Annotated in this window: 56 protein-coding genes (2 of these 56 cut by a window edge); 36 read left to right on the top strand and 20 right to left on the bottom strand. The window is 67.9% G+C overall.

The features are described from left to right. On the top strand, positions 1-1244 hold the 3' portion of the coding sequence (locus PWS46_RS00685) for a cisplatin damage response ATP-dependent DNA ligase (RefSeq protein WP_434616717.1). It extends 346 nt beyond the left edge of the window; 1244 of the gene's 1590 nt are visible here — the last part of the coding sequence; its start codon lies beyond the left edge, outside the window; its stop codon occupies positions 1242-1244. A 4-nt stretch (positions 1245-1248) separates the two neighbouring features. Here the strand turns inward: PWS46_RS00685 and PWS46_RS00690 are convergent, their stop codons facing one another. Further along, a complete protein-coding gene (locus PWS46_RS00690) occupies positions 1249-1440 on the bottom strand; it encodes a hypothetical protein (protein WP_434616720.1) in 192 nt (63 codons plus the stop codon). Between the two features lie 350 nt (positions 1441-1790). Here PWS46_RS00690 and PWS46_RS00695 point away from each other — a divergent pair, with 350 nt between their 5' ends. Further along, a complete protein-coding gene (locus PWS46_RS00695; protein WP_434616722.1) occupies positions 1791-2981 on the top strand; it encodes a DUF3734 domain-containing protein in 1191 nt (396 codons plus the stop codon). 16 nt (positions 2982-2997) lie between these two features. Then, entirely contained in the window at positions 2998-3777 is a 780-nt protein-coding gene (locus PWS46_RS00700) for a 3-hydroxybutyrate dehydrogenase (RefSeq protein WP_434616725.1), read from the top strand. Between the two features lie 226 nt (positions 3778-4003). Here the strand turns inward: PWS46_RS00700 and PWS46_RS00705 are convergent, their stop codons facing one another. Then, on the bottom strand, positions 4004-6517 hold the full coding sequence (locus PWS46_RS00705) for a methyl-accepting chemotaxis protein (RefSeq protein WP_434616728.1): 2514 nt from the start codon (positions 6515-6517) through the stop codon (positions 4004-4006). Positions 6518-6789: 272 nt separating this feature from the next. On the opposite strand from PWS46_RS00705, the gene PWS46_RS00710 reads away from it, so the two are divergent. From PWS46_RS00710 to upp, 7 genes are all read left to right on the top strand, one after another. Then, positions 6790-8688: an ABCB family ABC transporter ATP-binding protein/permease gene (locus PWS46_RS00710; protein ID WP_434616731.1), complete on the top strand. Its 1899-nt coding sequence runs from the start codon at positions 6790-6792 to the stop codon at positions 8686-8688. Between the two features lie 18 nt (positions 8689-8706). Beyond that, entirely contained in the window at positions 8707-9279 is a 573-nt protein-coding gene (locus PWS46_RS00715; RefSeq protein WP_434616733.1) for a biliverdin-producing heme oxygenase, read from the top strand. A gap of 72 nt (positions 9280-9351) precedes the next feature. Beyond that, positions 9352-10065: an orotidine-5'-phosphate decarboxylase gene (pyrF, locus tag PWS46_RS00720; RefSeq protein WP_434616736.1), complete on the top strand. Its 714-nt coding sequence runs from the start codon at positions 9352-9354 to the stop codon at positions 10063-10065. Next, positions 10062-10706, top strand: a complete 645-nt coding sequence (locus tag PWS46_RS00725; RefSeq protein WP_434616739.1) for a phosphoribosylanthranilate isomerase — start codon at positions 10062-10064, stop codon at positions 10704-10706. The genes pyrF and PWS46_RS00725 overlap by 4 nt, the downstream gene beginning before the upstream one ends. 95 nt (positions 10707-10801) lie before the next feature. After that, positions 10802-11710: a diguanylate cyclase gene (locus tag PWS46_RS00730; protein WP_434616742.1), complete on the top strand. Its 909-nt coding sequence runs from the start codon at positions 10802-10804 to the stop codon at positions 11708-11710. Between the two features lie 149 nt (positions 11711-11859). After that, complete coding sequence (locus PWS46_RS00735) at positions 11860-13023, top strand: AAA family ATPase (protein ID WP_434616745.1); 1164 nt, start codon at positions 11860-11862, stop codon at positions 13021-13023. Between the two features lie 127 nt (positions 13024-13150). After that, the gene (upp, locus tag PWS46_RS00740) at positions 13151-13801 is read left to right on the top strand and encodes a uracil phosphoribosyltransferase (protein ID WP_085087593.1); all 651 of its coding nucleotides are present in this window, start codon (positions 13151-13153) and stop codon (positions 13799-13801) included. Positions 13802-13890: 89 nt separating this feature from the next. Here the strand turns inward: upp and PWS46_RS00745 are convergent, their stop codons facing one another. Beyond that, on the bottom strand, positions 13891-14997 hold the full coding sequence (locus PWS46_RS00745) for a DUF2235 domain-containing protein (RefSeq protein WP_434616748.1): 1107 nt from the start codon (positions 14995-14997) through the stop codon (positions 13891-13893). A gap of 193 nt (positions 14998-15190) precedes the next feature. Beyond that, the gene (locus tag PWS46_RS00750) at positions 15191-16237 is read right to left on the bottom strand and encodes a phytanoyl-CoA dioxygenase family protein (RefSeq protein ID WP_434616751.1); all 1047 of its coding nucleotides are present in this window, start codon (positions 16235-16237) and stop codon (positions 15191-15193) included. 468 nt (positions 16238-16705) lie between these two features. Between PWS46_RS00750 and hemA the strand changes: the two genes are divergently transcribed. The 5 genes from hemA to PWS46_RS00775 all read left to right on the top strand — a co-directional run bounded on the left by hemA (position 16706) and on the right by PWS46_RS00775 (position 21409). Further along, positions 16706-17920: a 5-aminolevulinate synthase gene (gene hemA, locus PWS46_RS00755; protein WP_434616754.1), complete on the top strand. Its 1215-nt coding sequence runs from the start codon at positions 16706-16708 to the stop codon at positions 17918-17920. Between the two features lie 191 nt (positions 17921-18111). Continuing rightward, positions 18112-18657 (top strand): hypothetical protein, encoded by a 546-nt coding sequence (locus PWS46_RS00760; RefSeq protein WP_434616757.1) that lies wholly within the window; start codon positions 18112-18114, stop codon positions 18655-18657. A 130-nt stretch (positions 18658-18787) separates the two neighbouring features. Continuing rightward, positions 18788-19564, top strand: coding sequence for an Hpt domain-containing protein (locus tag PWS46_RS00765; RefSeq protein WP_434616760.1), 777 nt, complete (start codon positions 18788-18790; stop codon positions 19562-19564). Positions 19565-19671: 107 nt separating this feature from the next. Continuing rightward, positions 19672-20556: an ABC transporter permease gene (locus PWS46_RS00770; RefSeq protein WP_434616763.1), complete on the top strand. Its 885-nt coding sequence runs from the start codon at positions 19672-19674 to the stop codon at positions 20554-20556. 25 nt (positions 20557-20581) lie between these two features. Next, positions 20582-21409, top strand: a complete 828-nt coding sequence (locus PWS46_RS00775; RefSeq protein ID WP_434616766.1) for an ABC transporter permease — start codon at positions 20582-20584, stop codon at positions 21407-21409. A 3-nt stretch (positions 21410-21412) separates the two neighbouring features. Here the strand turns inward: PWS46_RS00775 and PWS46_RS00780 are convergent, their stop codons facing one another. Next, positions 21413-21658: a hypothetical protein gene (locus PWS46_RS00780; protein ID WP_014248877.1), complete on the bottom strand. Its 246-nt coding sequence runs from the start codon at positions 21656-21658 to the stop codon at positions 21413-21415. Positions 21659-21838: 180 nt separating this feature from the next. Here PWS46_RS00780 and PWS46_RS00785 point away from each other — a divergent pair, with 180 nt between their 5' ends. Together PWS46_RS00785 and PWS46_RS00790 are read left to right on the top strand one after the other, a co-directional pair. Further along, a complete protein-coding gene (locus PWS46_RS00785; protein ID WP_434616769.1) occupies positions 21839-22261 on the top strand; it encodes an acyl-CoA thioesterase in 423 nt (140 codons plus the stop codon). Between the two features lie 41 nt (positions 22262-22302). Continuing rightward, a complete protein-coding gene (locus PWS46_RS00790) occupies positions 22303-23661 on the top strand; it encodes a class I SAM-dependent RNA methyltransferase (protein ID WP_434616772.1) in 1359 nt (452 codons plus the stop codon). 28 nt (positions 23662-23689) lie between these two features. Here PWS46_RS00790 and PWS46_RS00795 read toward each other — a convergent pair whose 3' ends face one another. Both PWS46_RS00795 and PWS46_RS00800 read right to left on the bottom strand, forming a co-directional pair. Further along, entirely contained in the window at positions 23690-24901 is a 1212-nt protein-coding gene (locus tag PWS46_RS00795) for a class I SAM-dependent rRNA methyltransferase (protein WP_434616775.1), read from the bottom strand. 66 nt (positions 24902-24967) lie between these two features. Beyond that, on the bottom strand, positions 24968-25546 hold the full coding sequence (locus PWS46_RS00800) for a hypothetical protein (RefSeq protein WP_434616778.1): 579 nt from the start codon (positions 25544-25546) through the stop codon (positions 24968-24970). A gap of 246 nt (positions 25547-25792) precedes the next feature. Between PWS46_RS00800 and ccoN the strand changes: the two genes are divergently transcribed. The 8 genes from ccoN (at position 25793) to PWS46_RS00840 (ending at position 33442) form a co-directional block, all read left to right on the top strand. Further along, a complete protein-coding gene (gene ccoN / locus PWS46_RS00805; protein WP_085087624.1) occupies positions 25793-27289 on the top strand; it encodes a cytochrome-c oxidase, cbb3-type subunit I in 1497 nt (498 codons plus the stop codon). A gap of 21 nt (positions 27290-27310) precedes the next feature. Further along, the gene (gene ccoO / locus PWS46_RS00810) at positions 27311-28048 is read left to right on the top strand and encodes a cytochrome-c oxidase, cbb3-type subunit II (protein WP_434616781.1); all 738 of its coding nucleotides are present in this window, start codon (positions 27311-27313) and stop codon (positions 28046-28048) included. Positions 28049-28063: 15 nt separating this feature from the next. Further along, positions 28064-28225, top strand: coding sequence for a cbb3-type cytochrome c oxidase subunit 3 (locus PWS46_RS00815; RefSeq protein WP_012972963.1), 162 nt, complete (start codon positions 28064-28066; stop codon positions 28223-28225). A 3-nt stretch (positions 28226-28228) separates the two neighbouring features. Further along, positions 28229-29119 carry a cytochrome-c oxidase, cbb3-type subunit III gene (gene ccoP / locus PWS46_RS00820; protein WP_434616783.1) on the top strand — a complete coding sequence of 297 codons (891 nt, stop codon included), beginning with the start codon at positions 28229-28231 and terminating at the stop codon, positions 29117-29119. A gap of 243 nt (positions 29120-29362) precedes the next feature. Further along, a complete protein-coding gene (locus PWS46_RS00825) occupies positions 29363-29893 on the top strand; it encodes a FixH family protein (RefSeq protein WP_434616785.1) in 531 nt (176 codons plus the stop codon). 45 nt (positions 29894-29938) lie between these two features. After that, positions 29939-32473 (top strand): heavy metal translocating P-type ATPase metal-binding domain-containing protein, encoded by a 2535-nt coding sequence (locus PWS46_RS00830; RefSeq protein WP_434616788.1) that lies wholly within the window; start codon positions 29939-29941, stop codon positions 32471-32473. Further along, a complete protein-coding gene (gene ccoS / locus PWS46_RS00835) occupies positions 32394-32597 on the top strand; it encodes a cbb3-type cytochrome oxidase assembly protein CcoS (protein WP_149273345.1) in 204 nt (67 codons plus the stop codon). The genes PWS46_RS00830 and ccoS overlap by 80 nt, the downstream gene beginning before the upstream one ends. Positions 32598-32755: 158 nt before the next feature. Further along, entirely contained in the window at positions 32756-33442 is a 687-nt protein-coding gene (locus PWS46_RS00840) for a Crp/Fnr family transcriptional regulator (protein ID WP_083897443.1), read from the top strand. 49 nt (positions 33443-33491) lie between these two features. Here PWS46_RS00840 and PWS46_RS00845 read toward each other — a convergent pair whose 3' ends face one another. The 4 genes from PWS46_RS00845 to PWS46_RS00860 all read right to left on the bottom strand — a co-directional run bounded on the left by PWS46_RS00845 (position 33492) and on the right by PWS46_RS00860 (position 35857). Then, positions 33492-34559, bottom strand: a complete 1068-nt coding sequence (locus PWS46_RS00845) for a COX15/CtaA family protein (RefSeq protein WP_434616792.1) — start codon at positions 34557-34559, stop codon at positions 33492-33494. 111 nt (positions 34560-34670) lie between these two features. Next, the gene (locus PWS46_RS00850) at positions 34671-35165 is read right to left on the bottom strand and encodes a lysozyme (protein ID WP_434616794.1); all 495 of its coding nucleotides are present in this window, start codon (positions 35163-35165) and stop codon (positions 34671-34673) included. 160 nt (positions 35166-35325) lie between these two features. Continuing rightward, complete coding sequence (locus PWS46_RS00855; protein ID WP_167393307.1) at positions 35326-35478, bottom strand: hypothetical protein; 153 nt, start codon at positions 35476-35478, stop codon at positions 35326-35328. Between the two features lie 115 nt (positions 35479-35593). Continuing rightward, the gene (locus PWS46_RS00860; protein WP_434616797.1) at positions 35594-35857 is read right to left on the bottom strand and encodes an usg protein; all 264 of its coding nucleotides are present in this window, start codon (positions 35855-35857) and stop codon (positions 35594-35596) included. Positions 35858-36148: 291 nt separating this feature from the next. Between PWS46_RS00860 and groES the strand changes: the two genes are divergently transcribed. The 6 genes from groES to PWS46_RS00890 all read left to right on the top strand — a co-directional run bounded on the left by groES (position 36149) and on the right by PWS46_RS00890 (position 42124). Then, on the top strand, positions 36149-36439 hold the full coding sequence (gene groES / locus PWS46_RS00865) for a co-chaperone GroES (protein ID WP_042702035.1): 291 nt from the start codon (positions 36149-36151) through the stop codon (positions 36437-36439). Between the two features lie 48 nt (positions 36440-36487). Continuing rightward, positions 36488-38131 (top strand): chaperonin GroEL, encoded by a 1644-nt coding sequence (gene groL, locus PWS46_RS00870; protein WP_434616800.1) that lies wholly within the window; start codon positions 36488-36490, stop codon positions 38129-38131. Positions 38132-38378: 247 nt separating this feature from the next. After that, complete coding sequence (locus PWS46_RS00875; protein ID WP_434616803.1) at positions 38379-38744, top strand: hypothetical protein; 366 nt, start codon at positions 38379-38381, stop codon at positions 38742-38744. 15 nt (positions 38745-38759) lie between these two features. Beyond that, the gene (locus PWS46_RS00880) at positions 38760-39677 is read left to right on the top strand and encodes a DMT family transporter (RefSeq protein ID WP_434616806.1); all 918 of its coding nucleotides are present in this window, start codon (positions 38760-38762) and stop codon (positions 39675-39677) included. Between the two features lie 413 nt (positions 39678-40090). After that, a complete protein-coding gene (locus PWS46_RS00885; protein ID WP_434616809.1) occupies positions 40091-40804 on the top strand; it encodes a response regulator transcription factor in 714 nt (237 codons plus the stop codon). A gap of 153 nt (positions 40805-40957) precedes the next feature. Continuing rightward, the gene (locus PWS46_RS00890; protein WP_434616812.1) at positions 40958-42124 is read left to right on the top strand and encodes a hypothetical protein; all 1167 of its coding nucleotides are present in this window, start codon (positions 40958-40960) and stop codon (positions 42122-42124) included. 6 nt (positions 42125-42130) lie between these two features. Here PWS46_RS00890 and PWS46_RS00895 read toward each other — a convergent pair whose 3' ends face one another. Next, on the bottom strand, positions 42131-42466 hold the full coding sequence (locus tag PWS46_RS00895; protein WP_434616815.1) for a hypothetical protein: 336 nt from the start codon (positions 42464-42466) through the stop codon (positions 42131-42133). Positions 42467-42707: 241 nt separating this feature from the next. On the opposite strand from PWS46_RS00895, the gene PWS46_RS00900 reads away from it, so the two are divergent. Then, on the top strand, positions 42708-43718 hold the full coding sequence (locus PWS46_RS00900) for a zinc-binding alcohol dehydrogenase family protein (protein ID WP_434616818.1): 1011 nt from the start codon (positions 42708-42710) through the stop codon (positions 43716-43718). 32 nt (positions 43719-43750) lie between these two features. On the opposite strand, the gene PWS46_RS00905 is transcribed toward PWS46_RS00900, so the two are convergent. Continuing rightward, complete coding sequence (locus tag PWS46_RS00905) at positions 43751-44644, bottom strand: LysR substrate-binding domain-containing protein (protein WP_434616821.1); 894 nt, start codon at positions 44642-44644, stop codon at positions 43751-43753. Between the two features lie 194 nt (positions 44645-44838). On the opposite strand from PWS46_RS00905, the gene PWS46_RS00910 reads away from it, so the two are divergent. Further along, positions 44839-45375 carry a substrate-binding domain-containing protein gene (locus PWS46_RS00910; RefSeq protein ID WP_434616824.1) on the top strand — a complete coding sequence of 179 codons (537 nt, stop codon included), beginning with the start codon at positions 44839-44841 and terminating at the stop codon, positions 45373-45375. A 12-nt stretch (positions 45376-45387) separates the two neighbouring features. Here the strand turns inward: PWS46_RS00910 and PWS46_RS00915 are convergent, their stop codons facing one another. Continuing rightward, positions 45388-45933, bottom strand: coding sequence for a hypothetical protein (locus PWS46_RS00915; RefSeq protein WP_434616827.1), 546 nt, complete (start codon positions 45931-45933; stop codon positions 45388-45390). Here PWS46_RS00915 and PWS46_RS00920 point away from each other — a divergent pair. Further along, on the top strand, positions 45932-46291 hold the full coding sequence (locus PWS46_RS00920; protein ID WP_434616830.1) for a type II toxin-antitoxin system PemK/MazF family toxin: 360 nt from the start codon (positions 45932-45934) through the stop codon (positions 46289-46291). The two genes, PWS46_RS00915 and PWS46_RS00920, sit on opposite strands and share 2 nt — an antisense overlap. Positions 46292-46313: 22 nt before the next feature. Here PWS46_RS00920 and PWS46_RS00925 read toward each other — a convergent pair whose 3' ends face one another. After that, the gene (locus PWS46_RS00925) at positions 46314-47864 is read right to left on the bottom strand and encodes a helicase HerA domain-containing protein (RefSeq protein ID WP_434616832.1); all 1551 of its coding nucleotides are present in this window, start codon (positions 47862-47864) and stop codon (positions 46314-46316) included. A gap of 612 nt (positions 47865-48476) precedes the next feature. Between PWS46_RS00925 and PWS46_RS00930 the strand changes: the two genes are divergently transcribed. After that, on the top strand, positions 48477-50357 hold the full coding sequence (locus PWS46_RS00930) for an EAL domain-containing protein (RefSeq protein WP_434616835.1): 1881 nt from the start codon (positions 48477-48479) through the stop codon (positions 50355-50357). 197 nt (positions 50358-50554) lie between these two features. After that, positions 50555-50800, top strand: a complete 246-nt coding sequence (locus tag PWS46_RS00935; protein ID WP_434616838.1) for a helix-turn-helix domain-containing protein — start codon at positions 50555-50557, stop codon at positions 50798-50800. Positions 50801-50829: 29 nt separating this feature from the next. Here PWS46_RS00935 and PWS46_RS00940 read toward each other — a convergent pair whose 3' ends face one another. The 5 genes from PWS46_RS00940 to trxB form a co-directional block, all read right to left on the bottom strand. Next, positions 50830-51609, bottom strand: coding sequence for an ABC transporter ATP-binding protein (locus PWS46_RS00940; RefSeq protein WP_434616841.1), 780 nt, complete (start codon positions 51607-51609; stop codon positions 50830-50832). A 2-nt stretch (positions 51610-51611) separates the two neighbouring features. Then, positions 51612-52472 (bottom strand): ABC transporter ATP-binding protein, encoded by an 861-nt coding sequence (locus PWS46_RS00945; protein ID WP_434616844.1) that lies wholly within the window; start codon positions 52470-52472, stop codon positions 51612-51614. Positions 52473-52474: 2 nt separating this feature from the next. After that, complete coding sequence (gene nikC, locus PWS46_RS00950; RefSeq protein WP_434616847.1) at positions 52475-53395, bottom strand: nickel transporter permease; 921 nt, start codon at positions 53393-53395, stop codon at positions 52475-52477. Then, entirely contained in the window at positions 53392-54402 is a 1011-nt protein-coding gene (locus tag PWS46_RS00955) for an ABC transporter permease (RefSeq protein ID WP_434616850.1), read from the bottom strand. The genes nikC and PWS46_RS00955 overlap by 4 nt, the downstream gene beginning before the upstream one ends. Positions 54403-54646: 244 nt before the next feature. Then, positions 54647-54946, bottom strand: the 3' portion of a protein-coding gene (gene trxB, locus PWS46_RS00960) for a thioredoxin-disulfide reductase (RefSeq protein ID WP_434616853.1). 705 nt of this gene lie beyond the right edge of the window; the window shows 300 of its 1005 coding nt (coding positions 706-1005); its start codon lies off the right edge, out of view; the stop codon is at positions 54647-54649.

The raw sequence follows: 54946 nt of genomic DNA on the forward strand, positions 1-54946 counted from the left end.
AGGTGATCGGGCTGGTGGAGGGCTGGCTCGACACGCTCGACTCGTCGGGGCGGTTCGCCCTGCTGAAGCTCATCACCGGGGCGCTGCGCATCGGCGTGTCGGCCCGGCTCGCCAAGACGGCGCTGGCGGAGTGGGGAAAAGCGGCGCGGCCGGAGGTGAGCGTCGATGACGTCGAGGAGGTCTGGCATGGGCTGACCGCGCCTTACCCGGAGCTGTTCGCCTGGCTGGAGGGGCGGGCGGAGCGGCCGGAAGCCGGGGCCGGCGCCGGGTTCCGGCCGATGATGCTGTCCCACCCGCTGGAGGAGGAGGACCGCGCCGGGCTCGACCCCGCCGCCTATGCCGCCGAATGGAAATGGGACGGCATCCGCGTGCAGCTGGTGGCGCGCGGCGGGGAGCGGCGGCTCTACAGCCGCACTGGCGATGACGTGTCGGGGGCCTTCCCGGACATCGTCGACCACATGAGCTTCGACGCCGTGCTGGATGGCGAACTGCTGGTGGCGCGCGACGGGGTGGTGGCGCCGTTCAACGACCTGCAGCAACGGCTGAACCGCAAGACGGTGACGGCGCAGATGCTGCGCGACGGGCCGGCCTGGGTGCGCCTCTACGACATCCTGTTCGAGGGCGAGGAGGATCTGCGCGGCCTGTCCTTCGTCGAGCGGCGCGCCCGGCTGGAGCGCTGGTATGAGGCGGTGCAGCCGCGGCGGATGGATTTGTCGCCGATGGTGCCCTTCGACCAGTGGGACGAGCTGGTGGCGTTGCGCGAGGGCGCGCGGGAAAACGGCATCGAGGGGCTGATGCTGAAACGGCGCGACAGCGCCTATCTGGCCGGGCGGCCGAAGGGGCCGTGGTTCAAGTGGAAGCGCGGGGCGCTGACGCTCGACACCGTGATGATGTACGCCCAGCGCGGCCACGGGAAGCGGTCAAGCTATTATTCCGACTACACCTTCGGCGTCTGGCGCGGCGAGGAGCTGGTGCCGGTCGGCAAGGCCTATTCCGGCTTCACCGATGCCGAACTGGTCGAGATGGACCGCTGGGTGCGCAACCACACCACCCGCCGCTACGGTCCGGTGCGCGAGGTGGAGGCCGGGCTGGTGCTGGAAGTCGCCTTCGACAGCGTGCACCCGTCGACCCGGCACAAGAGCGGGCTGGCGATGCGCTTCCCCCGCATCCACCGCATCCGCTGGGACAAGCCGGCGCACGAGGCCGACCGGCTGGAAACGCTGGCGGCGATGGTCGTTGGCTGACGACTCAGCGCAGCGGCGCCGTCACCACGTCGACGGAGGTTTCAGCCACGGTGCCGACGACATCCACGGCGGTGCCGGCGATGCTGGCGGCGCCGCTGGCCACGCCGGTGACGGCGCCGCAACCGCTCAGCGAGGCGCCCAGCAGCAACAGGGCGGCGAACGGGAGACGGCGGCGGGAAGTGGGGCGGCGGGACATGCTGTCCTCCAGAAAACCACGGGCTGAAACGAAACCGAGGGCGATTGCAGCACGCAATTCCCACCGAAAGGTTAATTCAGGCATTTGGCACAACAGTCGTGAAATCCGCCTTCCCGCGAAGAAGCCATCGCTGCTCCTGAATATTACAAGTAATTAATTGCGGTGTAATACCTTGATATAGGTTTCCGCAAAGATAGGGTGGGCTTAAAAGAAATCGGAATGGCTGCCATGAATATTCCTCCGTTTTTGGGGAATGTTTCTGCATGGCCGCATTCATTTCCAGACCCATATCAGACCTGCCGACCGAAGAATGACGTCTGCAAGCGATTGACTGGTAGGGAAAGACACCGATGCGCGACGGATCCTTTGCCGATCTCACCGCCCCCTACGACCGGGTGGCTCTCGTCCTGCAAGGCGGCGGCGCGCTGGGAGCCTATCAGGCGGGCGTCGTCGAGGGGCTGTTCAAGCACGACATCCATCCGACCTGGGTGGCCGGCGTGTCGATCGGCGCCGTCAATGCGGCGCTGATCGCCGGCAACCCGCCGGAGCGGCGCTGCGCCGCGCTGGCGGAGTTCTGGGCCCGCGTTGCCCCGCCCTCGCCCTGGGAACATGCCGAGGCGCTGTGGCGGCGGCTCGATCCCGACGGCCCGTCGATTTCCATCCTCAACCAGTGGAGCGCGTGGCGGACGGCACTGTCCGGACAGCCGGGCTTCTTCCGGCCGCGGCCGGCGGTGGAATGGGCGGCGGCCGGCCCCTTCGCCGGGCCGACCAGCGTCTACGACACCGCGCCGCTGAAAAGCACGCTGGAGGACCTGATCGACTTCGACCGGATCAACCGGGGCGACATCCGGTTGTCGCTCGGCGCGGTCAATGTGCGGACCGGCAACTCCATCTATTTCGACACCGAGACCCACCGGATCGGCCCGGAGCATGTGATGGCCAGCGGCGCCCTGCCGCCCGGCTTCGCCCCCGTCGAGATCGACGGCGAGTTCTACTGGGACGGCGGGCTGGTCTCCAACACGCCGCTCGACCATGTGCTGGAGGACCAGCCGCGCCGCGACACGCTGGTCTTCCAGGTCGATCTGTGGAGCGCCAGCGGTCAGGTGCCGCGCGGCATGTCGGAGGTGCTGGAGCGGCAGAAGGACATCACCTATTCCAGCCGCACCCGCTTCAACACCGACAAGGTCACCTACGAGCAGACCTTGCGCAACCAGCTGGTCACGCTGCTCGACCGGCTGCCCGACGATCTCCGCGACACGCCGGAGGCCAGGGCGCTGCGGCGCGCCGCCTGCGGGGCGGCGATCAACATCATCCACCTGATCTACCGCCGCAAAAGCTACGAGCGCGACAGCAAGGATTACGAATTCTCCAACGCCGGCATGCGCGAGCATTGGGAGAGCGGCCTCGCCGACACCCTCGCCACGCTCGCCCACCCGGAATGGCTGGCGGTGCCCTCGCGGCTGGACGGTCCCGTCACGCACGATCTGCGGCGGCCGGCCCCAACCGAAATTCCAGCCGAAATCCCAACCGATGCAGTTTGAACGAAGGAGCGGACCCATGCGTTTGCAGGACAAAGTCGCCGTCATCACCGGGGCGGCGAGCGGAATCGGGCTGGAAATCGCCCGGACCTTTGCCGGCGAGGGCGCGCTGGTCGTCATCGCCGACCTCAACCAGGCCGGTGCCGACGCGGCGGCGGCCAGCCTCGATCCCACCGGCAAGCGGGCGCTGGGCGTCGCCATGGACGTGACCGACGAGGCCCAGGTCGATGCCGGCATGGCCCGCGCCGTCGCCGCCTTCGGCCGCATCGACATCCTGGTCAGCAACGCCGGCATCCAGACGGTGGCGCCGCTCGAGCAGTTCGAGTTCGCCAAGTGGAAGCAGCTGCTGTCCATCCATCTGGACGGCGCCTTCCTGACCACGCGCGCCGCCCTGCGGACGATGTACAAGCAGGGAAGCGGCAGCATCATCTATATGGGGTCGGTCCACTCCAAGGAGGCCTCGCCGCTGAAGGCGCCCTATGTCACCGCCAAGCACGGGCTGATCGGCCTCGCCAAGGTGGTCGCCAAGGAAGGGGCGGCGCATGGCGTGCGCGCCAACGTGATCTGCCCCGGCTTCGTCCGCACTCCCCTGGTCGAAAAACAGATCCCCGAGCAGGCGAAGGAGTTGGGCATCTCCGAGGAGGAGGTGGTCAAGAATGTGATGCTGAAGGAGACCGTCGACGGCGAGTTCACCACGGTCGAGGACGTCGCCCAGGCCGCCCTGTTCTTCGCGTCCTTCGGGTCCAACGCGTTGACCGGCCAGTCGCTGGTCGTCAGCCACGGCTGGTTCATGCAGTAGTCCGTCGGAAAGCGACGGAATGAAAAAGGCGCCGGGCCAGTGGCCCGACGCCTTTTCATTTGGAGATGAGCTGGTCCGTTGAGAGGGCTTTATCGGCCGTCATCCCCGCGAAGGCGGGGATCCAGGCTTTGCCAGGAGAGCTTCCCTTCGGAAGGTCTGGATTCCCGCCTTCGCGGGAATGACGGCTGAGAGACGCTCATACTGCGAGCATCAAACCCCTAAGCTCTCAGAACTCCTTCCAGTCGTCGTCGTCGCCGCTGCTGTGCTTCAGCACCGGAACCGCGGCGGCGCTGCCGCGCGTCGGCGAGTCGGTGCGGGCGGACGGCTTGGTCGTCGCGACCGCATGGGCCGTGCCGTTGCCGCGGGCGGCGGGCTTCGCCGCAGGCTTGGCGGCGGTGCGGGTGGGGGCCGCGGCGGCGCGGCGGGTGGTCGTGACCGCCGGAGCGGCATGGACGGCGACCGGCGGGCGCGGCGCCGCGGCATAACCATAGCCGGCCGCCTGTTCGAACTTGAAGAAGCCGACCAGCGACTTCAGGTCGCCGGCCTGACCGCTCATCGCCTGGGCGGCGGCGGTGGTCTCCTCGACCAGGGCGGCGTTCTTCTGCGTCATCTCGTCCATGTTGGCGACGGTCGAGTTGATCTCGTCCAGCGCCGTCGCCTGCTCGGCCGAGGCCGAGGCCATCTCGGCGATCAGGGTCGCCACCTGCTGCACGCCGGACACGATGCCCTGCAGCGCCTCGCCGGCCTTGCTGACCAGATCGACGCCGTCCTTCACCTGGGCGTCGCTGTCCAGGATCAGCCCCTTGATCTCCTTCGACGCCTGGGCGGAACGCTGGGCGAGCTGCCGAACCTCCTGCGCCACCACGGCGAAGCCGCGCCCGGCGTCGCCGGCCCGCGCCGCCTCCACCGCCGCGTTCAGCGCCAGCAGGTTGGTCTGGAAGGCGATCTCGTCGATGACGCCGATGATGTCGGTGATCTTGCGGCTCGATTCCTCGATCTTGCGCATCGCCTCGATGGCGGAGCCGGCGACGCCGCCGCCGGATTCGGCGGAACCGCGGGCCTGGGCGGCCATCACGTTGGCGCGCTGGGCGTTCTCGGCGTTGGAGCGGACGGTCGCCCCCAGCTCTTCCATGCTGGCCGCGGTCTCCTCCAGCGAGGACGCCTGCTGCTCGGTGCGGTCGGCGAGGTCGGAGGATCCCAGCGACACCTCGGCGGCGGCGGCGGCGATGGTCTCGGCCGCCTGGGTGATCTGGCCGACGATCTCCGCCAGCCGGGTGGAGGTGGCGTTGACGTCGGTCTTCACCTGTTCGAAGGCGCCCTGGTAGTCGCGGGTGACACGGCGGTTCAGGTCGCCCTGGGCCAGCGCGCTCAGCACCTCGCCAAGATCGGCGATGACCGCCTCCACCGTGTCGGTCAGGCGGTTGATGCCCTCCGACATGGTCCTGTAGAAGCCGTCCTTGCCGGCCAGATCGATGCGGCGCTCAAGATCGCCCTTCGACACGGCGTCGATCAGGCCGGCAATCTCCTCGCCGATGGCCTGTTCGCGGGCGCGCTGGGCCTCGGCGGCGCGGCGTTCGGCCTCCAGCCGCTCGCGCTCCGCCTCGTCCATCCGCTTCTTCTCGACGGCGTTCTCCTTGAACACCAGCACCGCCTTGGCCATGTGGCCGATCTCGTCGCGGTTCTCCAGGGCGGGCACGTCGACCGTGAGGTTGCCGGCGGCCAGCTCGGTCATCGTGCCGGTCATCTGCACCACCGGCCGGACGATGGAGCGCGCGGTGATCAGGGCGATCAGGATGCCGAGAACGAAGGCGCCCACCGCCATGCCGATCAGCAGCGTGGTGGTGTTCTCCATATCGGTTTTCGCGCCGGTCAGCACCGCGTCGCGCACCTCGGCCTGGGAGGCGATGGTCTTGGCGACCAGATCGGCGAACTCCTCCGCCTCCTTGGTCATCGTGCCGAAGGCCAGGGTCTGGACCTCGGCGGCGGCCGCGACCACGCGGTTGAAGCTGTCCAGATAGCGGCCGGAGAACTGGATCGTCTCCTCGACGTCACGCTTCTGGGCCGGGTCGGTCAGGCCGGCGGACAGGGCCGCGGCGGACTTCAGGAAGGCGTCCAGGCGGGCGCGCGCTTCATCGGCCGCCTTCGTGGTCGAATCGGTCAGGAAGCGCTGCACGCTCAGCCGGGCGAGGATCAGGGTTTCCTGGGTCTGGCCCGCATGGGCTGCCGACTGGAAATCGCCGGAGGCGATGCCGGCGGCGATCACCCGGCTCAGCCCCTCCCGCGCCTTCATGCCCAGCGGCACCAGTTCCTCGGACACCAGCCGGTCGCGCTGTTCGCGGGCCTTGACCAGCTTGCCGAAGTTGGCGGCATAGCCGTCGAACTGCTGGATCATGCGATCGAGGTTGGCCCGGCGGCCGGGATCCTGGGTTGCGTCGCGGATGGCGCGCAGCATCTCGCCCAGCTTCTTCTGCTGCGCCTGGGTCGGCGCGATCAGGGCGTTGTTGCCGGAGAAGGAGTAGTTGACCACGTTCCGGCGCATGTCGGAGACCGAGCCGTCCACGTCCGAAATCCGCAGCGAATTGTCGGAGATCGACGCGTAGCGGGTGAAGCCGCCCTCCACCGTCGACAGCGACCGCACGCCGAGTGCTGCCACCAGGGCGAGGAGGGCGAGGATCAGAAGGAATCCCACCTGAATGCGGGTGCCCACCTTGAATCGGCCGGCGAAGCTGGCGTTCTGCATGGTCAAATGCCTTGGTCTGCGGTGCGGATCGAACGCGATACGCCCGGCAGAGTAGAGGAAAGTGGTTTCCAGTCCGTTGCCATGGCACCAGGAAATGCAGGGAAAGCGTCCCTGGGCCGCGCCAAAATCGTGGCAAAGGCGTGACGCGGGGCTTTGACGATGCCGCAGCGGTCCCTAGGTTAGGTCGCCTGAACAGCATTTCGGGAAACGGTCCCTGGCGGCCGGCTTCCCCAGATCGGCAGAAATCCCGTAAAGGCCACTGAAGACTCCCGATGCGCCGCAGCCTTCCGCCCACCTCCGACGGCACTGCCTTCACCCGCCCGTCCGGCGACCTGCGCGCCGCGATGCGCTCGCTGGCGCCCTATATCTGGCCCCGCGATTCCGTGGAGACGCGGGTGCGGGTGGTGCTGGCGATGCTGCTGCTGATCGGCGCCAAGGTCGCCAACGTCTATGTGCCGATCTTCTACAAGCATGCGGTGGACGCCCTGACCCCGGCGTCGGCCGGCGGTACGGCGGGGCCGGGCGCGGTGGTGGCCATCCCCCTGGGACTGATCGTCGCATACGGCCTTGCCCGCGTGACCTCGCTGATCTTCGCCGAGCTGCGCGACGCCGTCTTCGCCACCGTGGCGCAGCGGACCATCCGCCGGGTGGCGCTGTCGGTGTTCCGGCACCTGCACGCGCTGTCCCTGCGCTTCCATCTGGAACGCCAGACCGGCGGCCTGACCCGCTCGCTGGAGCGCGGAACCCGGGCCATCGAATCGCTGCTGCGCTACACCCTGTTCTCCATCGTGCCGACGCTGGTGGAGATCGCGCTGGTCTGCGCCATCCTGTGGAAGCTGTTCAGCGTCTGGTTCGCGCTGGCGACCTTCGTCACGGTGATGGGCTACATCCTCTATACCTTCTTCGTCTCGGAATGGCGCATCAAGTTCCGCCGCCTGATGAACGACACCGACAGCAAGGCCAACACCAAGGCGATCGACAGCCTGCTGAACTACGAGACCGTCAAGTATTTCGGCAACGAGGAGCATGAGGCCCGCCGTTACGACGGTGCCCTGCAGAGCTACGAGAAGGCGGCGGTGCGCAGCCAGCAGAGCCTGTCGCTGCTGAATGTCGGCCAGTCGGCGATCATCTCGCTGGGGCTGGCGGTGGTGATGGGCATGGCCGCCAACGGCATCGTCAACGGCAGCATGTCGCTCGGCGACTTCGTTCTGGTGAACACCTATCTGCTGCAGCTCTACCAGCCGCTGAATTTCTTCGGCGTCGTCTATCGCGAGATCAAGCAGTCGCTGATCGACATCGAATCGATGGTGACGCTGCTGGCGGTCGACCGCGAGGTGGCCGACGGCCCCGATGCGAAGCCGCTGGCGATCGATGGGGCGGAGCTGCGCTTCGAGGGGGTGGAGTTCGGCTACGACCCGCGCCGGCCGATCCTGAAGGATGTCAGCTTCACCGTGCCGGCCGGCAAGACGGTCGCCATCGTCGGCCCGTCGGGCGCCGGCAAGTCCACCATCAGCCGGCTGCTGTTCCGTTTCTACGACGTCAATGGCGGGCGGGTGCTGATCGACGGGCAGGACATCCGCGACGTCACCCAATCCTCGCTGCGGGCGTCCATCGGCATCGTCCCGCAGGACACCGTGCTGTTCAACGACACCGTCTTCTACAACATCGCCTATGGCCGCCCCGGCGCCAGCCCGGCGGAGGTGGAGCGGGCGGCGCGGCTGGCCCACATCCACGACTTCATCATGGCGCTGCCCGACGGCTACCAGACCACGGTGGGCGAGCGCGGGCTGAAGCTGTCCGGCGGCGAGAAGCAGCGCGTCGCCATTGCCCGCACCATCCTGAAGGATCCGGCGATCCTGCTGTTCGACGAGGCGACCAGCGCGCTCGACACCCACACGGAACGGGAAATCCAGGCCAACCTGCGCGAGGTCAGCCGCGGCCGGACCACGCTGGTCATCGCCCACCGGCTGTCCACCGTCATCGACGCCGACGAGATCCTGGTGCTGGAGGCCGGCCGGGTGATCGAGCGTGGCCACCATGCCGAGCTGCTGGCCGCCCGTGGCGCCTATGCCGCCCTGTGGACGCGGCAGCAGGAGGCCAGTCAGTCCGCCACTGGGGCGTCCAATGGCGGCGGACCCGCGCCCTTGTCCGGCGTGCTGGCCTCGACCTGAGCGGACCGGGGGGCACGCATGATGGGACCGGCAAGGCAGGCGTTGCGCGCCGCGACGCGGGAGAGTCACGACCGGCTGGACAAGGCCGCGGTGCTGCAGCCGCTGGTCCGGCCGGACATCACCGCCGGCCAGTATGCCCGCGCGCTGGCCGTGCTCCATGGCTTCAACGCGCCGGTGGAGCGGGCGCTGGGGGAGGGGCAGGGCGCGGCGCGGCTGGCGTTGCTGCGCGAGGATCTGCGGGTGCTCGGCACCGATCCGGACGGGCTGCCGGAGATGACGGACCTGCCGGCGCTGGACAGCGGGCCGGCGCGGCTGGCGGCGCGCTATGTGCTGGACGGCTCCGCCCATGGCGGGCGGGCGATGCTGCCGGGGATCACCCGCGCGCTGGGATACGATGCCCGGCGCGGCGCGCGCTTCCTGGCGTCGGACGGGCTGGACATGGCCGGGGCCTGGAAGGCGCTGATGGTCCGGCTGGAGGAGGAGCTTGCCGACCCGGCCGCCCTCGCCGCCGCCTGCGCCACCGCCGCCGCGCTGTTCGCGGCGCTGGAGCGGTGGACGGCGGAACAGGGGACGGGCGAGCAGAGGGGTTGAAACTGGCGTACCGCCCCATCCCTTGCTAGGGTGCCGGACCATTCTCATCCGGGTTCTGGAGACCGCCTTCCCATGACCGCGCCAGCCTCGCGCATCTATTGCTCCGTCGACACCACCGAGGTCGAGTCCGCCCGCCGCATCGCCGGGCAGGTGGCCGGGGCCGTCGGCGGCATCAAGCTGGGGCTGGAGTTCTTCATCGCCCAGGGGCCGGCCGGTGTCCGCGCCGTGGTGGGGGAGGACGGGCCGCCGCTGTTCCTCGACCTGAAGCTGCACGACATCCCCAACACGGTGGCGGGCGGCGTGCGCGCGGCGCTGCCGCTGAAGCCGGCCTTCATGACCATCCACAGCGCCGGCGGGCCGGCGATGATGCGGGCGGCGGCGGAGACGGCGGCGATCGCCGGGGCCGACCGGCCGAAGATCCTGGCCGTCACCGTGCTGACCAGCCTGGACGAGGGCGATCTCGGCGCCGTCGGCCAGTCGGTGCCGGTGGCGGATCAGGTGGTGCGGCTGGCGAAGCTCGCCAAGGCGTCGGGGGTGGACGGCGTCGTCTGCTCCCCGGCCGAGGTGGCGCTGGTGCGCGCGGCCTGCGGTCCCGACTTCATCCTGATGGTGCCCGGCATCCGCCCGGCCTGGGCCGCCACCAACGATCAGAAGCGCATCATGACCCCGGCCGAGGCGCTGGCCGCCGGTGCCGACCATCTGGTCATCGGCCGGCCGATCACCGCCGATGCCGATCCGGCCGCCGCCGCCCGCCGCATCGTCGCCGAAATTGAGGGGACCGCATGACCGTCGCCGCCAAGATCTGCGGGCTGAGCGAGCCCGAAAGCCTGCGCGCCGCCGTCGCCGGCGGGGCGCGCTATGTCGGTTTCGTCTTCTACCCGCGCAGCCCGCGCGCCATCGCCCCGCCGATGGCGGCGGAGTTGGCGCGGCTGCTGCCGACCGGCGTGCGCTCCGTCGGGCTGTTCGTCGATCCCGACGACGAGTTCCTGGAACATGTGACCGGGCAGGTCCCGCTCGACCTGATCCAGCTGCATGGCGCCGAGACGCCGCGCCGCATCGTCGAGATCAAGGCCCGCTACGCCCTGCCGGTGATGAAGGCGGTGAAGATCGGCGGGCCGGAAGACCTGACCGCGGCGATGGAGGCGGCGGAGGTCGCCGACCGGCTGCTGTTCGACGCCAAGCCGCCGGCCAAGGTGTCGGCGCTGCCCGGCGGCAACGGCATCGCCTTCGACTGGACGATCCTGGCCGGCCGCAGCTGGCCGCGCCCCTGGATGCTGTCGGGCGGGCTGACGGTGGAGAACGTCGCCGAGGCGGTTCGGGTCACCGGCGCCACCGAGGTCGACGTGTCGTCGGGCGTGGAGGACCGCCCCGGCCACAAGGACCCGGCGCTGGTCCGCGCCTTCCTGTCGGCGGTCGGCTCGCTTTAGGGCCGGTTTTCGGCGAAAGCGCCCTGTTTTAGACGAATGCTTCGGCTTATCTTCGTCGCATGGCGGGACCTTGCGCCGTCGGGTAGGATGCGCCCATGAGCGATTCGACCACTCCGTCCACAACCGAGGCGCTCGGCGCCGTGCTCGACGAGCATCTGCGCTGGATCGGCCAGTGGCAGCGCGCCGTTTTCTACCGTGAGGGGCGCGGCGGGGAGCGGTCGTCGGCCCCGGCCTCCTTCCAGGCCTGGTGCCAGGCCGCCAGCCGCGACGACCTGCTGCAGCAGCCGGCGGTGCAGAAGCTGGCGACCCTGCACGAGCAGATGCACCGGCAGGCCCGGCTGATCCTGCTGAAGGCGTCCGGCGGCGAGCTGCCGACCGAAGCCGAGTTCGAGGGGGTGGTCGGCCGGTTCGAAGAGTTCATGCTGCATCTGCGCCGGATGGAGCGCGCCTTCGCCGCCGCCGCCTCCGGCCTGGACCCGCTGACCGGCCTGCGCACGCGGCGCGGCATGGGCGAGGCGCTGGAGCGCGAGCACAACCGCTACCGCCGCACCGGCCAGCCCTTCTGCGTCGCGCTGGCCGACATCGACAAGTTCAAGGGCATCAACGACAGCTACGGCCACGACATCGGCGACCGGGTGCTGGCCGCCACCGCCGCCGTCATCAGCCGCGGCGTCCGCAGCTTCGACGAGGCCTTCCGCATGGGCGGCGAGGAGTTCCTGGTCTGCCTGAAGGAAACCCGGCTGGACGAGGGTTATGAGGTGATCGAGCGGCTGCGCGTCGACCTGATGCGTTCGCCGGTGGTGCTGCCCGACGGCCGGATGATCCCGGTCACCGCGTCCTTCGGGCTGGTGGAGGCGGTGTCCGACCTGACCGTCGACGATCTGGTGGTGTGCGCCGACCGCGCGCTCTATCAGGCGAAGAATTCCGGCCGCAACCGCGTGATCCGCTACGGCATCGACCGTCCGGAACCGAAGCCGGCGGCGGCGAAGGCGGGGCGGGGGTAGATCGGCCCTTTTCCCCAATGTCCGGCTCGCCCGTCACTAGGCTTCAGCTTTGGCGCTTTGGGCCTATCTAGGGATGACTAGGAAAGTCTAGTTCCCGGCGCTAGACTTCGCTATACATCGCTAGCTATCGCATGATTTGCGGAGGCCCAGTGGATCCCTATCGCAATCCATTCGCACCGGGTGCGGGCAGCCGCCCCCCGGAACTTGCCGGCCGATCCGCCATCCTCGAGATGGCGAGGATCTCCTGCGGCAGGGCCTTGAATGGACGAAATGCGCGCCCGATCATGCTGCTGGGCCTGCGCGGTGTTGGGAAGACCGTGCTGCTCAACGAGATCGGCCGGATTGCCGAACGGGAGGGGTTGCTCGTCTCCCGAGCCGAGTCTCCGGAAGGGGAAAGCCTCGCCCGCCTGATTTTTCCGGAAATGCGGAAAGTCATGAGGTCGCTGTCGGGCGTGGAGGCGGCAAAGCACCTTGCAACACGCGGTCTCAAAGGTCTGCGGAACTTCGCGTCGATCTTCAAGATCGAGATGGCCGGTGTCGAGGTGGGGGTGGAGCCTGAACCCGGGCTGGCTGAGACAGGCGACCTCCAGTACGATCTGCCGGACCTGTTCACCTTGATAGGGAAGGCTGCCCAAGCCGCCGGGCGTGGCTGGCTGCTTTTGATCGACGAGGTCCAATACCTGTCCGACGCCGATCTGTCTGCGCTCATCGTCGCGTTGCACCGCACGTCGCAGGATGGCCTGCCCGTCCTGATGGTCGGGGCCGGTCTTCCGCAAATCGCCCGTTTGGCGGGAGAGGCCAAATCGTACGCGGAACGGCTGTTTCAATACCCGTCGGTGGGAGCGCTGGATCCGGTCTCCGCCGGCCAAGCCGTCGAAAAGCCGGTTCTCGACGAAGACGCCTCGATCGCACCGGAAGCACTGCAGGCCATCTATGAACGAACGAAGGGCTATCCCTTCTTCATCCAGGAGTTGGCCTCGGTCGTATGGGACAATTCGGAGGGGCCGGAGATCACCGCCGCCGATGTCGAGCGTTCCTATGTGGAGACACTCGTGCGGCTGGACGAGGGATTCTTCAAGGTTCGGATCGACCGCCTGACGAAGGCCGAGGTTCAGTTTGTCAAGGCGATGGCACAGCTTGGCGATGGTCCCTACGCGATGGCGGACATTGCCAAGTCGATGGGGCGTTCTCAAAAATCCCTGGGACCGGCCAGGGCGAGCATCATTTCAAAAGGCATGGTCTTCAGTTCAGACCATGGCTATCTGGATTTCAGCGTGCCGCTTTTCGCTGAATTCATGCGGCGGCAAGGCTGAGGGGCAAAGCCGGCGATCCGGTTAATGGTCATACCGTTCGACGCCCCGCCGGTCAGCCCCCTTGGCCCCGGCCCCCCTGACGCGCTAGGATCGCGATAACCTTACCGTCAGCCGCGATCCGGATTCCATGCGCACCCTGCCCGAATTTCCCAACCTGTTCGTCCTCGACCATCCGCTGATCCAGCACAAGCTGACCCATATGCGGAACAAGGAACGGTCGACCGGCGGGTTCCGTACCCTGCTGCGCGAGATCTCGCTGCTGATGGGCTATGAGCTGACGCGCGACATCCCGCTGACCACCGAGCGGATCGAAACGCCGCTGCAGCCGATGGACGCGCCGGTGATCCTGGGCAAGAAGCTGGCGGTCGTGCCGGTTCTGCGCGCCGGGCTCGGCATGTCGGCCGGGCTGCTGGAACTGGTGCCGTCGGCGCGCGAAGGGCATATCGGCCTCTACCGCGACCATGACACCAAGCAGCCGCACGAATATCTGGTGAAGCTGCCGCCGGCCGAAGGGCGGCTGTTCATCGTCGTCGACCCGATGCTGGCGACCGGAAACTCCGCCGCCCATGCCTGCGACGTGCTGAACCGCCATGGCGTCGACGACGACAACATCCGCTTCATGGCGCTGGTCGCCGCGCCGGAGGGCGTGCGCCGCTTCCACGAGTCGCACCCGGACGTGAAGGTCTTCACCGCGGCGCTGGACAGCCACCTGAACGAGGACGCCTACATCGTCCCCGGCCTGGGCGACGCCGGCGACCGCATGTTCGGCACCAAGTAAGGATCGCCGAGGTTACAGGAAAACGGGGCGGGCGCCGGAGGACGGCTCCGCCCCGTTTTTCGTTGGGCCCCCGGTCAGCAGGCCCCCGGTCAGCCGGCCGGGGCCGGTTCCTCTTCCCGCAAGGTCCCGAACTGCACCAGCGCCTTGCGGTAGCCGATGTTGGGCGGCGCATAGCCGGCATCGACGGCGGCGCGCTGCGGAACCGATGCGTGCAGGTCCTCCTCGCTGTAGGGCAGCACGCAGACCGGACGGTAATGGCGCGGCTCCACCAGTTTGCCGACCCCGTCCAGGAAGCGGGCATAGGAATCCACGATGGTGCCCAGCGCGTTGTCCGGCGCCACCTCCGGCACCCAGATGGGGTCGATGGCCAGACCGCAGGTCTCGGCATGCTCCATCATCCATTTCAGCGTGATGTCGGACAGCCTGTCGTCCTGATAGCCGCCGCCGACGTTCGAATGGCAGCCGGCGAACCAGCGCTGCTCCATCCGCTGCGCCGGCTTGGCCTTCGGATCCCAGAGGTTGGCGGCGAAGGTCTTGCGGTGCTCGTCGATCGCCAGCGCCTGGAAGGCGTTGCGGACGAGGCTGCTGAGTTCGGTGTCGTGGAAGCCGTACAGTTCATCGTCCAGGTGCTCGCAGATGCCGAGCGGCACGCCGAGCGCGCCCACCGTGTCCCAGACGCCGAGGAAATGGATCGGGATCAGCGCCGATCCATGCGCCTCGCGGAACTGCCTGGCTTCGCCCACGTCGGGGCCGTCGTCCCGCTTGCGGTAGAGCGCATAGGCCGCGTCAGTCTGGTCCACCCTGTCGGCCGGCAGCAACCCGGCATTGCGGATCAGCCCGACAAGGCTGCGGGCGGTGTAGGCGCCGCGCGAGAAGCCCAGGATGAAGACATGGTCGCCATCCTTGTAAGTCGAGGCGAGGAAGCGGTAGCCGTCCTTGATCTTCTTGTCGATGCCGAGACCGAAGGCGCCGCCGAAGACCTTGTCGAACCAGTCGTGGAGGAAGCCGCCCTTGTCGTCGGTGCCGACGCCGGAGTCGTAATGGCTGATCTGTATCGTGCCGTCGGGGGCGGTCTTGAGAACCGATTTGTGGAATTTCCAGACGTTGGTCGCCGCCTCGTTGTCCTTGTCGGGCTGGTTGCCGCTGCCCGGCGTGTTCCAGGTGCCGTCGAAACACAGGACGATCCGCTTCGCCATCTTGCCCTCCCTGCCATGCCTGCACACGTCCGGGATGATGGCGTATTTGTTTTTCCCTCTCAAAGTGTTTTTATAAAGCCTGACTATCGTAAGCAGATAGCAAGCCGCAAGACGTTCAATGGGCCTTGCGGTGGCCTTATGGCCGGCGATCGGAGTGGCGATCCGAACCGGGTCCGACCTTACGCGATCCGCTCTATAGCCAGGCCGGAGTGTATGGGAAGTCAGCCGGGAACATCTTGAGGTAGTGTACCAGGCGCGGCCGGTCGGAATGGTTTGGCGTCGGGCCGTGCGCGAGCGCGTGGTGCCACAGGACGAGGTCGCCGGCCCGTCCGGCGATGGGCGTCAGCGTCAGATGCTGCTGGGCGTGCATGCGCGGCGATGCGCCCGGCGGCAGTGAATCGAGCCAAACGTCGAGCGTGCGATGCATGCCCGGCACCACGCCGAGCGCCCCCTGGGTCGCGGCGGTGTCGGTCAAATAGATCAAGCCCTGGACGCCGAACGGAATTGGGCGGACGAGGCTGACATCCCAATGAAGGTCCGGGCCGGGAAAGCCGCATCTCGGCGTGACCGGCGGATTGAAGCCCACGCGGTCGATGCTCACCCACAGGTCGGCACTTCCCCAGAGTTGGGCAAAGGCCTTGTGGATGCGCCGCGACCGCCGGTTGGCGTCCAGTGCCGGATGGCGGAACAGTTGGGTGAACACGCATTGCTGAAGGTCCGTCCGCACCTCCCAGGAGGCCGGATTGTCCGCCGATTTGCCCAGCACGTCCCACACCGCCTGCGCGGTCGCCCGGCAGGATTCGGGGTCGATCGAGTCGTGCAGGATGACCCAGCCATGCTCTTCCCAGTGGGCGAGGTCGTCGGCGTCCAGCACCGGGGCCATGGCGTCGATTTCGGCGGCCAGGGCGCGGGCGGCGGCGGGTGGCGGCCGCCCGGTGAGCGCGGCATTGATGCGATCGACCGTGGCGGTGTCGATCGACCCGCCGTTGCAGTCAAGGATCCAGCCTTCAAAGGACGCGAAGCTGGACCGGGCGACGCCAAGGTGGCGATACAACTCCTCCAACCCGACCTGAAGGCCGCTGCTCAACACTTGGACGGCGTGCCATTCGCGCACGGCCTCGTCGTCCGCGGCGGTGGAGCCGGAGAACGGGCGCGACCAGATGCGCTTGAGGCCCATCACCCCAAGCGCCCCCACCTCGGCGAAGTCGGCTAGGGCAATGGTGCTGCGGGCCTGCGCCATGGCGGCTGATCCAAACCGGGATGAGGAGCGAACTCCGCATGTTTGCCGGATCGGCGGCGGTGATGCAACCATGGTGTCAGCTGATGGAGAAAAAGCACACTCCTGGCATGCTTGAGAGATCGCGCAACAACCTGTGTGAGAGATGGCGAGTGAGGTTCGGGCATAGGCTCCCGGACCGCATTCATGGCCGGTTGGGAAGTTCATGCCCCCAATTTCTCTGCGGGATTCAAGTCGTCGCCTTGCGGATGGCCCATCGGCGGGAAGCCGACATGCGGCATCCGCAGGATGTGGGACCCTGCCACTTGTGCGAAGGTGCCATATGACATTGGCTTGATTTCGATCAATGCCGGGTGGCGTGACGGTAAGGATCATGCCATCCTCTTCGATGCGCCGACCGAATGGCCTAGCCCATATGCCTTCAACCGGTGCAGCCGATCCTTAGTGGACGAACGCGAACGGGAACGCGAGATGGATTACGAGACTTTCTTCCGCAACCAGATTGCGACCCTGAAGCAGGACGGCCGCTACCGCGTGTTCGCCAATCTGGAACGCCATGCCGGCAATTTCCCGACGGCGACCTTCCGCGATTCCAACGGGCGCGAACGTCCGGTTACGGTCTGGTGCTCCAACGACTATCTCGGCATGGGCCAGCACCCCAGCGTCATGAAGGCGATGCACGATGCGCTGGATCAGGTCGGCGCCGGCGCCGGCGGCACCCGCAACATCTCCGGCACCAACATCTACCATGTGCTGCTGGAGCGCGAGCTGGCCGACCTGCACCACAAGGAAGCGGCGCTGCTCTTCACCTCGGGCTATGTGTCGAACGACGCGACGCTGACCACGCTGGGCAAGATCCTGCCCAACTGCGTGATCCTGTCGGACGCGCTGAACCACAACTCGATGATCACCGGCATCCGCAATTCGGGCGCCGAGAAGCACATCTTCCGCCACAACGACCCCAAGCATCTGGACGAGCTGCTGTCGGGCATCGCCCCCGGCCGGCCCAAGGTGGTGGCGTTCGAAAGCGTCTATTCGATGGACGGCGACATCGCCCCCATCCATGACCTGTGCGACGTCGCCGACAAGCACGGCGCCATGACCTATCTGGACGAGGTCCACGCCGTCGGCATGTACGGCGCCCGCGGCGCCGGCGTGGCCGAGCGCGACGGCGCCATGGACCGGCTGACCATCGTCGAGGGCACGCTGGGCAAGGCCTTCGGCGTCCAGGGCGGCTACATCACCGGCTCCTCCGCGCTGATCGACTGCGTCCGCAGCTTCGCCGCCGGCTTCATCTTCTCCACCTCGCTGTCGCCGGTGCTGGCGGCGGGCGCGCTGGCCTCCATCCGCCATCTGAAACACAGCCAGACCGAGCGGACACAGCACCAGGAGCGCGCCGCCACGCTGAAGCGGATGTTCGCCGACGCCGGCCTGCCGGTGATGCCGTCGATGAGCCACATCGTGCCGCTGATGGTCGGCGACGCCCACCGCTGCAAGCAGGCGTCCGACGAGCTGCTGGACCGGCACAACATCTATGTCCAGCCGATCAACTACCCCACCGTCCCGCGCGGGACGGAGCGGCTGCGCTTCACCCCGACCCCGCTGCACACCGACGCGCAGATGGGCATGCTGGTCGATGCGCTGCTGGACGTCTGGAGCCGGCTGGACCTGCGTCTCGCCGCCTGAGCCGCCGCCCTCGTCATACCCCCTGGAAAGACCGTTTTGGCGGTAAGGGCGTTTTGCCCACTGGACAGATCGGACGCGCATCCCTACTTTGAGGGGTAGTGTTGCGACCGGTTCGCAGCTTTGTTGCTGCGGGCCGGCCGTTGCGCTTGCCGTCCATCCTTCAATCCAGGGCATCGCCCAGGGGGTTCGCCATGTACCGTGACAACTCGCTGATGCCGAAGGAGGCCGTGCGCCTCGTCGTCCTGGGCACGCTGATCCAGGGCGGCCCGTTGCGCTACGCCGATCTGGCCGGTTCCGTCCGTCATTTCCTCGACCGCATGATGGGTCCGTCGCTGGACCTGATGGGCACCTCGCTTGAGATGCTGCGCTACGAGGGGCTGATCGAGGCGCTGGACGGCAGCGGCATGGAGGACAACGCCCTGCTGGGTCCGACCGAAGCCGGCCGGGCGGAGTTCGACACGCTGATGCGCGCCAACGTCCGTGCGCCGTCGGCCGACGGGCTGAACAAGCTGGTCACCGCGCTGAAGCTGCGCTTCCTGCATCTGCTGGACGTCGAGTCGCAGCGCGACCAGATCGACAATCTCGTGGCGCTCAGCGAGACCGAACTGGCTCGGCTCGGCGATCTGAAGCGGGCCGACGTCGGCAGCGACGGCCATTTCGCCTCCTGGCTGGACCGCGACATCGCCCAGACGGAAGAGCGTCTGGCCTGGTTTCAGGAACTGCTTTCCCGGCTCTGATCCCCTTTTGGATCTGAGGTTTTATTTCGCGCGGCGCGTCCCTATCGCATAGGGGCGCGCCGCGTCTGTTTCGGCGTCCGGTTTTGGTGTACCTTCGGGCTACCCCTTTCCCCCAGCCGGAACCCTCTCCATGGCCTCGCCCCTGTCGACCGACGACCTCGAAGACCGCTTGCGCATGGAGTTCGTGGACGACGCGCGCGATCGTCTGGAACTGATGAACGCGACGCTGGCGGATCGCGTGAAGGGCGGGCGCAGCGACACGGACACCATCGGCGTGCTGCGGCTGGAAGCCCACAATTTCAAGGGCATGGGCACCAGCTTCGGCTATCCCACCGTCAGCCTCGTCGCCCACCGGCTGGAGGATTACCTCAGCGGCCTGAAGCGGCTGGACGAGAAGCAGCTGGTCGACGCCCAGATCTTCATCGACCGCATCTCCGAACTGGTCGACCGCGCCGAGCAGCCGCTGCTGGCCGAGACCAACAAGATCATCCGCGCCCTGCCGGTGCGCTATGAGTTCCAGGTCACCGACGTCGATGTCCGTAACGTCGAGATCATGCTGGTCACCCCGTCCAAGGTCGTCGCCAAGAAGCTGGGGACGGAGCTGGCGGCCTGCGGCTTCCGCACCATGACGGTGACCGACCCCATCGAGTCGATCAGCCTTGCCGTGCGGGTGCCGCCGGACATGGTCATCGCCTCGATGGTGATGGACGGGCTGTCCGGCCTCGACCTGATCCGCGGCCTGCGCGCGATGAGCGTGACCCAGCATGTGCCGATGGCGCTGCTGACCTCGCTGAACCTCGACCACCCGTCGCTGAAGGAGATCCCGTACGGCGTCTCCGTCATCCGTGTCGGCGAGCATTTCGGCGACGACTTCGCCGCGGTGGTGGCCAAGCACAATCTGGGGTGAGCGGGCAGCCATTCGGCTGAACGTCATCGTCATATAGCCGCGCTTGCGCCGGCGGGAATCCCCATGTTAGGCGTCAAACCGGTCCCACAGGCTGGAGCAGCGCCCCAATGACGGAGGTTCTTCGCCGGTACGGCCCGGTCCTGACCGGGGTGATCCTGCTGGCCGTGGCGCTGTGGCTGGCGCTGCTGGTGGTGCTGCCGCAGCTGATGATGATCGGCTTCTCCTTCCGGCCGTCGCTGCCGCCGTCCAAGATCGGCGGGCCGGAGGACGTGTTCACGGCCAGGAATTACCTGACGCTGTGGACCAACAGCATCCACCTGTCGATCTTCCTGAAGACGATCTGGGCCAGCGCGCTGGTCACCGCCACGACGCTGGCCGTCTGCTATCCGGTCGCCTTCTATCTGGCGCAGGTGGCGCCGAAACGGCGATTGCCGCTGCTGATCCTGATGCTGGTCGTGCCCTTCTGGATCAACGAGCTGCTGCGCACCTTCTCCTGGTACATCATCCTCGCCTACAACGGGCCGCTGAACGCGATCCTGCTGGGGCTGGGCATCATCGACGAGCCGCAGCGCTTCCTGGGCGGCGACGGCGGGGTGATCGTCGGGATGGTCTATGTCTACATCCTGTTCATGGTCTTCCCGCTCTACAACGCCATCGAATCGCTGGACCGCAACCAGATCGAGGCGGCGCGGGACCTCGGCGCCGGCTGGCTGCGCATCCACCGCCGCATCGTGCTGCCCCATGCGAAGCCGGGCATCGCCGTCGGCTGCATCATGACCTTCATGCTGGCCGCCGGCAGCTATGCCGTGCCGGCCCTGCTGGGCGGGCCGAACAGCCGCTGGTTCACCGAGATCATCTACAACTGGTTCTTCGAGGGCGGAAACTGGAACCAGGGGGCGGCCTACGCCTTCATCCTGCTGGTGCTGTGCATCGGCTTCATCCTCGGCGCGATGCGACTGTTCCGCGTCGGGCTGGCCGATATCGCGAAGTGAGCCATTGCGAAGTGAGCCCGCAACCATGAGCGCCGCCCGACTCCGCCGCCTGCTGACCGGCACCTATCTGGTGCTGTTCTTCGGCTATCTGTTCCTGCCGCTGGGCATCATGGCGGCGGCCACCTTCAACAGCAGCCGCTTTCCCACCGTCACGCCCTGGCTGGGCTTCACGCTGGGCTGGTTCCAGGCGTTGTGGGAGGACCAGCGCATGTGGGCGGCGCTGGGCACCAGCCTGATCGTCGGGGCGGGGGTGATCGCGCTGGCGGTGCCGCTGGGGCTGGCGGCGGCGCTGCTGCTCGACCGGCTGCACAGCCGGGCCAAGACCTTCCTCTACGCGCTGATGGTGTCGCCGCTGCTGACGCCGGGGGTGATCGTCGGCATCTCCACGCTGGTGTTCTGGCGGGAGTGGTTCGGGGTCAGCGGCGGGCTTTTCCTGACCGTGGTCGCGCAGTCCAGCTTCATCGCCGCCTATGCCATGCTGCTGTTCTCGGCAAGGCTGGAGCGGTTCGATCCGGCGCTGGAGGAGGCCGCGCTCGACCTCGGCGCCACCCATGGGCAGGTGTTCCGGCGCATCACGCTGCCGTACCTGATGCCGGCGATCCTGTCGGCGGCCCTGCTGGCCTTCCTGCAGAGCTTCGAGAACTACAACACCACGCTGTTCGTGCGCGGGCTGGACACCACCCTGACCGTCTACATCGCGACCAAGGTTCGCACCGGGCTGACCCCGGCGGTCAACGCGCTGTCGCTGGTGCTGATCGCGCTGACCATCCTGGGCGCCGTCGTCTACGAGATCCTGCGCCGGCGCGAGGCGCGCCGGCAGGCAGGGTCCGCAGCAGCCTTGGAGTCGGCGTAATCCTCAGTCCTCTTCCGCCTCGTCGGCGTCCGCCTCGATCTGGGCGGCGAGGTCGCGCAGCATGTCGATGACGTCTTCGTGGCTGGTCTCGTCCACGGCGGCGTTCACCGCGGCCTCGATCATGGCGACGGCGATGTAGGGGCCGAGCGGGCCACCTTCCTTGATCGCCTCATCCAGGTGCTTTTCGGCGATCGACAGCGCCTTTTCGAACAGCGCCTCGGCCGTCTGGTTGGTGGTGTCCTTGCTCATCGTCCGGTCCGTTGCGGAGGGTTGGTCCGACTCCAATAACACGCCCAATCGGCGATTGGCGCGGGAATTCGCTGTCGCGGCCGCAAATTGAGGCCGCGAAGCGGGAGGCCGGGCTTGCGCCGCCCCGGACCATACGCCACAGTCCGGAGATGTATTGACCTATACGGCAAGAGAGACAGCATGACCGGGACGCCCGACCTGACCAGCCCCGACCTCTACCGCTTCTGGTGGGAGGAGCGCGTGCGCTTCAACGACCTCGACGCGGTGGGGCACGTCAACAACAATGCCCTCGGCGTCTATTTCGAACAGGCGCGCGTCGCCCTGATCCATCAGGTCGGCGGCTTCACCGACGAGGTTCCGTGGACCGTCGTGCTGGCCCGCAGCCTGATCGAATACAAGGCGGAGCTGCTCTATCCCAACATCGTCCGGGTCGGCGCGCGGACGCTGCGGCTAGGCACCAGCTCCATCACGCTGGGCTGCGCCATCTTCCTGGGCGACCTCTGCATCGCCACGCAGGAAGCGGTGGCGGTGATCGTCGACAAGGCGGCCCATCGCCCGACCCCGATCCCGGAACCGTTGCGCGCCAAGCTGCTGGAGGCGTAAAGGGAGGCGCACCAGCTCCCGCACCCCGACGGACCCCCGACATGACGCGCTCCCCCCAGCGCCCTTCCGGCAAGCGCCCCTTCGCCAAGGGACGCCCGCCCGCCCGCAAGACCGCCCAGCCGCCCGCCCATGCGCCTATTGGGATGCGGGAAATGGAGGTCGCCATCGCCGACGTCGGTGCGCGCGGCGACGGGATTGCCTTCGCCGAGGGCCTGCGCCTGTTCGTGCCCTACACGGTGACCGGCGACCGCGTCCGTGTACGTGTCGCCGAGGGCGATGGGAAAGGGGAGGGCGTACGGGCAGACTTGCTCGAGGTTATCGAGCCCGGCCCCGGCCGCCAGACCCCGCCCTGCCGCCATTTCGGCCGCTGCGGCGGCTGTACTCTGCAGCAGATGGACGATGCGACGTACGCCGCCTGGAACAGCGGGATGGTGCGCGGTGCGCTGGAGCGGGTCGGGCTGGGCGACGTGCCGCTGGAACCGCTGGCGCGTACGCCGGCCGGCGCCCGCCGCCGCGCCCGTTTCGCGGCGCTGAAGCGCGGCAAGCGCGTCTGGTTCGGCTTCAACGAACGGCAGAGCCACCGGCTGGTCGATCTGGAGGAGTGCCCGGTCCTGGCGCCCCGCCTGTTCGCCCTGGTGGAGCCCCTGCGCGCCGTTCTGGCGGAGATCCTGCCGGACGGCGGCGACGCCGACGTGGTGTTGACCGACCTGGAGGGCGGCGTCGACCTGCTGCTGGTCGGGCCGCGCAGCCTGGATCGCGGCGCCCGCGAGGCTCTGGTCGCTTTCGAGCCGGAGCGCATCGCCCGCATCGCCTGGCAGCCCACCGACCGCATGGCGGCGGAGCCGGTGGCGAACCGCCGTCCGGCCTTCATCCGTTTCGCAGGCGTTCCGATCCAGCCGCCGCCCGGCGCCTTCCTGCAGGCCAGTGCGGCGGGCGAGGCGGCCCTGGTGGCGGCGGTGCGCGAGGGAGTCGGGCAGGCGTCCCGCATCGCCGACCTGTTCGCCGGCATCGGCACCTTCTCCATTCCGCTTGCGCAACAGGCGGCGGTTCATGCGGTGGAAGGCGACGAGGCGGCGGTGGCGGCGCTCGGCCGTGCGGTGCAGGGGCTGCGGCTGACGGTGGAGCGGCGCGACCTGTTCGAGAACCCGCTGGGAGTGAAGGACCTCAACCGCTATGACGCGGTGGTGTTCGACCCGCCGCGCGCCGGGGCGGCGGCCCAGGCGGCGGTGCTCGCCGGCAGCAAAGTGCCGCGGGTGGTGGGCGTGTCCTGCAACCCCGCCAGCTTCGCCCGCGACGCGCGGGTGCTGGTGGATGGCGGCTATCGTCTGGTGAAGGTCTGGCCGGTCGACCAGTTCCTGTGGTCGGCCCATGTGGAACTGGTCGGCCTGTTCGAGCGGTGAGGAGGCTGTCGCAGCCTCCCCCTTCGCATCAATCCAGCTGCAGAACGATCGCCTTCAGATAGGCCGACTCCGGCAGGTGCGGGTGGACCGGGTGGTCGGGGCCGGCGCCGGCGCTGCGCAGGATGCGGCCGGTGCGGCCGGCGTCGTGCAGGCCGCGGGCGACCAGCTCGGCGAAGGTCGGCGGATCGACATTGTGGCTGCACGACCCGCAGAGCAGATAGCCGCCGGGCGCCGTGATCTTCGCGGCCAGACGCGCCATCTTGCGGTAGGCACGGGAGCCGGCCGCCAGATCCTTCTTCGACTTCACGAAGGCAGGCGGATCGGCGACCACCACCTGGAATGTCTCGCCGGCCTCGCCCAGCCGTTCCATCTCCTGGAAGGCGTCGGCCTTGCGCGCCTCGAAGCGGTCGGCGACGCCGTTCGCCTCTGCGGCGCGGGCGGCGTTCTCCAGCGCCAGGGCGGAGCGGTCGACCGCGACCACATGGGTGGCGCCGGCAACCGCGCACTGGATGCCGAAGCCGCCGTTGTAGCTGTAGAAGTCGATCGCCCGGCCGCCCTTGGCCAGCGAGGCGATGAAGGCGCGGTTGTGGCGCTGGTCGTAGAACCAGCCGGTCTTCTGGCCGTCCAGCGGGTTGGCGAAGAAGGTCACGCCGTTCTCTTCCAGGCGGATCGGGCCGTCGATCTCGCCCTTGGCCAGCCGGGTCTCCTCGCTCAGCCCTTCCAGCGCGCGCTGGCTGCCGTCGTTGCGCAGGATGACAGCGCGCGCCGCCATCACCTCGTCGATGGCGGCCAGGATGTCGTCGATCCGGCCGTCCATGAAGACGGAGTTGGCCTGGACCGTCACCACATCGTCGAACCGGTCGACGATCAGGCCGGGCAGCCCGTCGGCCTCGGCATGGACGACGCGGTAGAAGGGACGGTCGAACAGCCGGTCGCGCAGTTCCACCGCACGGCGTAGCCGGCCGGCGATGAAGGCGCGGTCCACCACGGTCGCCGGATCGGTCGACAGCAGCCGGGCGGCGATCAGCGTGTGCGGATTGAAGGTGTAGATGCCCAGCGGCGTCCCGCCGGGGTCCAGAAGCCGCACCGGGCTGCCGGGCGGCACCGCCTTGGCGATGCTGTCCATCTGGACTTCGTTGGAATAGACCCAGGGATGTCCATGCATGACGCGCCGCTGGCGGCCGGCCTGCAGATGGATGGGCGGGTACTTCTTGACGGGTTTGGTGCCGGTGTCGCTCATGGGGCCGCATCCTAGCGGCAATTCGCCGGCGCGCAATGGCTGGCTGTGCCCGCCGTGCCGGTGCCTCTATTCCACCCCGACGGCGCCGCCCGGCCGGTCGGGTGCGTTGTCGTTGACCACCACCAGATCCTTGCAGAAGCGGACCGTCTCCTGCCGGTGGCCCTCGATGCGGAAGCAGTCGGGGATCGGGCTGCGGCGGGAGTCCCGCGGCAGGTAGCGCTCCGGCAGGGTGGTGTGAATGGCGGTGCAGCCGAGCCGCCGGGCCAGCCCTTCCATCGCCTGCAGCAGGGTCTCGGCCGGGCCGGCGACGTCGAACAGGTCGAGCACGACGAAGTTGTCGACGCACAGCGTCCGGCCATGCAGCAACTGCGTCTCCACCCCGTAGGAGAACAGGCCGTGCATGTATCCTTGCGCATTCTGCACGGTCATGATGCCGCGGGCCGCGGGCATGCCGTCCGTCCCGGCACCTCCCTTGCCCCCGCCCCCGGCCCTGCGGCTGCTGCCCCCGGTTGCGCTGTCGAGCAGCGCTGCGGCAAATGCGCGCCATTGGTCGACCCCCAGGCCCGGCGCGATGGCGCAGACCAGCGGATAGGCCTGGTCGATCTGGCGGCGACCAAGGGGTTTGGCGATGAAACTGTCGTCCATTTCAGTCCGGCCGATTGCAAGGACCCTGAACGATGGCAGGCCCTGGCCGCAAGGGTCGTTGACGTAGATCAATGTTGCTGAACCCCCCCATACACATAGTGGCGTCCATTGGAGACAGGCGCGCCCGGCGTCCTTTTCGGCATTTCCGAGTGCAACCTGTCCCGCTCCTTAACAGTACGTACCCAGTGGTGGTGCAACCCAGAAGGCGCGGCCCCACGGCCGCCCGGGGCAAACGGGAGAGATTGTATGACATCAGCGACTCTGACTTCAGGGGCCACCCTGGGCAGCCAGCGGGTGTCGGAAGACGTGCGTTACAATGAGGACGCCATCCGACTCTTCGTTATCGCTGCAGTGTTCTGGGGCGTGGTCGGTTTCCTGGCCGGCACCTTCATCGCTCTGCAGCTGGCCTTCCCGGCGCTGAATCTCGGGCTGGAGTGGACGAGCTTCGGGCGCCTGCGCCCGGTCCACACCTCGGCCGTGATTTTCGCGTTCGGCGGCAACGTGCTGCTCGCCACCTCGCTCTATTCGGTCCAGCGGACCTGCCGCCAGCATCTCTTCGGGGGCGAAGGGCTGGCGAAGTTCATCTTCTGGAACTACAACATCTTCATCGTGCTCGCGGCGCTGAGCTATGTCCTGGGCTTCACCCAGGGCAAGGAATACGCCGAGCCGGAGTGGATCCTCGACCTGTACCTGACGGTCGTCTGGGTGCTCTATGCGGTCCAGTTCATCGGCACCGTGATGACGCGGCGCGAGTCGCACATCTATGTGGCGAACTGGTTCTTCATGGCGTTCATCCTGACCGTCGCCATCCTGCACATCGGCAACAACGTCAACGTTCCGGTGTCGCTGTTCGGCATGAAGTCCTACACCTACGTGTCGGGCGTGCAGAGCGCGATGGTGCAGTGGTGGTACGGCCACAACGCGGTCGGCTTCTTCCTGACCGCCGGCTTCCTGGGCATCATGTACTATTTCGTGCCCAAGCGCGCCGAGCGGCCGGTCTATTCCTACCGCCTGTCGATCGTCCACTTCTGGACCCTGATCTTCCTCTACATCTGGGCCGGCCCGCACCACCTGCACTACACCTCCCTGCCGGACTGGGCGCAGACGCTGGGCATGACCTTCTCCGTCATGCTGTGGATGCCGTCCTGGGGCGGCATGATCAACGGCATCATGACCCTGTCGGGCGCCTGGGATAAGCTGCGCACCGACCCGGTCCTGCGTTTCCTGGTCACCTCGGTCGCCTTCTACGGCATGTCGACCTTCGAAGGCCCGCTGATGTCGGTGAAGCCGGTCAACGCCCTGTCGCACTACACCGACTGGACCGTCGGCCACGTGCACTCTGGCGCGCTCGGCTGGGTCGCCTTCATCTCCTTCGGCGCGATCTACTACCTGGTTCCGGTGCTGTGGAAGCGCTCGCAGCTCTACAGCCTGCGTCTGGTCAGCTACCACTTCTGGACCGCCACCATCGGCATCGTGCTGTACATCACCGCCATGTGGGTGTCGGGCATCATGCAGGGCCTGATGTGGCGCGCCTACGACAACCTGGGCTTCCTGCAGTACTCCTTCGTGGAGACCGTCGCGGCGATGCACCCGTTCTACGTGATCCGCGCGATGGGCGGCGTCCTGTTCGTCACCGGCGCTCTCATCATGGTCTACAACCTGTGGCGCACGGCGAAGGGCGATGTCCGCATCGAGAAGCCCTATGTCACCACGCCGCACAAGGCGACGGTCGGCGCGGCCTGACGCTAGGGAAGGATGCGAGAAATGGCTCAGGATAAAAAGGGCTTCAGCCACGACCTGATCGAGCGGAACACCCTTCTGCTGATCGTGCTCGTGCTGATCACCGTGTCGATCGGCGGTCTGGTTCAGATCGTCCCGCTCTTCACGATCGAATCGACCATCGAGAAGGTGGAGGGGGTCCGTCCCTACTCCCCGCTCGAGCTGGCCGGGCAGAACATCTACTTCCGCGAAGGCTGCTACAACTGCCACAGCCAGCAGATCCGTCCGTTCCGTGACGAGGTCGAACGCTATGGTCACTACTCGCTGGCGGCGGAGTCGATGTATGACCATCCGTTCCAGTGGGGCTCCAAGCGCACCGGCCCGGATCTGGCCCGCGTCGGCGGCAAATACTCCAACGACTGGCAGGTCGCCCATCTGGTGAACCCGCGCGCGGTCGTGCCGGAGTCGATCATGCCGACCTACGGCTGGATGAAGGACCGTCCGCTGAACTACGGCGACATCGCCGACCACCTGAAGACCCTGAAGATCGTCGGGGTGCCCTACACCGACGAGCAGATCGCCAACGCCAAGGCCGACCTGGAAGCGCAGAAGAACCCGGACGCCGATACCGCCGGGCTGATGAAGCGCTACCCGAAGGCCGTGGTCGCGAACTTCACCGGCAGCAAGACCGTCACCGAAATGGACGCTCTGGTTGCCTACCTGCAAGTGCTGGGCACCATGGTGGATTTCACCAAGTACCAGTCCAAGCAACTGCAGCAGTAATCGGGGGAGGAATCCATGGACTTGGATTCGATCACGGTGATGCTTCGGTCCTTCTGGACGGTGTGGTTGATGCTGCTGCTGACGGGTATCCTGGTTTACGCCATGTGGCCCGGCAACCGCCGCACCTTCGACGACGCCGCCCAGATCCCGCTCAAGGATGATGGTCAGGAGCTTTAGACCATGGCACAGAATTACAAGGACGAGCTGTCCGGCGTCGAGACCACCGGCCACGAGTGGGATGGACTGCGCGAGCTGAACAATCCGCTGCCGAAGTGGTGGCTGTATCTCTTCTACGTCTGCATCGCCTGGGCGATGGTGTACTACGTGTTCTACCCGGCCTGGCCGCTGGGCAAGACCTACACGAAGGGCATCCTCGGCTATTCCCAGCGCGAGGAGCTGGACACCAAGCTGGCGGAAGCGAAGGCCGGCCAGGCCAAGTACCTGACCGCCATCGCCGCCAAGTCGGTCGACGAAATCCAGAAGGACAAGGACCTGCTGGGCTTCGCGATGGCCGGCGGCCGGTCCTACTTCAACGAGAACTGCGCCGCCTGCCACGGCGCCGGCGGCCAGGGTGCCAAGGGCTTCCCGACGCTGGCCGACGACGTGTGGCTGTGGGGCGGTGCCTCGGCCGACATCTACAAGACCATCCAGCACGGCATCCGCTCGGATGACGGCGACACCCGCGGCGTGCCGAACGTCGGCATGACCGCCTTCGGCAAGGACGGCATCCTCACCCGCGATCAGATCGATCAGGTGACGGACTATGTCCTGTCGCTGAACGGCAAGCCTGCCGACGCCGGCAAGGCCGAAAAGGGCAAGACCGTCTATGACGAGAACTGCGCCGCCTGCCACGGCGACGCGGCCCAGGGTGCGGTTGCCGCCGGTCTCGACGGCATTGGCGCCCCCCCGCTGAAGCAGGCCAACTGGCTCTACGGCGGCGACAAGGCCACGCTGATGGAGACGGTGACCAACGGCCGCGCCGGCGTGATGCCGGCCTGGTCCAAGCGTCTGGACGACGCGACCATCAAGTCGCTGGCGGTCTACGTCCACAACCTGGGCGGCGGCAAGTAAGCCGTCGGTCCTGGGAACAGGTTCGGAACCGACCGGAAGGGCGCCGGGGAGATCTCTCCCCGGCGCCTTTTCTTATGTGGAACTGGCGGCCGGACGGCGGTTTCGTTAACTTCCTGTCATTTGATCCATCGCAATGTACCTGCGGCAATCGGTCGCCATAGTGCCTCCCGACCGGCCACACACATCGTCGATCAAACGCCGCCGATCGAAAGCAGCCGACCAGTCGAAGGGCAGCCAGCGACCATGAGCATCAGCACCGCCACCGGAAACCGTCCCGTCTCCCCGAAGCCTGGAAAGGCATCGCGCCAGCCGGGATGGTACATCCCCTGGATCTTCGTCGGCGTCTTCATGATCGTCCTGGCGGTGAACGGGGTGATGGTCCATTTCGCGATGTCGAGCTGGACCGGGGTGGAGACCGAGAACCACTTCATCAAGGGTCTCGGCTACAACAACGACCTCGCCGGCGCCCGCGCCCAGGCGGAGCGCGGCTGGCAGGTCGAGCCTCAATTCACCAGCACCGAGCCGCGCAAGGCCGTCATCGCCATCACCGCCCGCGACAAGGCCGGCCATGTCCTGAAGGACGCCACCGTCACCGTGACGATGATCCGCCCGACCGCGGAGGGGCATGACAAGAGCCTGACGCTGCCCTATCTGGGCGAGGGCCGCTATGGCGCCCCGGTGGAACTGGATCTGGAAGGCCAGTGGGACATGCGCTTCGTCATCACCCACGCCACCGGCGACTATCAGGACCAGAAGCGCGTCTGGGTGCAGTGACGGCGGCGACACCGCCGCGACCGGGACAGCCAGGGTGACCTTGAGATGACCGTCTGCCTCCATTGCGGACAAGAGCTGGGCGAAGGCGCGCAAACCGGGGGGCTGACCGCCGGTGTGACGACCGTCGGTGTGACGACCGCCGCGGACGGGGCGGGTCCCTTCTGCTGCACCGGCTGCGCCGCCGCCTACGACCTCGTTCGCGGGCTGGGGCTGGAGCGCTATTACGAGCGCCGCAGCGTCGATCCCACCGCCCGGCCGCTGCGCCCCGACGAGACCCCCGCCGCCGATTACGAACCGCATGCGCGCGAGGAATCCGACGGCAGCCGCAGCCTGCACCTGATGGTCGACGGCATGCAGTGCGCGGCCTGCGTCTGGCTGATCGAATCGGCGCTCAGCCGCCAGCCGGGCATCGGTCAGGCCCGCATGAACATGACCACGCGCCGGCTGACCGTGCGCTGGAACCCCAAGGAGACCGACGCCAACGCGGTGGTCGGCACCGTGGCGCAGCTGGGATATCGCGCCGTGCCCTTCGACCCGGAGCGGCTGGGCGGCGCCCAGGCGAAGAGCGAGAAGGAACTGCTGCGCGCCATGGCGGTGGCGGGCTTCGCCATGGGCAACGTCATGCTGCTGTCGGTGTCGGTCTGGGCCGGCCACAGCCAGGGGATGGGCACCGCCACCCGCGACCTGATGCATTGGATTTCGGCGCTGGTCTGCATGCCGGCCATCGCCTATGCGCTGCGTCCCTTCGCGCGCTCGGCGCTGTCGGCGCTCAGCCACGGCCGCACCAACATGGACGTGCCGATCACCATCGGCGTCCTGCTCGCCACCGGCATGAGCCTGTTCGAGACGATCCACAGCGGCGAGCACGCCTATTTCGACGGCGCGGTGATGCTGCTGTTCTTCCTGCTGATCGGCCGCTATCTCGACCAGCGGGCGCGCGGCCGGGCGCGCTCGGCGGCGGAACAGCTGCTGGGCCTGCGCGCCAACGCCGTCACCATCCTGAACGCGGATGGCACCACCGCCGTGGTGGCGCCGGAGCAGGTCGGCCCCGGAGCCACCATCCTGGTCGCCGCCGGCGAACGCATCCCCGTCGACGGCCGGGTGTCCGACGGCGTGTCGGATCTCGACACTGCGCTCATCACCGGCGAGACGGTGCCGGGCACCGCGCGGCCGGGCGATCAGGTCTTCGCCGGCACCCTGAACCTGACCGCGCCGCTGCGCCTGACCGTCACCGCGGTGGGGGAGGGCACGCTGCTGGCCGAGATCGTCCGGCTGATGGAGGTGGCGGAGCAGGGGCGCGCCAAGTACGTGGCCATCGCCGACCGGGTGTCGCGCCTCTACGCCCCCGTCGTGCATCTGACCGCGCTGACCACCTTCGCCGCCTGGATGCTGCTGGGCGGGGTCGTGTGGCAGGACGCGCTGATGAACGCCATCGCCGTGCTGATTATCACCTGCCCCTGCGCGCTGGCGCTGGCCGTGCCGGTGGTGCAGGTGATCGCCAGCGGCCGGCTGATGCGGCAGGGCACCCTGCTGAAAAGCCCGACCGCGTTGGAGCGGCTCGCCACCATCGACACGGTGGTGTTCGACAAGACCGGCACCCTGACCGAGGGGCGGCCGGTGCCGCAGCTGGACGGGCTGGCGGCGGAGGATCTGGCGCTGGCGGCCTCGCTCGCCGCGGCCAGCCGCCATCCGCTGGCCCGCGCGCTGGCGGCCGTTGCGCCGGAGGTGCCGGTGGCCGCGGGCGTGCGCGAGATCGCCGGCGCCGGCCTGTCGCTGCAGACGGCGGACGGCGAGGTGCGGCTGGGCAGTCGCCGTTTCACCGGCGCGCCGGCGGACGCCGAGGACGCCGCCGGGCCGGAGCTGTGGCTGGCCCGTCCGGGCGAAGAGCCGCGCCGGATCGTCTTCCTCGACGCCCCGCGCCCCGATGCTGCCGCCGTGGTGGCGGCGCTGAAGGCGCGCGGGCTGGAGGTGAAGCTGCTGTCGGGTGACCGCCGGGGTGCGGTGGCGGCGGTGGCGGAGCGGCTGGGCATCGCCGACTGGCGGGCCGAGCAGGCGCCGGCCGACAAGACCGCGGTGCTGGCCGACCTGGCGGCGCAGGGTCGTACCGTGCTGATGGTCGGCGACGGGCTGAACGACGCGCCGGCGCTGGCCGCCGCCGCGGTGTCGATGTCGCCCTCCACCGCGGTGGACGTCAGCCAGACCGCCGCCGACGTGGTGTTCCAGGGTCGCCTGCTGCGCCCGATCGTCGAGACGCTGGAGGTTTCCCGCCGCTCCGGCCGTCTGGTGAAGCAGAATTTCGGCATCGCGCTGGTGTATAACCTGTGCGCCGTGCCGCTCGCGATGGGGGGGCTGCTGACGCCGCTGCTGGCGGCGCTGGCCATGTCGTCCTCGTCGCTGATCGTCATTCTCAACGCGCTGCGGCTGGCCCGCGGCGCCGTCGTCAAGGATCTTCCCCTGCGGGACATCGCCGCGCGGGAAGCGTCGGGTAAGGATTCGGGTGATGGACGAGCTTCTCTATCTGATCGCGATCGCGCTGAGCCTGGGCGGTCTGGGGCTGGGGGCCTTTCTGTGGGCGCTTAAGTCCGGCCAGTTCGACGATCTCGACGGAGCGGCCCATCGCGTGCTGTTCGACGACGACCTGCCGCCCCCCGCCCGCGCCGGGCATGAACCGGCCAAGCCGGCGGAGGCCGCGCGCGGGCAATAGCCCCAAGTCCGATATGGGCAATGAAGGGGTTGTATGCGTGCAAGGTTGCGATTCTCTGCGATTGCCACCAATATGGGCGCATGCGGAATGAAAGGCTGGGTTCCTCCATGCCACCCTTCGATATGGTCCGGGCTCGCGACAAGAGCGCTGCGACGGAAATGAATCCCTGCGGGGCCTGTCCCGTGCGCAGCCTGACGGTGTGCGCGGCGCTGGAACCCGAGGAATTGCGCCGTCTCGCCGACATTCTGCAGAATGTGCGCATCGATGCCGGCCACACCCTGTTCGCCGAGGGTGACGCCGCCGACGCGCTCTACAACGTCACGTCCGGTACGGTGAAGCTGTACAAGCTGCTGCCGGACGGGCGCCGCCAGATCACCGGATTCCTGGTGACCGGCGATTTCCTTGGGCTGGCCGTCAACGACAGCTATGCCTACACCGCCGAGTCGGTGACCAGCGCCTCGCTCTGCCGCTTCCCGCGCAAGAAGATCGACGCGCTGCTGGAGGAATTTCCCAAGATGCAGCGGCGCCTGTTCTCCATGGCGTCGAACGAGCTGGCCGCCGCGCAGGACCAGATGCTTCTGCTCGGCCGCAAGACGGCGAAGGAGAAGATCTGCTCCTTCCTGCTGATGCTGTCGCAGCGCGCCGCCCGCCGCGGCCACAAGGAAAACCCGGTCTTCGTGCCGATGAGCCGCGCCGACATCGCCGACTATCTGGGCCTGACCACCGAAACCGTCAGCCGCACCTTCACCCAGCTGAAGACCGCCGGGGTGATCTCGCTGCAGGAAGGCAACAAGGTCCTGATCGCCGACCTCGACGCCATGTACGATCTGGCCGAAGGGGCGTAAGGCAGGGCGTCCGCCGCTTTACCGGGGACGCCGCCGCGTCACGAAGCGGTCAATCGACGGGCCGCAGTTCGAACAGCAGCCACACCAGCATCGACACCACGAGGATCGCGCCGGCCTGATGGGCGGCGGCGATGGGGATCCACACCACGGTCAGCAGCGTGGCGATGCCCATGGCGATCTGCAGCAGGACCATGACGCCCGACGCCAGCGCGGCGCGGCCGGCGCGGCCGGGCAGGCGGGCGTTCACGACGCGGACGGCCAGCACCAGAACCACCACCCCGGTCAGGATCGCCAGCGTGCGGTGGATCAGCTGGATCGCCGCGGTGTTCTCGAACGGGTTGATCCACCAGGGGGTCAGCGTGTTCACCTCCGGCGGGATCCAGTGGCCGGCCATCAGCGGGAAGGTGTTGTAGGCGAAGCCGGCATCCGATCCGGCGACGAAGGCGCCCCAGACGATGGTGACGGCGACCAGCCCGAGCGCCCAGCGGGCGTGACGGCGCAACGGCGCCGATTCCGGCCGCCAGCCAGCCAGCGGCAGCGGGTCGAGCAGGCCGAACGCGGTGCGCAGCAGCAGGGCATAGATCAGGATCGCGGTGCTGAGATGCAGGGCCAGCCGGTAATGGCTGACGTTCGGCGAATCGACCAGCCCGCTCTTCACCATGAACCAGCCGATGCCGCCCTGCAGCCCGCCCAGCAGGAACAGCCCGGCCAGTTTCGGCCACAGCTCCGCCGAGATGCGGCCCTGCATCCAGAAGCGCAGGAAGGGGATCAGGAAGACGAAGCCGATCAGCTGGCCCCACAGCCGGTGGAACCACTCCCACCAGAAGATCGACTGGAAGCCGGCCAAATCCATGTGGCTGTTGTAGATGCGGAATTCCGGCGTCGCCTTATAGAGGTCGAAGACGCGGTTCCACTCCGCCGAGGACAGCGGCGGCAGGATGCCGATCAGCGGCTTCCACTCCACCATCGACAGGCCGGATTCCGTCAGCCGGGTGATGGCGCCGATCACGGCCATGGCCAGCACCATGGCGGCGCAGATCAGAAGCCAGACGGCGATGGGCCGGTTCGGGTTTGGTGACGTGGGGGCGGCGAGGCTGTCGGAGGCGAAGGCGGTCAAGGCGGCATTCCGGAGCGCGGCGGTGGGATGTTCGCCAATGTGGTGCGAACATCCCGCCGCGTCAAACGCCTCTTGTCAGGTGCTTCCTGGCCGAGCCCGCCGGATGGCGGATCAGACGACCCCGTCGGCGGTGGTCACGCCGGCCTGGGGCTGGGCGGTCTGGCCGTCGAACAGCGCCTCTTCCGCCGCGCGGCGGGCGACGAGGCCGGCCAGCTTGGTCTTCTTGCCGTTCACCGTGGCATAGACCCAGCGGCCGAACTGGTCGGCGGCCCCGGCGTAATCGCCGGCATTCAGCAGCTTCAGCAGGGTCGAGCTTTGCAGGCTGCCGGCGCCGAGGTTGAAGACGAAGGAGGACAGCGCGCCGCGCTGGTCGTCGTTCAGCGCCACCTTCACCAGCGCGTCGACGTGACCCGCCGCCTGGGTCAGGTCGGCGGCGAGAAACGCGTCGGCCTGCTCCGCGGTGATGGTCTGCCCCATCTTCACCCCGGCGGTGTGGCCGTACCCGATGGTGGGAACGCCGGCCGGGCAGAGATAGGCGTTGAGGTACAGGCCCTCGAAATGCTTCACGAGATCGACCGCGGCTTGGCAGACCGGCTTGGTGGTCATGGATGGGAACTCCCGGTTGGCGCGCCGGGCGGACATCCTCCGCCCGCAACGGGAGCGATCCTATCCAAGATACTCTTTTGGCGGGAAGTGTAGAATTCAAATTGCCGTATTTCGCTGCATGCCGGCCGGACAGGTCTGCCAAAGCGTCAGGTTCGGAGCATCAGGGCGTCAGCGTCTGCGCGGCGCCGAACAGCACGAACAGGGCGAACAGCAGCGCGAACAGTCCGGCGATGGTGGTGATTTCCAGCAGCGCTTCCACCAGCCGGCCCTCGCGAGTCCGCCAGTCCGCCGCCTTCCGCTTCGCCGCCATCATCCCCTCCGCCTCTGCAGTCCCGGTATTCGCTAAAATTTTAGCGAATACCGGGGAGTGGTGCTGTGACGGCAGTCACAGGAGGCGGAAGAGTACCGGCCGGGATCAGTGCCTGGGGTCAGTGAAGCCGGAAATCGGCGGCGGCGTGGCGAAGCTCGCCGGGGGTGATCAGGGTCTGGCTCGCCAGCCGCACCGAATGCAGCTTGCCGTCCAGAGTGCGCTGCCAGAATTCGAGGAAGCGGCGCAGCACCGGATAGTCCGGCGCCCGGTCCAGCTCCTGCCACAGATAGCACTGCAGCAGGCCGGGATGGTCCGGCATATGGTAGAGAATCTCGGCGGTGGTCAGGCGGAAATCGCGGAGCTGGAGGCTGAGATCGGCCATGCGCGGACTCCCATGCTGAGGGTGTAACGGCCGGACGCTTCGTGACCGTTTGAAGAAATCTTGCCTGCGCGCGGTCTGTCGCGCAACTGGATAAATTAATGTTTTTCAATGTGTTAGCAGCATTTCCGGGCGAGTGCTGCCGGCATTTGCGCCAAATTCCGAAACGAGCCTCTTGAATCCCCAAAGCGCTTGGATTAGCTGTCTGGCACTCGCCGGGAGGGAGTGCTAACAGCCGCCGCCCGCGCCAATCCGCGTCAGTCAGAACCAAGCCTTGATCCAAGGAGGCATTCCATGAAGTTCCGCCCGCTGCACGACCGCGTCGTCGTCAAGCGTCTGGAGTCCGACACCAAGACCAAGGGTGGGATCATCATCCCCGACACGGCCAAGGAAAAGCCGCAGGAAGGCGAGATCATCGCCGTCGGCCCCGGCGCCCGTGACGAGTCGGGCAAGGTCGTGGCGCTGGACGTCAAGGCCGGCGACCGCATCCTGTTCGGCAAGTGGTCGGGCACGGAAGTGAAGATCGAAGGCGTCGATTACCTGATCATGAAGGAATCGGACATCATGGGCGTCATCGAGGCCTAAGTCCTCCGCCCGTATCCTTCGAAATTTACAAGTTAAAGGAATCGAGACATGGCTGCCAAAGACGTCAAGTTCGGCCCCACCGCGCGCGAAAAGCTGCTGCGTGGCGTTGACATCCTCGCCGACGCCGTGAAGGTCACGCTGGGCCCGAAGGGCCGCAACGTCGTGATCGAGAAGTCCTTCGGTGCTCCGCGCATCACCAAGGACGGCGTGTCGGTCGCCAAGGAAATCGAGCTGGCCGACAAGTTCGAGAACATGGGCGCCCAGATGGTCCGCGAGGTCGCCTCGAAGACCAACGATCTGGCCGGTGACGGCACCACCACCGCCACCGTCCTGGCCCAGGCCATCGTCCGCGAAGGCGTGACCAAGGTCGCCGCCGGCCTGAACCCGATGGACCTGAAGCGCGGCATCGACGTGGCCGTCGCCACCGTCGTCGCCGACATCCAGGCCCGCGCCAAGAAGGTCACGACCAACGACGAGATCGCCCAGGTCGGCACCATCTCCGCCAACGGCGAAGCCGAGATCGGCAAGATGATCGCCCAGGCGATGGAGAAGGTCGGCAACGAGGGCGTCATCACGGTGGAAGAGGCCAAGAGCCTGGACACCGAGCTGGACGTCGTCGAGGGCATGCAGTTCGACCGCGGCTACCTGTCGCCGTACTTCGTGACCAACGCCGACAAGATGGTCGCGGACCTCGAGAACCCGTACATCCTGCTGCACGAGAAGAAGCTGTCGGGCCTGCAGCCGCTGCTGCCGGTTCTGGAAGCCGTCGTCCAGTCCTCGCGTCCGCTGCTGATCATCGCCGAGGACATCGAGGGCGAGGCGCTGGCCACCCTGGTGGTCAACAAGCTGCGCGGCGGCCTGAAGATCGCCGCCGTCAAGGCTCCGGGCTTCGGTGATCGCCGCAAGGCGATGCTGGAGGACATGGCCATCCTGACCGGCGGCCAGGTCATCTCCGAAGACCTCGGCATCAAGCTCGAGAACGTCACCCTCGACATGCTGGGCACCGCCAAGAAGGTCGTGATCTCCAAGGAGACCACCACCATCGTCGACGGCGCCGGCGAGAAGGCCGACATCGAAGCCCGTTGCGGCCAGATCCGCGCGCAGGTCGAGGAGACCACCTCGGACTACGACCGCGAGAAGCTGCAGGAGCGTCTGGCCAAGCTGGCCGGCGGCGTCGCCGTCATCCGCGTCGGCGGTGCGACCGAGGTCGAGGTGAAGGAGCGCAAGGATCGCGTTGACGACGCGATGCACGCCACCCGCGCCGCCGTGGAAGAGGGTGTGGTCGCCGGCGGCGGCACCGCCCTGCTGTACGCCTCCAAGGCCCTGGACGCCCTGACCCCGGCCAACGACGAGCAGCGCGTCGGCATCGACATCATCCGTCGCGCCCTGCAGGCCCCGGTCCGTCAGATCGCCTACAACGCCGGCACCGACGGTTCGATCGTGGTCGGCAAGCTGCTGGACCAGAACGACACCAACTACGGCTACGACGCCCAGAAGGGTGAGTTCACCGATCTGGTCGCCGCCGGCATCATCGACCCGGTGAAGGTGGTTCGCACCGCCCTGCAGGATGCGGCCTCGATCGCCGGCCTGCTGATCACCACCGAGGCGATGATCGCCGAGAAGCCGGAGAAGAAGGCTGCTCCGGGCGGCATGCCGGGTGGCATGGGCGGCATGGACGACATGGGCTTCTAATAGCCCGTCGTTCCACCGTTCAGTTGTTCGGAAAGGGGCGCCTCCGCAAGGGGGCGCCCTTTTTCCATGCCGAAAGAGGGGGGCCGCCGCGCCGCCGTCGCCACAGCCCGGCATCCTGAAATGTCAAGGCGAAGTCCGCCTTGCTTTGCCGCGGTCGCCTCCCAATAATCCGCCCCTCTCTTGCCGGGTGCCCCAGCGTGGGGCGCCCTGGCCTCCTGACTTCCGTATTTTAACGAGGGCCTGTTCCATGCGCTCCTTCGAGGGCCAGCATTCCGACAACGTCGCCATCAAGCGCACCCGCGAGCAGAAGCAGCGCCAGCTGGTTCAGCTCAAGGAACAGCTGGCGACGCTGAAAGCCCACGCGGCCCCCGCCATCCGTGAAGCGCTGGTCAAGCGCATCGCCGAACTCGACGCCGAACTGCGCCAGCCCGCCAAGCCGCCCCGCGAAGGCCGCGAGGGTCGCGAGGGGCGTGGCGGTGAGGGCCGTGAAGACGCGCCGCGCCATCCCCGCCGCGAATCCCGCCCCAGCGTCTTCCGCGCCGAAGAGAACGGCGATCGGGGCGGCGCCCTGTCGGCGTCCAGCGTCTTCGCCTCGCCCCGCCGCCGCAGCTGAAGCACGGACAGCCCGATGCCCGCCGACCGCGTCGCCTCCGCCAAAGGATCCCGTCTGGCCGATCAGGCCTGGCTGCTGATGATGCTGCCGCCCCTGTTCTGGGCCGGCAACGCGGTCCTGGGGCGCGCGGTCGCCGGGGCGGTGCCGCCCATCGGTCTGGCCTTCTGGCGCTGGTGCCTGGGCATGCTGGTGGTGCTGCCCTTCGCCTGGCCGCACCTGCGCCACGACATCACGCCGATCCTGGCGCGGTGGAAGAGCGTCCTGCTGCTGGGCACGCTCGGCATCGGCATCTACAACACCTTTCAATACATCGCGCTGAACACGACCACCGCGCTGAACTGCGTGATGCTGCAGTCGTCGATGCCGGTGATGATCGTGCTGATGAGCCTCGTCCTGTTCCGCGACCGGATCGGGGCGATGCAGGGGGTCGGGATCGCCGTCTCCCTGGCCGGCGCGATGACGCTGATCTCCCACGGCGATCCGGCGACGCTGCTGGGGCTGGAGCTGAATGCCGGCGACGTCTGGATGCTGGCGGCGGTGGTGATCTATGCCGCCTACACCACGCTGCTGCGCCGCCGGCCGGCGATCCATGGCCTGAGCTTCGTCGTCGTCACCTTCGCCATCGGCGCGGTGGAACTGCTGCCCTTCTATATCTGGGAGAGCCTGAGCGGGCATCCGGTGCAGGCCAGCGGCATCACGCTGCTGGCGGTCGGCTATACCGTGCTGTTCCCGTCCATCGCCGCCTATCTGTGCTTCAACCGGGCGGTGGAACTGCTGGGTCCCAACACCGCCGGTCTCGCCATCCATCTGGTGCCGGTCTTCGGCAGCCTGCTGGCCATCCTGTTCCTGGGCGAGCAGCCGCATCTCTATCACGGGGCCGGCATCGCGCTGATCGCCGCCGGCATCGTCCTGGCGACCCGCCGCCGCGCCTGAGCGGAGGCGGCGGCCGGCGGCAATAAGAAAATTTCCGGCAAAGAGAAATTTTCGGACTACGCTGAAGAAATAAAAAAGCTAAGAATTGATTGTCCCGTGTGGGACAAAATTGGGACGGCGCTTCCTGTTGGCTGGCAATTGGCCCATAAGAAGAACTTGCGAATATATTTGGGAAGTTCGCCATCCGGTTTTGTGTTGCGCCACGGGATAGCGCTTTGATTGGATTTCTTGTTCGGGTGTTCGCCCGTATAATATCCCCGATATCCCTTTAGACAGCCCCACTATCCCTCGCGCCTGCGGCGGTCAATAAGGGATGACCGCTAAAATGCGGGTCATGGCGGCGGTTCGGTGTCGGATCGATCGTCATGTGGAGCCGGCGCTGTTCGCCGGTCCGATGTGGTGGAGGTCCCAAGATGCCCCTGCAAATGTCCGCGCCCGCCTACACGCAAACCGCCTGCCTGGTTCACATCGTCGACGGCGACCTGCTGTCGCGCAGCACGCTCTCGCGGGCGCTGGGCGCCGTCGGGATCGCCTGCCGGGTCCACAGCACCGCCGCCGACGCGCTGGCCGTGCTGGGCACCGCGTCCTCCTGCATCGTCCTGCGCAGCGACCTGCCGGACATGACCGCCATCGAATTCATGGCGGAGGCCTCGCTGCACGGGCATGACCTGCCGGTGCTGGTGGTGACCGAGCAGGGCGACGTCGACGCCGCCGTGGCCGCGATGAAGGCCGGCGCCATGGACTGCATCGCCCATCCCTTCGCCATCCCGGCCTTCCTGGAACGGCTGCGAGCCTGCCTCGCCTCCGGCAATCCCCAGGCACAGCAGCGCGACCGCAGCCGCGACGCCGTCCGCCGACTGGCCCTGCTGAGCCGCCGCGAGTCGGAGGTCCTGGAACTGATCGTCGAGGGCAAGCAGAGCAAGACCATCGCCTGGGAACTGGGCATCAGCATCAAGACGGTGGAGGTCCACCGCGCCCGCATCATGGAAAAGACCGGCTGCCGGTCCATCGTCGGGCTGGGCCGCCTGTGGGAGGCGGCGGAGATGCTGCGCGGGCGCGACCTGCCCCATGGGCTTCCCGTCCGCCAGTTGGCCCAGTCGGCGATCATGGAAGTGGCGGCATCCTGACGCAGCACGCGAAGCCAAGTCCTGAAGGTTGCGCTTCGCGCGGCTCCGGCCGGGCAAAAAATGAGACGAGACGTGTCCTTTGCATGGGATTGACCCCAAAGGGATTGTAAGGTTCTGGCGAAGAGCAACCAGAACGCCGACAGGAGCGGTTCGATGTTCCCCGATCATGGTCACCGTCGCATCGCCGTGGCGTCGCCCGACGACATCGCCACGGCGCGTCGGATCGCGGCGGAGCGGGCCGAGGGCGTGCTGGCGGACGAAGAGGCGGACCGGCTGGACCGGCTGGTGGCCGCGCTGGCCGAACATGCGCTGGGCCGCCCGGACGGGACACTGCTGATCGCGCGGATGCGGTCGGGCGCCGGCGTCGAGTGCCTGGCCTACGACCGCGATCCCGACACCCCCGAACCGCCGGCGCCCTCCGAGGACGATGCGCTTGCCGGGCTGGGCATCGCGCTGGAAACGGTTCGGGCGCAGGCCGACCGCTTCCACGTCCATGTGACGCCGGGCATCGGCTCGGCGCTGCTGGCCCGCGTTCTGCGGCCGGGGGCGGACGATGCGCCGCCGGCCGACGCCATGGTGCAGACCGGAGCGGTGATGGTCGAGCGGGGCGGGGGCGAGGCCGCGCGGGGCGGCCCCTTCATCGACCATTGGTATGTCAGCTGCGCTCCCGCCCGCGGCGGGGACGGCCCCTGCGGAATCGCGCTGATGATCGACGGCGACACGGTGGCCGGCGGCAATGCCGCCGCCGATGCCGAGGGCGGTTGCGACATCTATGGTCCTCCCCGCTATCCCCCCACGGTGATGACGCCCGGGGTGATCCGGCAGGTGGAGACGGTGGTCGCCGCCACGGTGCCCGGCCTCCCGGCGCCCATGGTGGTCAATGCGATCCGGCGCGATCTGAAGGGGCGGCCCGAACTGGGGCTTTCCGAGGACAAGACCCTGGCGCAGATCGGACGGGCCGCCGTCGCGGTTCTGCGCTTCGACGGTAGGGCCGTGGACTATACCGCGCTCGGCACCGTGGCCGGGGCGGTTGTGCGCCCGCAGGAACTGACGGCGCTCGGCGGGCGCTGGGCGTTGATCGGCTTCAACCCGCTGGCTCCCGCGGCGGTGCATCTGCTGTGGGGACCGGGCGACCACGTCGTGCTCTACACCGGCGGATGCGCCCGGCTGCCCGCCCTGTTCATCCGCCGTGACCTGCGCATGGTCGAACCGACGCTGGCGGCGCTGGTCCTGCTGCGCGACGGCGCGGTGTGCGACGACGACCACACCGTCCTGGTGCTGCGCAACCGCGCCGATCGGGTGCCGGCGTCTGCCGCCTGACGAGTCCTAGCGGCCCCAGCCATGCGGGCCACCGGGGCGTTCCCATGCATGCGGGTCGCCGTTGTGGTCCCATCCCCGCCGGCGCCAGCCGCGGTCGCCCCAATCGCGATCTCTCCGGCCGCGGTCGTCGTCCCACGAGCGGTAGCGGTAGCCGGGCTGCACGATGACCGGCGGCGGCACCGCATAGACGGTGGGCGGCGGCGCCACCACTGGCCCGCCGTAGGCTGGATAATAGGGATCGTAGCCATCGTAGGCGACACAGCCGGACAGCGTGGCCGCACCCGCGGCCAGAAGCAGGGCGGTCAGCATCTTCGGCAGGATCGTCGGTCGGATGGTGCGCATGGCCTTGCTTCCTGTCTTGCGGAGGACCGGGATCGGTGAGGAAAGCGGTCATCGGTACAAACAGCCCAACCCGCCCGGCTATTCCATACCCCTTTGGCGTCACCCTGTCCGGAGCAGGTGAGGCGACGGATCGTCCATCGCGGTTTTGGATGGATGAAACAAGAACTATGAATTTCACATATCCGATTGGCACCGTCATCCTGTGTCCCGACTTCCTCCACAGCAAGAAGACGAGGCCATCATGAAAGCCATCGGCTACCGCAAGTCCCTGCCCGTCACCGATGCCGACGCGCTGATCGATGTCGAGATCGACCGCCCGACGCCCGCCGGCCGCGACCTGCTGGTCCGGGTGGAGGCGGTGTCGGTCAACCCGGTGGACACCAAGCTGCGCCGCAACGCCTCGCCGGCCGAGGGTGACCTGCGCGTCCTGGGCTTCGACGCCGCCGGCATCGTCGAGGCGGTCGGGCCGGACGTGACCCTGTTCCGCCCCGGCGACGCGGTGTTCTATGCCGGCGCCATCGACCGTCCCGGCACCAACAGCGAGTTTCATCTGGTCGACGAACGCATCGTCGGCGCCCGCCCGGCCAGCCTGAGCGTCGCCGAGGCCGCCGCCCTGCCGCTGACCGCCATCACCGCCTGGGAGATGCTGTTCGACCGGCTGGGGTTGCCGCGTGAGGGAGGTGACGGGAAATCGCTGCTGATCGTCGGCGGGGCCGGCGGCGTCGGCTCCATCGCCATCCAGCTGGCCCGCCGGCTGACCAAGGTCCGGGTGCTGGCCACCGCCTCGCGTCCGGAAACCGCCGACTGGGTGCGCGAGCTGGGCGCCCATGACGTGATCGACCACAGCCGGCCGATGGCGGAGCAGGTGAAGGCGCTGGGGCTGGCCGGCGTCGATTACATCTTCTCCACCAACGCGACCGACCGCCATTTCCAGGATCTGGTCGAGCTGGTGGCGCCGCAGGGCCATATCGGCCTGATCGACGATCCGGAGCCCATCGACGTCCGCCTGCTGAAGCGCAAGAGCGTCTCGCTCCATTGGGAGCTGATGTTCACCCGGTCGCTGTTCCAGACCGCCGACATGATCGCCCAGCACGAGCTGCTGACCGAGGTTTCGCGGCTGGTCGATGCCGGCACCCTGCGCACGACGCTGACGGAAACGCTGGGCCGCATCGACGCCGCCACCCTGCGCAAGGCCCATGCCCTGATCGAATCGGGCAAGGCCCGCGGCAAGCTGGTGCTGGAAGGCTTCTGACCGGAGTCCCCCCGCCGCTTCGGCCTGCCGCTTTACCCGGCCAGGGCGAGCGGCGGGCGGGCCGGGCGCATCGCCGCCAGGCTTTCCACGATGAAGCCGACCAGCGGTTCGGCGAGGCGGCGGTTGCGCGGCGTCTCGCCGAAGATCGCCATTTCGACATTGCCCAGCTCGGGCAGGCCGTCCTCCATCCCCAGCCGGCGCACGCCCTCGGGCACCGAGGATTCGCTGAGCACCGCCACCCCCAGCCCGGCGCGGACGGCGGCCTGGACCCCCATGACGCTGGCGCTGGTGTAGACCACCCGCCAGGACCGGCCGGTTTCGCCCAGCGCCGCCAGCCCGCGGTTGCGGAAGACGCAAGGGGCCGGCAGGGCACAGAAGGGCAGGGGGCCGTCGGCCGGGATTTCCAGACCGGGGGCGGCGATCCAGCGCATCGGCTCGGTCCAGATGGCGCGCCCGCGACTGTCGCCGGCATCGCGGCGCGAGATCACGAGGTCCAGCTCCCCGGTATCCAGCGCCGTGACCAGATCGCTGCACATTCCCACCCGCACGTCGATGTGCAGGCGCGGGTGCAGCTTGGCGAAGCGGCGCAGCACATGGGGCAGATGGTCGGACAGGAAATATTCGGCGACGCCCAGCCGCAATTCGCCCTCCGCCGCGGGTTCGGTGAAGCGGCGCACCGTCTCGTCGTTCAGGTCCAGCAGGCGGCGGGCATAGCCCATCAGCAGTTCGCCGTCATGGGTCAGCGCCAGCGACCGGCTGGTGCGCTCGAACACCCGGCGGCCGAGCATGTCCTCCAGCTTCTTGACCTTGACGCTGATCGCCGACTGGGTCCGGCCCAGCCGTTCGGCCGCCGCGGTGAATCCGCCGGCCTCCGCCACGGTGACGAAGGCGCGCAACGCGTCGATCTCCAGATCGGGCAGGGACATGGGGCATGCATTCCGGATAGTCATCGGTGGTGTCCATCCTATCGCGATTGTTCATGGATGGCGAGCGGCGCATCGGGGTGGCCTGTGGGACAAGCGGTGGCCGGGCCGTTGAAGCCGGGCGGGGGCGTTCTCATTGTCAGCCCCCGGGCCTTGCCGCCCGGATGCCTGACGATGCTTGAGGAGTGAGACGCCCGATGATCCGTTTTTCCGCGCCGGCCGGCAGAGTGACTCTTAAACCTCTGGTCTTTGCGCTCGCCGCTGCCGCCCTGCTCGCCGGCTGCCAGATGCCGGGCACCATGCCGCCGCCGCAACAGACCGCCGCCCTTCCGCCGCCGGCCGTGCCGAAGCCGCCGCCGGAAGCCCGCGGCATCTGGATCGTCGGCAGCCCGGCCCTGCGCGGCACCATCGATCAGGCGGCGGCCAAATATGACGGCGGTCCCGACACCAAGCCGCATCTGGACGCCCGTGGCACCGCCGCCGGCTTCCGCGCCTTCTGCGCCGGGGTCGGACTGGACCATCCCGACATGGTGGCGTCCGACCGCCCGATCAGTGCCGCCGAGTACAAGCGTTGCCGCACCGCCGGCATCACGCTGACCGAATATGATTTCGGGCCGAAGCGCTTCGTTTACGTCAAGGACTCGCACCGGATGGCGGTGCCCGGCGTCAACGACTTCGTCACCAGCTGGAGCCAGAGCGGCAAGCCGGTGAGCGCGCCGACGGCCGGGAGCTGAGCGGCGGACGGTTCACTGTCCTTCCGCTTCCAAAGGGCCGCTCTGCGAGCGGCCCTTTTCATCATTTCGAATTTCGGCTTTGGCTTCTTTGAAGCCGGCTGCCGGATTCAGGCCGTCAAGTTCGACCGCTGGCTCGACCTTCTGTTCATGCAGAAATTCCGGTAGGCGGCCTGCCGCCCCGGGAACGAAGGACTGCCCCGGCAGACTTGACGATTTTCCATCAATTCCATAATTTACAGTTATTCGCACCTGTCCATGGAGTGGTAAATGCCCCGGAGCTTCAACGTCTCCGCATCCTACCGTGCGACCGACTTGAACAAGGCAGGCGGAAAGATTCTCGATGCGGCGGCCACCAAAGGCGCCGTGGAAATCAACCGTCGCGGTCAGGAGTTCGTCCTCATGTTGAAGTCGGATCTGACCAGGATGCTCGACGATGCGCGCGAGGACCGTCCCCAGACTATAGAAGACATGCTGAGAGACTATGATCGGGAAAAGATCGCCAAATTGACCGCGGGCTTCATGACTGACCAACCCGTCGGGAAGGAGACCCTTTGACATGCCGAAGAGGGGCGACGACTTCTCCAGTGCCGGATATGTTCCCGCTCGTGGAGATGTCGTGCATCTCAACTGGACGCCTTCCGTCGGGCATGAGCAGGCGGGGCCGCATTACGGACTGGTTCTGTCGCAGGATGCGTACAACGTCGGCACTGGGCTGGTGATGGTGTCTCCGATCACCTCGAAATCAGGCAAGCTCAGCGGGTTCGAGTTGCCGGTAAGGGCAGGCCGTGTCAACGGCGTGGTGATTCTCTCCGAAATACGGACGCTGGATTACCAAGCCAGGAGCGTTCAGTACGAAGATCACGCATCCGAGGACGTGGTATCCGAAGCGATCCGCCGCATCAGGATCGTACTCTGATAAGTCTTGAGAGATTGACGTCTCACCCCGCCGCGAACAGCCCGCCCTCATCGGGGGCGTCGGCCGCGTCGTCGGCGTTGGGGTCGCCCAGCGCGGTTTCCCAGCCCAGGGCCGGCAGGGTGATGGCGCGGGTGTTGCCCAGGCCGCTGCGGCTGGTGATGAAGCCGCGCTGTTCCATGTAGGTCAGCAGGCGGCGGCCGCGTCCCTTCGACCGGCTGCCGCAGGCGCGCGCCACGTCGGCGTCGGACGGGCAGGGGGCGTGGTCCAGCGCGGCGCGGGCCAGCAGCAGGAAGACCGGCTGGATGTCCTCCGCCAGGGTGGCGGCGACCTCCGTCGCGCGCTGCCAGGCGGGATCGTCGCCGCTGCCGGCCCCGGCGCGGGCGGTCGCCAGACGGCGGCGGAAGGCGGGCAGGGCCAGCCGGTCGCCATCCACCCCGCGTCCCCGGCAGCGCACCAGGAAATCCTGGTACAGCACCGCCAGCGAGCGGTAGGGCGCCTCCGGATCGGCCAGCACCTCGGTCAGAACCTGATCGTATTGGGCCTCGCGCCCGGCGGCCTGTTCGGGGGTTTCCTCCGGCTCCAGGGGCAGCAGCGCCGGCTGTTCCGCGTCATCGTCGGGGGACGGCGGCGGGGCGGCGGGGCGGCCGCGGGCCAGCTGCGCCATCAGGTCGGCACTGGCCGAGGTGGAGGGGCGGCGGACGTAGCGCGGCGGCTCCGGCCCGGTGGTGGTGAAGATCAGGTCGCGGGCATCCGCAACCGGGGTGGCGGGGGGCGGCATCAGGGTCGGGCTGCCGGTGCGGCCCTGGGTCTCCACCGCGCCGATGCGCAGCGGCAGCGGCCGGCGCGACAGAGCGGGTCCCAGCGCGATGAAATGGCCGCGCTCCAGGTCGCGGAACATCTCCGCCTGCCGGCGCTCCATGCCCAGCAGGTCGGCGGCGCGCGCCATGTCGATGTCGAGGAAGGTGCGGCCCATCAGGAAGTTGGACGCCTCGGCGGCGACGTTCTTCGCCAGCTTGGCCAAACGCTGGGTGGCGATCACCCCGGCCAGCCCGCGCTTGCGCCCGCGGCACATCAGGTTGGTCATGGCGCCGAGCGAAACCTTGCGCGCCTCGTCCGACACCTCGCCGGCGGCAGAGGGGGCGAACAGCTGAGCCTCGTCCACCACCACCAGCATCGGATACCAGAAGTCGCGGTCGGCATCGAACAGCCCGCCCAGGAAGGCGGCGGCGTGGCGCATCTGCATTTCCGCGTCCAGCCCCTCCAGGTTCAGGACGACGGAGACGCGGTGCTGGCGCACGCGGGCGGCGACCGACTGCAGCGCCGCCTCGCTGTGCTCGTCGGCCTCGACCACCACATGGCCGAAGCGTTCGGCCAGCGTGACGAAGTCGCCCTCCGGGTCGATCACCGCCTGCTGCACCCATTGGGCGCTCTGTTCTATCAGCCGGCGCAGCAGGTGCGACTTGCCGGAGCCGGAATTGCCCTGGACCAGCAGACGGGTCGCCAGCAACTCCTCCAGGTCGAGCGTCGCGGCGCTGCCCGCGTTCGTCGCCCCCATGTCGATGCCGACCTTCATGCCGCTCGCCTCCCACTCACCCGAACCGCCCTCATGATTGGCGGGGCCTTCCTATAGCGCAGGCGGGCGCGGCGATACGAGGATTCGATTCGGGACGGGCGGGCCGCGGAGGGGGAACCACTCTCCGGCCGATTGAGCGGCAACGGCCCGGATGAGCGCTCCGGTGGTGGGGTGGGTCTTGCGGCGGAGGGCGGTTTGACCATATTGTTGCGGACAGGAGGGTGCGGCGGCTACCGCACCCCCCGTCCGGTCCGGTTACTTCAGCAGATCGAGGATCGCCTTGATCAGCTGAAGCACCAGGACCAGGAGGACGAGTGCTTTTTCCACTCTGTGCTCCCAGGTAGGTGGGACGCGGGCGGTGGCCATTCCGCCGCCCGGTTCCCACCACTGCATGCATAGCGATGCACGGTGGTGCGAGCAACGCGCATTCTACCGCACCGTGTGCATAATCGATCCGTGATCAACCAGATTTCAGGTCCTGCCCGTTCCGCCGCGTCTGCGGCGGGAGAGTGTGTTGCGCAACAACGTGACGCTGCGGTCATGAAACCGCAAACAAGCTCTGTTACAAGCGGATGCTGATCTCATGCCGGATCGGCGCTGGCGGACCGAGCGATGACTGTGCTGACCACGACTATAGCCGGGGCCACTGCCGGGGCGAAAACCGGGCGGACGGCAATCGATGCCTCCGGGTCCTATGGCGCGACCTGGACCGCCGTCCGCTCCGCCGACGGTGCCGCCGCGGCGTTCGATTGGGCATCGGCGGTCGGGCACTTGCGCTACGCCTTCCAACCCATCGTCCAGCTGCGGTCCGGCCGCTGCCACGGCTATGAGGCGCTGCTGCGCGGGTTCGAGCGCACCGGCTTCGCCAATGCTGGCGAGCTGCTGGACGCGGCCGAGGCCGCCGGGCTGCTGGCGACGGTGGAGACGGCGCTTCATGCCAAGGCGGTCGCCGCCTACCGCGCGCTGTCGGGGTGGAGCGAGGCGAAGCTTTTCCTGAACCTGGACGCCCGGCTGATCGGCCGGCCCGACTCGCCCTGGCTCGCCCGCGATCCGGCGGCCTCGCGCAACAGCGGCATCGTGCTGGAACTGTCGGAAAGCCGGCCGGTGCCCAGCGGCGTCGCTGTGGACGCGGCGGTGGACCGTTACCGCCAGAGCGGGGTCGGCATCGCCATCGACGATTTCGGCGTCGGCCATTCCGGCCTGCGCACGTTGTACGAGGCGCGGCCGGATTACGTGAAGATCGACCGCTTCTTCATCGCCGGCATCGACGCGGATTCACGCAAGCGGGCGCTGGTGGCGGCGCTGGCCGGCCATGCCCATGCGCTGGGCATCCAGATCGTGGCGGAGGGTGTGGAGACCGCGACCGAGTTCTACACCTGCCGCGATCTCGGCTGCGACTTCGCGCAAGGCTTCCTGATCGCCCGGCCGCGGGTGGATCTGACCGGGCTGCCCAACCGCTATGCGATGGTGGAGGACCTCAACCGCCAGGACCGCCGCCAGCCCAGCGAGTCGCACCGCCGCCTGTCGGAGGTGATCGAACGGCTGCCGCCGCTGCGGGGCGACGCGCGCAAGACCGAGCTGCTGGATTATTTCCGCCGCGACGGCAGCGCGCCCATCGCCCCCATCGTCGACGAGCATGACCGGCCGCTCGGCCTGATCCGCGAGCGCGACCTGAAGCGCTACGTCTACTCGCGCTTCGGCGGAGAGTTGCTGCGCAACCGCGGCCTGGGCGACCGGCTGGACGATCTGGTCATCCGTTCGCCGGTCTGCGACATCTCCACCCCGCTGGACCGGGTGATCGAGGCCTTCTCCACCGAATCCGCCGCCGACGGGATCGTGATCGTGGAGGGCGGCGCCTATGCCGGCGTGCTGTCGAGCGGCGCCCTGCTGCGGCTGGTGCATGAGCGCAACCTGGCGATGGCGACCGACCAGAACCCGCTGACGCGCCTGCCCGGCAACGCGGCAATCCTGCGCCACATCGAAGGGGCGCTGGCCGATGGGGGCCGCGGCCATGTGCTGGCCTATCTGGATTTCGACAACTTCAAACCATTCAACGATAATTTCGGCTTCCGCCAGGGCGACCGCGCCATCCTGATGTTCAGCGAGCGGCTGAAGGCCTGGGCCGGCAGCGCCGGGGCCGCCATCGACGCCGACGCCTTCGCCGGCCATATCGGCGGCGACGACTTCTTCCTGGGCGTCAGTGGCGGCGAGGAGGAAGAGGTGCTGGCCCGGCTGGTGGAACTGCTGGCGCTGTTCCGCTCCGACGCCGAAAGCCTGTACGACGCCGAAACACGGGTCAGCGGCGGGTTCCTGGCCAAGGATCGCTATGGCGCGGTGCGGCGTTTCCCGCTACTGGCAGCCAGCGGCGTGGCCGTGGTGATCCCGCCGGGCTGCAGTCAACTGACCCCCGACGCCGTCAACGCCGCCATCGCCGACCACAAGGCCGCCGCCAAGGGAGCGGACGACAAGCTGTGCGTGGTGCGGCTGGGGTGAGCGCCTGTATCTTTCTTGCGACGATTATCGGCCGTCATCCCCGCGAAGGCGGGGATCCAGAATTTCCAGTGCAAGTACTTATAAAGTTTGGATTCCCGCCTTCGCGGGAATGACGGCTGACAGAAGCGCATGATGTGTGGCGCTTATTTTAGCGCTCAACTCCTGAGCGACGGCGTCCTAGACCGATGGTGATGCAGATGAGCGACCGCGAAACCTTCACCGACGAGCAACTCGCCGCCATGAGGCACCCGCCCCTGGCGAAGCGGGTTCGTCGTTCGACCGGCCTGTCGCAGGAGGCCTTCGCCGAGCGCTTCGGCATTCCGCTGCGCACGCTCCAGGAATGGGAGCAAGGGCGGCGGGAGCCGGATGCCGCCGTCGCATCCTATCTGCGCGTCATCGAAAAGCAGCCCGACATGGTCGCCCAGGTTCTCGCGGCCGAGTGATCGCAAAGCGGTGTGACGCGGTTGTCCCCTCACGCATAATCCCGGAAGCTCTCCGCCGTCGCGCGGTCGTAGCCCAGGCTGGCGCGCAGGAGTTGCAGCGTGTAGGGCTCGCGCGCCGCACCCCGGCGCAACTCCTCGACGCTCATCTCCTCGACCAGACGGCCGCGGTTCATCACCGCCAGCCGGTCGCACAGGTTGGCGACGACGGCGAGGTTGTGGGTGACCAGCACCATGGTCAGGCCATGCTCCGCCCGAAGCCGGCGCAGCAGGTTCAGGATCTCCGCCTGCACCGACACGTCGAGCGCCGAGGTCGGCTCGTCCAGCAGCAGGACGCGCGGCTCCAGCACCAGGGCGCGGGCGATGGCGACGCGCTGGCGCTGGCCCCCCGACAGCTGGTGCGGATAGCGGAAGCGGAAGGAAGGGCCCAGCCCGACATCGCGCAACACCCGGTCGATGCGGGCGTCGGCATCGCCCAGCCCATGGATGGCGATCGGTTCGGCCAGGATGCGGTCCACGGTGTGGCGCGGGTGCAGCGAGCCGTAGGGGTCCTGGAACACCATCTGGCAGAGCTTGTAGAAGCCCTTTTGCCGCTTCGGTCCCTGATCGATGCCGGCGACGGCGATGCGGCCGGTCCAGTCGTCGTTCAGGCCGCTGACCGCGCGCAGGACGGTCGATTTGCCGGAGCCGGACTCGCCGACGAGGCCGAAGCTCTCCCCCTCCCGCACCGACAGGGTGACGCCGTCCACAGCGGTGACGGCATCGGCGCCATCGCCGAAACTGACCCGCAAATCTTGGATGTCGATCATCATCCTTACGCCTCCAACCAGGCGGGGTCGCGGCTCAGCACCGGCAGGTCGCCCGGCGGCTCGTCGATCTTCGGCAGGCTGGCCAGCAGGCCGCGGGTGTAGGGGTGCTGGGCGGCATGCAGCTCCGACGCGCGGCAGCTCTCCACCACCCGGCCGGCATACATGATGAGGATGCGGTCGCAGAAGGAGGCGACGAGGTTCAGGTCGTGGCTGACGAAGATCATGCCCATGCCGCGTTGCGAACAGAGGTCGTCGAGGATCGCCAGCACCTGCATCTGCACGGTGACGTCGAGCGCCGAGGTCGGCTCGTCGGCGATCAGCAGGTCGGGGTCGGGGATCAGCATCATCGCGATCATGATGCGCTGGCCCATGCCGCCCGACACCTCGTGCGGGTAGCGGTCATAGACCCGCTCCGGATCGCGGATGCGCACGGCGGCCAGCATCTCCAACGCGCGGCGCCGGGCCTCGGCGGCGCCGGCCTTGCTGTGGACGCGGTAGGCCTCGGCGATCTGGCGGCCGACGGTCATCACCGGGTTCAGCGAATATTTCGGGTCCTGCATCACCATGGCGATGCGCCGGCCGCGGATGTCGCGCATGCGCCTGGACGAGGCCGTCAGCAGATCCTCGCCGTTGAAGGCCAGCCGGTCGGCGGTGACCCGGCCCGGCGGCGGGACGAGGCGCAGGATGGAGCGGCCGGTCATCGACTTGCCGGATCCCGATTCGCCGACGATGCCCAGCTTCTCCCGGCCCAGCGTGAAGGAGACGCCGCGCACCGCCTCGGCCATGCCGGTGCGGGTAGGGAAGGCGACGCGGAGGTTGGAGACTTCGAGCAGGGGGGTATTGTCTGCCATCTTTTGGTTGGTCATCGTCAGTCCCCCTTCGGGTCCAGCACGTCGCGCAAGCCATCGCCCAGCAGGTTGAAGCCCAGGCTGACGATGAAGATGGCGAGACCGGGCATGGCGGCGACCCACCATTGCTCCAGCACATATTGCCGGCCGCTGGCGATCATCGCCCCCCATTCCGGCAGCGGCGGCTGGGCGCCGAGGCCGAGGAAGCCCAGCCCGGCGGCGGTCAGGATCACGCCGGCCATGTCCAGCGTCGTCCGCACGATCAGCGAGGCGATGCACAGCGGCATGATGTGGCCGAGGATGATGCGCAGGCTGGACGCGCCCTGCAGCCGGGCGGCGCTGATGAAGTCGGCGCGGCGGACGGTCAGCGTCTCCGCCCGCGCGATGCGGGCATAGGGCGGCCAGGAGGTGATGGCGATGGCGATCACCGCGTTCTCGATGCCGGGACCGAGCGCGGCGACGAAGGCCAGCGCCAAGATCAGCTTGGGGAAGGCCAGCGCGATGTCGGTGATGCGCATCAGCACGGTGTCGACCCAGCCGCCGAAATAGCCGGCGACGGTGCCGATGATCAGACCGGCCAGCGGCGCCGTCGCCGCCACCAGCGCCACGATCATCAGCGTCAGCCGCGCGCCATGGATCAGGCGCGAGAGGATGTCGCGGCCGAAGGCGTCGGTGCCCAGCCAATGGGCCGTACTCGGCGGCATCAGCCGGTTGTCCAGATTCTGGGCATAGGGATGGTAGGGCGCCAGCACCGGGGCCAGCGCCGCGACGACGACCAGCGCCAGCACGATCAGCAGCCCGGCGACGGCCAGTCGGTTGCGGCGGAAGCCGGTCCAGCCGGCCCAGGCGCGGCCCAGCCGTGCCTGCGCGCGGGACCGCGGCGTGTCGGTGGAAAGCCACTCCCGCCAGCCGGCGGATCGGGGGTCGGTGCGTACGGTCATCGGGCACGCGGATCCAGAAGGCGATAGAGCAGGTCGGACAGCAGGTTCAGCGCGATGAAGACCGCGCCGACCACCAGCGTCCCGCCCAGCACCGCGTTCATGTCGGCGCTGAGCAGCGAATTGGTGATGTAGAGGCCAAGTCCCGGCCAGGCGAACACCGTCTCGGTCAGCACCGACCCTTCCAGCAGGCTGGCATAGGACAGGGCGATGACGGTGATCAGCGGCACCGCGATGTTGCGCAGCGCATGGCCCCAGACCACACGGGTCTCCGACAGGCCCTTCACCCGGGCGGTGGTGATGTATTCCTGGCGAAGCTGGTCCAGCATGAAGCCGCGCGTCATCCGCGCGATGTAGGCAACGCTGTAGAGCCCGAGGATGGCCGACGGCAGAACCAGATGATGAACGGCGTTCCAAAAGATCTCGCTCTCGCCGGCCAGCAGGGCGTCGACGGTGACGAGGCCGGTCACCGGATCGATCATGCCCTCATAGAAGACATCGACCCGCCCCGGTCCCGGCACCCAGTCCAGCTTGGCGTAGAACAGCAGCAGCGCCATCAGCCCCAGCCAGAAGATCGGCACCGAATGGCCGATCAGGCCGAGCAGCCGGATGGCGTGGTCGGGCCAGCGCCCGCGATTGGTGGCGGCGAACACGCCCGCCGGCACGCCCAGCAGCGCGCCGAGCACGACGGCGACCGTCGCCAGCTCCAGCGTCGCCGGGAAGACGCGCAGCACGTCCTCCAGCACCGGGCGGGAGGTCAGCACCGAGGTGCCGAGGTCGCCCTGCAGCACATCGCCGACATAGTGGAGGAACTGCTGCCACAGCGGCAGGTCGAGGCCCAGCTGCGTGCGCATCTGCGCATAGCTTTCGGCGCTGGCGCGGTCGCCGAGCGCGGACAGCACCGGGTCGATCGGCACGACGCGGCCGATCAGAAACGTGACCAGCAGCAGGCCCAGCAGGGTGGCGGCGACCGTGACCAGCAGGGTCAGGCCGCGTTTCAGCGTAGGCAAGTGGACTCCCTCGCGATTGGACGCGCTAAGGAATCACAGTCGGGGCTTTGTGCAAAGCCCGTCAAGGGCATAGGGGGGTAATCTCCCTCTCCCGCCCCGGGAGAGGGAAGGGGCCCATGCGAAGCATGGGAAGGGTGAGGGGTGATCCAAGGAACCATGCGGTTCAGGACCTTTGCCTTTCCCCTCACTCTCCCCACTTCGTGGGTCCCCTCCCTCTCCCGGGACGGGAGAGGGCTTTTTCAGCTCACCACGTCCCCGCCGGGCTCGGATCGCCATGGGCGCCGGCGGCCGGTTCGTGGTGGGCGAGCCAGCGTTCGGCCTCCAGCGCGGCCATGCAGCCCATGCCGGCGGCGGTGACGGCCTGACGATAGACCTTGTCCTTCACGTCGCCGGCGGCGAAGACGCCCGCGATGTCGGTGGCGGTCGAATCGGGGGCAGTGACGATGTAGCCCGACTCGTCCATCTTCACCTTGCCCTTGAAGATGCCGGTCGCCGGCTCGTGGCCGATGGCGACGAAGACGCCGGCCACCGGGATCACGCGCTC

This window comes from Azospirillum sp. B2RO_4, assembly GCF_051124815.1.
Lineage (GTDB): Bacteria > Pseudomonadota > Alphaproteobacteria > Azospirillales > Azospirillaceae > Azospirillum.

Excerpts from the sequence above, each read along its gene's own strand:
- PWS46_RS00690 (WP_434616720.1), bottom strand. The coding sequence starts at position 1,440 with ATGTCCCGCCGCCCCACTTCCCGCCGCCGTCTCCCGTTCGCCGCCCTG.
- PWS46_RS00695 (WP_434616722.1), top strand. The coding sequence starts at position 1,791 with ATGCGCGACGGATCCTTTGCCGATCTCACCGCCCCCTACGACCGGGTG.
- PWS46_RS00700 (WP_434616725.1), top strand. The coding sequence starts at position 2,998 with ATGCGTTTGCAGGACAAAGTCGCCGTCATCACCGGGGCGGCGAGCGGA.
- PWS46_RS00705 (WP_434616728.1), bottom strand. The coding sequence starts at position 6,517 with ATGCAGAACGCCAGCTTCGCCGGCCGATTCAAGGTGGGCACCCGCATT.
- PWS46_RS00710 (WP_434616731.1), top strand. The coding sequence starts at position 6,790 with ATGCGCCGCAGCCTTCCGCCCACCTCCGACGGCACTGCCTTCACCCGC.
- PWS46_RS00715 (WP_434616733.1), top strand. The coding sequence starts at position 8,707 with ATGATGGGACCGGCAAGGCAGGCGTTGCGCGCCGCGACGCGGGAGAGT.
- pyrF (WP_434616736.1), top strand. The coding sequence starts at position 9,352 with ATGACCGCGCCAGCCTCGCGCATCTATTGCTCCGTCGACACCACCGAG.
- PWS46_RS00725 (WP_434616739.1), top strand. The coding sequence starts at position 10,062 with ATGACCGTCGCCGCCAAGATCTGCGGGCTGAGCGAGCCCGAAAGCCTG.
- PWS46_RS00730 (WP_434616742.1), top strand. The coding sequence starts at position 10,802 with ATGAGCGATTCGACCACTCCGTCCACAACCGAGGCGCTCGGCGCCGTG.
- upp (WP_085087593.1), top strand. The coding sequence starts at position 13,151 with ATGCGCACCCTGCCCGAATTTCCCAACCTGTTCGTCCTCGACCATCCG.
- PWS46_RS00745 (WP_434616748.1), bottom strand. The coding sequence starts at position 14,997 with ATGGCGAAGCGGATCGTCCTGTGTTTCGACGGCACCTGGAACACGCCG.
- PWS46_RS00750 (WP_434616751.1), bottom strand. The coding sequence starts at position 16,237 with ATGGCGCAGGCCCGCAGCACCATTGCCCTAGCCGACTTCGCCGAGGTG.
- hemA (WP_434616754.1), top strand. The coding sequence starts at position 16,706 with ATGGATTACGAGACTTTCTTCCGCAACCAGATTGCGACCCTGAAGCAG.
- PWS46_RS00760 (WP_434616757.1), top strand. The coding sequence starts at position 18,112 with ATGTACCGTGACAACTCGCTGATGCCGAAGGAGGCCGTGCGCCTCGTC.
- PWS46_RS00765 (WP_434616760.1), top strand. The coding sequence starts at position 18,788 with ATGGCCTCGCCCCTGTCGACCGACGACCTCGAAGACCGCTTGCGCATG.
- PWS46_RS00770 (WP_434616763.1), top strand. The coding sequence starts at position 19,672 with ATGACGGAGGTTCTTCGCCGGTACGGCCCGGTCCTGACCGGGGTGATC.
- PWS46_RS00775 (WP_434616766.1), top strand. The coding sequence starts at position 20,582 with ATGAGCGCCGCCCGACTCCGCCGCCTGCTGACCGGCACCTATCTGGTG.
- PWS46_RS00780 (WP_014248877.1), bottom strand. The coding sequence starts at position 21,658 with ATGAGCAAGGACACCACCAACCAGACGGCCGAGGCGCTGTTCGAAAAG.
- PWS46_RS00785 (WP_434616769.1), top strand. The coding sequence starts at position 21,839 with ATGACCGGGACGCCCGACCTGACCAGCCCCGACCTCTACCGCTTCTGG.
- PWS46_RS00790 (WP_434616772.1), top strand. The coding sequence starts at position 22,303 with ATGACGCGCTCCCCCCAGCGCCCTTCCGGCAAGCGCCCCTTCGCCAAG.
- PWS46_RS00795 (WP_434616775.1), bottom strand. The coding sequence starts at position 24,901 with ATGAGCGACACCGGCACCAAACCCGTCAAGAAGTACCCGCCCATCCAT.
- PWS46_RS00800 (WP_434616778.1), bottom strand. The coding sequence starts at position 25,546 with ATGGACGACAGTTTCATCGCCAAACCCCTTGGTCGCCGCCAGATCGAC.
- ccoN (WP_085087624.1), top strand. The coding sequence starts at position 25,793 with ATGACATCAGCGACTCTGACTTCAGGGGCCACCCTGGGCAGCCAGCGG.
- ccoO (WP_434616781.1), top strand. The coding sequence starts at position 27,311 with ATGGCTCAGGATAAAAAGGGCTTCAGCCACGACCTGATCGAGCGGAAC.
- PWS46_RS00815 (WP_012972963.1), top strand. The coding sequence starts at position 28,064 with ATGGACTTGGATTCGATCACGGTGATGCTTCGGTCCTTCTGGACGGTG.
- ccoP (WP_434616783.1), top strand. The coding sequence starts at position 28,229 with ATGGCACAGAATTACAAGGACGAGCTGTCCGGCGTCGAGACCACCGGC.
- PWS46_RS00825 (WP_434616785.1), top strand. The coding sequence starts at position 29,363 with ATGAGCATCAGCACCGCCACCGGAAACCGTCCCGTCTCCCCGAAGCCT.
- PWS46_RS00830 (WP_434616788.1), top strand. The coding sequence starts at position 29,939 with ATGACCGTCTGCCTCCATTGCGGACAAGAGCTGGGCGAAGGCGCGCAA.
- ccoS (WP_149273345.1), top strand. The coding sequence starts at position 32,394 with ATGGACGAGCTTCTCTATCTGATCGCGATCGCGCTGAGCCTGGGCGGT.
- PWS46_RS00840 (WP_083897443.1), top strand. The coding sequence starts at position 32,756 with ATGAATCCCTGCGGGGCCTGTCCCGTGCGCAGCCTGACGGTGTGCGCG.
- PWS46_RS00850 (WP_434616794.1), bottom strand. The coding sequence starts at position 35,165 with ATGACCACCAAGCCGGTCTGCCAAGCCGCGGTCGATCTCGTGAAGCAT.
- PWS46_RS00855 (WP_167393307.1), bottom strand. The coding sequence starts at position 35,478 with ATGATGGCGGCGAAGCGGAAGGCGGCGGACTGGCGGACTCGCGAGGGC.
- PWS46_RS00860 (WP_434616797.1), bottom strand. The coding sequence starts at position 35,857 with ATGGCCGATCTCAGCCTCCAGCTCCGCGATTTCCGCCTGACCACCGCC.
- groES (WP_042702035.1), top strand. The coding sequence starts at position 36,149 with ATGAAGTTCCGCCCGCTGCACGACCGCGTCGTCGTCAAGCGTCTGGAG.
- groL (WP_434616800.1), top strand. The coding sequence starts at position 36,488 with ATGGCTGCCAAAGACGTCAAGTTCGGCCCCACCGCGCGCGAAAAGCTG.
- PWS46_RS00875 (WP_434616803.1), top strand. The coding sequence starts at position 38,379 with ATGCGCTCCTTCGAGGGCCAGCATTCCGACAACGTCGCCATCAAGCGC.
- PWS46_RS00880 (WP_434616806.1), top strand. The coding sequence starts at position 38,760 with ATGCCCGCCGACCGCGTCGCCTCCGCCAAAGGATCCCGTCTGGCCGAT.
- PWS46_RS00885 (WP_434616809.1), top strand. The coding sequence starts at position 40,091 with ATGCCCCTGCAAATGTCCGCGCCCGCCTACACGCAAACCGCCTGCCTG.
- PWS46_RS00890 (WP_434616812.1), top strand. The coding sequence starts at position 40,958 with ATGTTCCCCGATCATGGTCACCGTCGCATCGCCGTGGCGTCGCCCGAC.
- PWS46_RS00895 (WP_434616815.1), bottom strand. The coding sequence starts at position 42,466 with ATGCGCACCATCCGACCGACGATCCTGCCGAAGATGCTGACCGCCCTG.
- PWS46_RS00900 (WP_434616818.1), top strand. The coding sequence starts at position 42,708 with ATGAAAGCCATCGGCTACCGCAAGTCCCTGCCCGTCACCGATGCCGAC.
- PWS46_RS00905 (WP_434616821.1), bottom strand. The coding sequence starts at position 44,644 with ATGTCCCTGCCCGATCTGGAGATCGACGCGTTGCGCGCCTTCGTCACC.
- PWS46_RS00910 (WP_434616824.1), top strand. The coding sequence starts at position 44,839 with ATGATCCGTTTTTCCGCGCCGGCCGGCAGAGTGACTCTTAAACCTCTG.
- PWS46_RS00920 (WP_434616830.1), top strand. The coding sequence starts at position 45,932 with ATGCCGAAGAGGGGCGACGACTTCTCCAGTGCCGGATATGTTCCCGCT.
- PWS46_RS00915 (WP_434616827.1), bottom strand. The coding sequence starts at position 45,933 with ATGTCAAAGGGTCTCCTTCCCGACGGGTTGGTCAGTCATGAAGCCCGC.
- PWS46_RS00925 (WP_434616832.1), bottom strand. The coding sequence starts at position 47,864 with ATGAAGGTCGGCATCGACATGGGGGCGACGAACGCGGGCAGCGCCGCG.
- PWS46_RS00930 (WP_434616835.1), top strand. The coding sequence starts at position 48,477 with ATGACTGTGCTGACCACGACTATAGCCGGGGCCACTGCCGGGGCGAAA.
- PWS46_RS00935 (WP_434616838.1), top strand. The coding sequence starts at position 50,555 with ATGAGCGACCGCGAAACCTTCACCGACGAGCAACTCGCCGCCATGAGG.
- PWS46_RS00940 (WP_434616841.1), bottom strand. The coding sequence starts at position 51,609 with ATGATGATCGACATCCAAGATTTGCGGGTCAGTTTCGGCGATGGCGCC.
- PWS46_RS00945 (WP_434616844.1), bottom strand. The coding sequence starts at position 52,472 with ATGACCAACCAAAAGATGGCAGACAATACCCCCCTGCTCGAAGTCTCC.
- nikC (WP_434616847.1), bottom strand. The coding sequence starts at position 53,395 with ATGACCGTACGCACCGACCCCCGATCCGCCGGCTGGCGGGAGTGGCTT.